The organism is Salimicrobium album (genome assembly GCF_900107115.1).
GTDB lineage: Bacteria > Bacillota > Bacilli > Bacillales > Halobacillaceae > Salimicrobium > Salimicrobium album.
In genome coordinates this window covers 57672-114285 of record NZ_FNOS01000004.1, presented here as the reverse complement: position 1 = coordinate 114285, position 56614 = coordinate 57672, and the positions used below count along the sequence as shown (strand labels likewise).

Annotated in this window: 58 protein-coding genes, 1 pseudogene and 1 riboswitch (2 of these 60 only partly in view); of the genes and pseudogenes, 19 read left to right on the top strand and 40 right to left on the bottom strand. The window is 48.3% G+C overall.

All coding sequences use genetic code 11. The annotated features are described in order from the left end of the window. The 15 genes from BLU03_RS08535 to gvpQ form a co-directional block, all read right to left on the bottom strand. Window positions 1-369, bottom strand: the beginning of a protein-coding gene (locus tag BLU03_RS08535) for a sucrose-specific PTS transporter subunit IIBC (protein ID WP_093107194.1). 1029 nt of this gene lie to the left of the window's left edge; the window shows 369 of its 1398 coding nt (coding positions 1-369); its start codon is at window positions 367-369; its stop codon lies beyond the left edge, outside the window. A gap of 114 nt (window positions 370-483) precedes the next feature. Beyond that, window positions 484-1473, bottom strand: a complete 990-nt coding sequence (locus BLU03_RS08530) for a LacI family DNA-binding transcriptional regulator (protein ID WP_093107192.1) — start codon at window positions 1471-1473, stop codon at window positions 484-486. Between the two features lie 33 nt (window positions 1474-1506). Beyond that, window positions 1507-2349, bottom strand: a complete 843-nt coding sequence (locus tag BLU03_RS08525) for a Cof-type HAD-IIB family hydrolase (protein WP_176765446.1) — start codon at window positions 2347-2349, stop codon at window positions 1507-1509. Window positions 2350-2422: 73 nt separating this feature from the next. Beyond that, the gene (gvpU, locus tag BLU03_RS08520) at window positions 2423-2788 is read right to left on the bottom strand and encodes a gas vesicle accessory protein GvpU (RefSeq protein ID WP_093107188.1); all 366 of its coding nucleotides are present in this window, start codon (window positions 2786-2788) and stop codon (window positions 2423-2425) included. A 15-nt stretch (window positions 2789-2803) separates the two neighbouring features. After that, window positions 2804-3757 (bottom strand): hypothetical protein, encoded by a 954-nt coding sequence (locus tag BLU03_RS08515; RefSeq protein ID WP_093107186.1) that lies wholly within the window; start codon window positions 3755-3757, stop codon window positions 2804-2806. After that, the gene (locus BLU03_RS08510; RefSeq protein ID WP_008586928.1) at window positions 3754-4077 is read right to left on the bottom strand and encodes a gas vesicle protein; all 324 of its coding nucleotides are present in this window, start codon (window positions 4075-4077) and stop codon (window positions 3754-3756) included. The genes BLU03_RS08515 and BLU03_RS08510 overlap by 4 nt, the downstream gene beginning before the upstream one ends. Before the next feature lie 37 nt (window positions 4078-4114). Then, window positions 4115-4426, bottom strand: coding sequence for a gas vesicle protein K (locus BLU03_RS08505; RefSeq protein WP_008586926.1), 312 nt, complete (start codon window positions 4424-4426; stop codon window positions 4115-4117). After that, complete coding sequence (locus tag BLU03_RS08500; protein WP_008586924.1) at window positions 4410-4658, bottom strand: gas vesicle protein; 249 nt, start codon at window positions 4656-4658, stop codon at window positions 4410-4412. Before BLU03_RS08500 ends, BLU03_RS08505 begins: the two co-directional genes overlap by 17 nt. Window positions 4659-4670: 12 nt before the next feature. Continuing rightward, window positions 4671-5480: a GvpL/GvpF family gas vesicle protein gene (locus BLU03_RS08495; protein ID WP_093107184.1), complete on the bottom strand. Its 810-nt coding sequence runs from the start codon at window positions 5478-5480 to the stop codon at window positions 4671-4673. A gap of 11 nt (window positions 5481-5491) precedes the next feature. Further along, window positions 5492-5743 (bottom strand): gas vesicle protein GvpG, encoded by a 252-nt coding sequence (locus tag BLU03_RS08490; RefSeq protein WP_076570747.1) that lies wholly within the window; start codon window positions 5741-5743, stop codon window positions 5492-5494. Window positions 5744-5745: 2 nt separating this feature from the next. Beyond that, a complete protein-coding gene (locus BLU03_RS08485) occupies window positions 5746-6504 on the bottom strand; it encodes a GvpL/GvpF family gas vesicle protein (RefSeq protein WP_093107181.1) in 759 nt (252 codons plus the stop codon). 12 nt (window positions 6505-6516) lie between these two features. After that, a complete protein-coding gene (gene gvpN / locus BLU03_RS08480; RefSeq protein WP_076570743.1) occupies window positions 6517-7356 on the bottom strand; it encodes a gas vesicle protein GvpN in 840 nt (279 codons plus the stop codon). A 14-nt stretch (window positions 7357-7370) separates the two neighbouring features. Continuing rightward, window positions 7371-7628 (bottom strand): gas vesicle protein GvpR, encoded by a 258-nt coding sequence (locus tag BLU03_RS08475; RefSeq protein ID WP_008586912.1) that lies wholly within the window; start codon window positions 7626-7628, stop codon window positions 7371-7373. A gap of 21 nt (window positions 7629-7649) precedes the next feature. Continuing rightward, entirely contained in the window at window positions 7650-7958 is a 309-nt protein-coding gene (gene gvpA / locus BLU03_RS08470) for a gas vesicle structural protein GvpA (protein ID WP_076570741.1), read from the bottom strand. A 124-nt stretch (window positions 7959-8082) separates the two neighbouring features. Continuing rightward, window positions 8083-8556, bottom strand: a complete 474-nt coding sequence (gene gvpQ / locus BLU03_RS08465) for a gas vesicle protein GvpQ (RefSeq protein WP_093107179.1) — start codon at window positions 8554-8556, stop codon at window positions 8083-8085. Window positions 8557-8703: 147 nt separating this feature from the next. Between gvpQ and BLU03_RS08460 the strand changes: the two are divergent. Then, window positions 8704-10269, top strand: a pseudogene (locus BLU03_RS08460) (long-chain-fatty-acid--CoA ligase). Next, window positions 10266-11486, top strand: coding sequence for an iron-containing alcohol dehydrogenase (locus BLU03_RS08455; RefSeq protein ID WP_093107177.1), 1221 nt, complete (start codon window positions 10266-10268; stop codon window positions 11484-11486). The pseudogene BLU03_RS08460 and the gene BLU03_RS08455 overlap by 4 nt, the downstream one beginning before the upstream one ends. A gap of 94 nt (window positions 11487-11580) precedes the next feature. On the opposite strand, the gene BLU03_RS08450 is transcribed toward BLU03_RS08455, so the two are convergent. The 6 genes from BLU03_RS08450 to BLU03_RS08425 form a co-directional block, all read right to left on the bottom strand. Beyond that, window positions 11581-12705 (bottom strand): mannitol-1-phosphate 5-dehydrogenase, encoded by a 1125-nt coding sequence (locus BLU03_RS08450; RefSeq protein WP_093107175.1) that lies wholly within the window; start codon window positions 12703-12705, stop codon window positions 11581-11583. 1 nt (window position 12706) lies between these two features. Further along, window positions 12707-13144: a PTS sugar transporter subunit IIA gene (locus tag BLU03_RS08445; RefSeq protein WP_093107173.1), complete on the bottom strand. Its 438-nt coding sequence runs from the start codon at window positions 13142-13144 to the stop codon at window positions 12707-12709. After that, a complete protein-coding gene (locus BLU03_RS08440; RefSeq protein WP_093107171.1) occupies window positions 13137-15245 on the bottom strand; it encodes a BglG family transcription antiterminator in 2109 nt (702 codons plus the stop codon). Before BLU03_RS08440 ends, BLU03_RS08445 begins: the two co-directional genes overlap by 8 nt. A 26-nt stretch (window positions 15246-15271) precedes the next feature. Beyond that, a complete protein-coding gene (locus tag BLU03_RS08435) occupies window positions 15272-16756 on the bottom strand; it encodes a PTS mannitol transporter subunit IICB (protein WP_093107169.1) in 1485 nt (494 codons plus the stop codon). 140 nt (window positions 16757-16896) lie between these two features. Then, window positions 16897-18066: an MFS transporter gene (locus BLU03_RS08430; RefSeq protein WP_093107167.1), complete on the bottom strand. Its 1170-nt coding sequence runs from the start codon at window positions 18064-18066 to the stop codon at window positions 16897-16899. Window positions 18067-18146: 80 nt separating this feature from the next. Beyond that, window positions 18147-18581 (bottom strand): YkvA family protein, encoded by a 435-nt coding sequence (locus BLU03_RS08425; RefSeq protein ID WP_093107165.1) that lies wholly within the window; start codon window positions 18579-18581, stop codon window positions 18147-18149. A 147-nt stretch (window positions 18582-18728) separates the two neighbouring features. On the opposite strand from BLU03_RS08425, the gene BLU03_RS08420 reads away from it, so the two are divergent. Both BLU03_RS08420 and BLU03_RS08415 read left to right on the top strand, forming a co-directional pair. Then, entirely contained in the window at window positions 18729-19649 is a 921-nt protein-coding gene (locus BLU03_RS08420; RefSeq protein ID WP_093107163.1) for a prenyltransferase, read from the top strand. Window positions 19650-19749: 100 nt separating this feature from the next. Further along, window positions 19750-20670 carry a prenyltransferase gene (locus BLU03_RS08415; RefSeq protein WP_093107156.1) on the top strand — a complete coding sequence of 307 codons (921 nt, stop codon included), beginning with the start codon at window positions 19750-19752 and terminating at the stop codon, window positions 20668-20670. A 23-nt stretch (window positions 20671-20693) separates the two neighbouring features. On the opposite strand, the gene BLU03_RS08410 is transcribed toward BLU03_RS08415, so the two are convergent. From BLU03_RS08410 to BLU03_RS08400, 3 genes are read right to left on the bottom strand one after another with little or no spacing between them, the layout of a single operon-like run. After that, complete coding sequence (locus BLU03_RS08410) at window positions 20694-21149, bottom strand: hypothetical protein (protein ID WP_143023832.1); 456 nt, start codon at window positions 21147-21149, stop codon at window positions 20694-20696. A 33-nt stretch (window positions 21150-21182) separates the two neighbouring features. Beyond that, entirely contained in the window at window positions 21183-22655 is a 1473-nt protein-coding gene (locus BLU03_RS08405; RefSeq protein WP_008586885.1) for a Na+/H+ antiporter NhaC family protein, read from the bottom strand. A gap of 27 nt (window positions 22656-22682) precedes the next feature. Then, the gene (locus BLU03_RS08400) at window positions 22683-23114 is read right to left on the bottom strand and encodes an RrF2 family transcriptional regulator (RefSeq protein ID WP_076570718.1); all 432 of its coding nucleotides are present in this window, start codon (window positions 23112-23114) and stop codon (window positions 22683-22685) included. Between the two features lie 166 nt (window positions 23115-23280). On the opposite strand from BLU03_RS08400, the gene hmpA reads away from it, so the two are divergent. From hmpA to BLU03_RS08365, 7 genes are all read left to right on the top strand, one after another. Next, window positions 23281-24468, top strand: coding sequence for an NO-inducible flavohemoprotein (hmpA, locus tag BLU03_RS08395; RefSeq protein WP_093107154.1), 1188 nt, complete (start codon window positions 23281-23283; stop codon window positions 24466-24468). 246 nt (window positions 24469-24714) lie between these two features. Next, the gene (locus tag BLU03_RS08390; RefSeq protein ID WP_093107152.1) at window positions 24715-25536 is read left to right on the top strand and encodes a glutamine ABC transporter substrate-binding protein; all 822 of its coding nucleotides are present in this window, start codon (window positions 24715-24717) and stop codon (window positions 25534-25536) included. An 84-nt stretch (window positions 25537-25620) separates the two neighbouring features. Then, window positions 25621-26277: an amino acid ABC transporter permease gene (locus tag BLU03_RS08385; protein ID WP_093107150.1), complete on the top strand. Its 657-nt coding sequence runs from the start codon at window positions 25621-25623 to the stop codon at window positions 26275-26277. Between the two features lie 5 nt (window positions 26278-26282). Next, window positions 26283-27005, top strand: coding sequence for an amino acid ABC transporter ATP-binding protein (locus BLU03_RS08380; protein ID WP_076571092.1), 723 nt, complete (start codon window positions 26283-26285; stop codon window positions 27003-27005). A 338-nt stretch (window positions 27006-27343) separates the two neighbouring features. Next, the gene (guaC, locus tag BLU03_RS08375) at window positions 27344-28324 is read left to right on the top strand and encodes a GMP reductase (RefSeq protein WP_093107148.1); all 981 of its coding nucleotides are present in this window, start codon (window positions 27344-27346) and stop codon (window positions 28322-28324) included. Continuing rightward, window positions 28314-28415, top strand: a riboswitch (purine riboswitch). It overlaps the preceding gene by 11 nt. 153 nt (window positions 28416-28568) lie before the next feature. Then, window positions 28569-29153 carry a xanthine phosphoribosyltransferase gene (locus BLU03_RS08370; protein WP_008586871.1) on the top strand — a complete coding sequence of 195 codons (585 nt, stop codon included), beginning with the start codon at window positions 28569-28571 and terminating at the stop codon, window positions 29151-29153. Next, window positions 29153-30445, top strand: coding sequence for a nucleobase:cation symporter-2 family protein (locus tag BLU03_RS08365; RefSeq protein WP_093107146.1), 1293 nt, complete (start codon window positions 29153-29155; stop codon window positions 30443-30445). The genes BLU03_RS08370 and BLU03_RS08365 overlap by 1 nt, the downstream gene beginning before the upstream one ends. Before the next feature lie 70 nt (window positions 30446-30515). Here BLU03_RS08365 and BLU03_RS08360 read toward each other — a convergent pair whose 3' ends face one another. Continuing rightward, entirely contained in the window at window positions 30516-30920 is a 405-nt protein-coding gene (locus tag BLU03_RS08360) for a VanZ family protein (protein WP_076570706.1), read from the bottom strand. 62 nt (window positions 30921-30982) lie between these two features. On the opposite strand from BLU03_RS08360, the gene BLU03_RS08355 reads away from it, so the two are divergent. Further along, window positions 30983-31882 carry an acetamidase/formamidase family protein gene (locus BLU03_RS08355; RefSeq protein ID WP_093107144.1) on the top strand — a complete coding sequence of 300 codons (900 nt, stop codon included), beginning with the start codon at window positions 30983-30985 and terminating at the stop codon, window positions 31880-31882. A 42-nt stretch (window positions 31883-31924) separates the two neighbouring features. Here BLU03_RS08355 and BLU03_RS08350 read toward each other — a convergent pair whose 3' ends face one another. Then, window positions 31925-32566, bottom strand: a complete 642-nt coding sequence (locus BLU03_RS08350; protein ID WP_076570703.1) for a YczE/YyaS/YitT family protein — start codon at window positions 32564-32566, stop codon at window positions 31925-31927. A gap of 341 nt (window positions 32567-32907) precedes the next feature. Between BLU03_RS08350 and BLU03_RS08345 the strand changes: the two genes are divergently transcribed. Continuing rightward, on the top strand, window positions 32908-34416 hold the full coding sequence (locus BLU03_RS08345; RefSeq protein ID WP_093107142.1) for a BCCT family transporter: 1509 nt from the start codon (window positions 32908-32910) through the stop codon (window positions 34414-34416). A gap of 66 nt (window positions 34417-34482) precedes the next feature. On the opposite strand, the gene BLU03_RS08340 is transcribed toward BLU03_RS08345, so the two are convergent. The 3 genes from BLU03_RS08340 to BLU03_RS08330 all read right to left on the bottom strand — a co-directional run bounded on the left by BLU03_RS08340 (window position 34483) and on the right by BLU03_RS08330 (window position 38632). Further along, complete coding sequence (locus tag BLU03_RS08340; protein ID WP_093107140.1) at window positions 34483-35751, bottom strand: aspartate aminotransferase family protein; 1269 nt, start codon at window positions 35749-35751, stop codon at window positions 34483-34485. Between the two features lie 15 nt (window positions 35752-35766). Next, the gene (locus BLU03_RS08335) at window positions 35767-37152 is read right to left on the bottom strand and encodes a YjiH family protein (RefSeq protein ID WP_093107138.1); all 1386 of its coding nucleotides are present in this window, start codon (window positions 37150-37152) and stop codon (window positions 35767-35769) included. Window positions 37153-37339: 187 nt separating this feature from the next. Beyond that, window positions 37340-38632 (bottom strand): acetamidase/formamidase family protein, encoded by a 1293-nt coding sequence (locus BLU03_RS08330; protein ID WP_076570692.1) that lies wholly within the window; start codon window positions 38630-38632, stop codon window positions 37340-37342. 119 nt (window positions 38633-38751) lie between these two features. On the opposite strand from BLU03_RS08330, the gene BLU03_RS08325 reads away from it, so the two are divergent. Continuing rightward, the gene (locus BLU03_RS08325) at window positions 38752-39228 is read left to right on the top strand and encodes a hypothetical protein (RefSeq protein WP_076570690.1); all 477 of its coding nucleotides are present in this window, start codon (window positions 38752-38754) and stop codon (window positions 39226-39228) included. Window positions 39229-39414: 186 nt separating this feature from the next. Here the strand turns inward: BLU03_RS08325 and BLU03_RS08320 are convergent, their stop codons facing one another. Next, window positions 39415-40095, bottom strand: coding sequence for a hypothetical protein (locus BLU03_RS08320; protein WP_093107136.1), 681 nt, complete (start codon window positions 40093-40095; stop codon window positions 39415-39417). Between the two features lie 215 nt (window positions 40096-40310). On the opposite strand from BLU03_RS08320, the gene BLU03_RS08315 reads away from it, so the two are divergent. Then, window positions 40311-42677, top strand: a complete 2367-nt coding sequence (locus BLU03_RS08315) for a sensor domain-containing protein (RefSeq protein WP_093107134.1) — start codon at window positions 40311-40313, stop codon at window positions 42675-42677. 90 nt (window positions 42678-42767) lie between these two features. Here BLU03_RS08315 and BLU03_RS08310 read toward each other — a convergent pair whose 3' ends face one another. Continuing rightward, window positions 42768-43748 carry a CAP domain-containing protein gene (locus tag BLU03_RS08310; RefSeq protein WP_093107132.1) on the bottom strand — a complete coding sequence of 327 codons (981 nt, stop codon included), beginning with the start codon at window positions 43746-43748 and terminating at the stop codon, window positions 42768-42770. Between the two features lie 257 nt (window positions 43749-44005). Here BLU03_RS08310 and BLU03_RS08305 point away from each other — a divergent pair, with 257 nt between their 5' ends. From BLU03_RS08305 to BLU03_RS08295, 3 genes are read left to right on the top strand one after another with little or no spacing between them, the layout of a single operon-like run. Continuing rightward, entirely contained in the window at window positions 44006-46249 is a 2244-nt protein-coding gene (locus BLU03_RS08305) for an EAL domain-containing protein (protein WP_093107130.1), read from the top strand. A gap of 2 nt (window positions 46250-46251) precedes the next feature. Continuing rightward, window positions 46252-47880 (top strand): thiamine pyrophosphate-binding protein, encoded by a 1629-nt coding sequence (locus tag BLU03_RS08300; protein WP_093107128.1) that lies wholly within the window; start codon window positions 46252-46254, stop codon window positions 47878-47880. A 2-nt stretch (window positions 47881-47882) separates the two neighbouring features. Then, a complete protein-coding gene (locus tag BLU03_RS08295) occupies window positions 47883-48269 on the top strand; it encodes a carboxymuconolactone decarboxylase family protein (RefSeq protein WP_245698783.1) in 387 nt (128 codons plus the stop codon). Window positions 48270-48364: 95 nt separating this feature from the next. Here the strand turns inward: BLU03_RS08295 and BLU03_RS08290 are convergent, their stop codons facing one another. Beyond that, complete coding sequence (locus BLU03_RS08290; protein ID WP_093107124.1) at window positions 48365-49516, bottom strand: MFS transporter; 1152 nt, start codon at window positions 49514-49516, stop codon at window positions 48365-48367. 93 nt (window positions 49517-49609) lie between these two features. Continuing rightward, window positions 49610-50500, bottom strand: coding sequence for a LysR family transcriptional regulator (locus tag BLU03_RS08285; protein ID WP_093107123.1), 891 nt, complete (start codon window positions 50498-50500; stop codon window positions 49610-49612). Window positions 50501-50663: 163 nt separating this feature from the next. Here BLU03_RS08285 and gdhA point away from each other — a divergent pair, with 163 nt between their 5' ends. After that, complete coding sequence (gdhA, locus tag BLU03_RS08280) at window positions 50664-52046, top strand: NADP-specific glutamate dehydrogenase (RefSeq protein WP_093107121.1); 1383 nt, start codon at window positions 50664-50666, stop codon at window positions 52044-52046. A gap of 128 nt (window positions 52047-52174) precedes the next feature. Here gdhA and mdh read toward each other — a convergent pair whose 3' ends face one another. The 7 genes in view from mdh to BLU03_RS08245 are tightly spaced (at most 55 nt apart) and all read right to left on the bottom strand, a layout consistent with a single transcriptional unit that may run on beyond the window. Beyond that, on the bottom strand, window positions 52175-53125 hold the full coding sequence (gene mdh / locus BLU03_RS08275; RefSeq protein ID WP_093107119.1) for a malate dehydrogenase: 951 nt from the start codon (window positions 53123-53125) through the stop codon (window positions 52175-52177). A 3-nt stretch (window positions 53126-53128) separates the two neighbouring features. Further along, complete coding sequence (locus tag BLU03_RS08270) at window positions 53129-53530, bottom strand: BMC domain-containing protein (protein ID WP_093107117.1); 402 nt, start codon at window positions 53528-53530, stop codon at window positions 53129-53131. Next, a complete protein-coding gene (locus BLU03_RS08265; protein WP_093107115.1) occupies window positions 53523-53795 on the bottom strand; it encodes a EutN/CcmL family microcompartment protein in 273 nt (90 codons plus the stop codon). The genes BLU03_RS08270 and BLU03_RS08265 overlap by 8 nt, the downstream gene beginning before the upstream one ends. 12 nt (window positions 53796-53807) lie before the next feature. Beyond that, window positions 53808-54413 (bottom strand): hypothetical protein, encoded by a 606-nt coding sequence (locus BLU03_RS08260; protein ID WP_093107113.1) that lies wholly within the window; start codon window positions 54411-54413, stop codon window positions 53808-53810. Continuing rightward, a complete protein-coding gene (pduL, locus tag BLU03_RS08255) occupies window positions 54406-55056 on the bottom strand; it encodes a phosphate propanoyltransferase (protein ID WP_093107111.1) in 651 nt (216 codons plus the stop codon). The genes BLU03_RS08260 and pduL overlap by 8 nt, the downstream gene beginning before the upstream one ends. 55 nt (window positions 55057-55111) lie before the next feature. After that, window positions 55112-55402, bottom strand: coding sequence for a BMC domain-containing protein (locus BLU03_RS08250; RefSeq protein WP_093107109.1), 291 nt, complete (start codon window positions 55400-55402; stop codon window positions 55112-55114). Window positions 55403-55421: 19 nt separating this feature from the next. After that, on the bottom strand, window positions 55422-56614 hold the 3' portion of the coding sequence (locus BLU03_RS08245; RefSeq protein ID WP_245698781.1) for an aldehyde dehydrogenase family protein. It continues 319 nt past the right edge of the window; the window shows 1193 of its 1512 coding nt (coding positions 320-1512); the start codon falls outside the window, past its right edge; it ends in the stop codon at window positions 55422-55424.

The following is a 56614-nucleotide window of genomic DNA, read 5'->3' as shown; positions in this document are numbered from 1 at the left end:
TGTAGCAACCAGAACGGGAATGATCGGTACGAAAACGTCACCGAAAGTACGAATCGCTCTCTGGAATCGATTCCCTTGCTGTTTGCTTTCTTCTTTCATCTCGGACTTGGTCGTTCCGGTTACTCCCTGATTCGTCACTTCTTCGTAGATTCTGTTCACTGTACCCGTGCCGAATATGATCTGGTATTGTCCCGAGTTGTAAAAAGCACCCTTCACTTTATCTATATCTTCCACACCGTCAACGTCGACTTTCTCACGATCATGCACCATAATCCGCAGACGCGTGGCACAGTGGGCGATCGACTGGATGTTCTCTTCTCCTCCAACCGCTTCAATGACCTGTTTTGCAATCTCCTCATTACTGGACAATTGTAACCCCTCCTCAAATTGTGTGAACGATTCCACATATAAATAAAAACAGCGCTTTCACACTTTGTTAAAAAAGAAGATGTGTAATCGATTACACATCGTTGATATTTTTCACTATACACTATCTCTTTTTATAAGTCTATACTTGTGCATCATTTTTTTGCTGTGCTTAATTCCGGCCATCGTCTCAAGCAGCATCTCCCCGACTGCTTCCCCGGCTTCTTCGTTGTAATAATTCACTGTAGTTAAGGAAGGAGTGATGTACCTGGCCATAACGGCATCACCAATCCCCGCTACGGCTACGTCACCAGGGATAGAGAAACCCTGCTCTTTCAAATATTCCATTGCTCCTGTCGCCATCCGATCCGTGACGCAGAAGACAGCGTCCGGGAGAGCGGAACGGTTGCCGGTAATAATCCGTTTCATGGCCTCGTAGCCTGAATCTATGCTGAAATCCCCTTCCGCCATCCAGCTTTCCTTCACTTCCAGGTTATGTCTCTTCATGGCATCCGTATAGGCACCCTGCCTCAGCTTTCCGACAGCAGGGTCCGTTTCGGAGACACCGATAAAGCCGATTTTCCTGTGCCCTTTCCCGATAAGGAGCTGCATAATGTCTGAGGAAGCATCATAATCCGCATACGTGAGCGACGGTACCCCCGGGATATTTTGGCCGAGGGCCACGACGGGGATGGGGAAGGCTTCTATTTCCTGCTGAAGTCGCTCCCCGATGTTAGTAGCCAGCAGGATAATCCCATCCGCCTGCCTGCTTTTGAGCAGGCGCAGATATTCAATTTCTTTATCCGGGTCCAGTTCCGTATCCGTGAGCAGAATCTGCATACCTTCCCGCTTCATCACTCTATTGATACCCGATACGACACGGCTTGAGGTCTCCGTACTAATTTTCGGCAGGATAATACCGATGACTCCTGTCTTTTTCGTGCGGAGCGTTTGGGCGGATTGACTCGGCATATACCCGGTTTCATTAATGACCTGTGCAATTCTTTCACCGGCTTCCTGACCGACATAGCCGCTGTTATTCAGAAAACGGGACACGGTCGTCCGGGAAACACCTGCCAACTTGGCTATATCATTAATTGTAGTCATTTGACTCTCTCCTATAATCGATTAATCCGGAAACTATTCTTTCTCTTCCAGCGCTTCTTTCAAAAATTTGTACACTCCGTTTTCGGTGTTCGGGTAGTCGGTCACTTCCGGGAACTGATCTTTCAGCTCCTCGGGGGCGTTACTCATCACTACCGGTCTCCCTGCCAGCTCAAGCATCGGAATGTCGTTCCCGCCGTCCCCGATTGCAATCAGCTCTTCCGGGTCGATGCTGTAATAATCAAGCAGAAGTTCAAGTGCCGAACCTTTACTGATACCTTCCTTCATCACTTCCACATTATGTTCAGAGGAAGATGAAGTAATGAAAGGGGCCTTGTTTCCGCCCAGACTGACTTCCCAATTTTCCAGTTTTTCCTGATCATTTGTAAAAAAGTAGACTTTCACTACTTCCTTCAAATCGGGATCCTCTTCAAGTTGGAGATGTTCTTTCCATACTTTCTGACGTGAATTCCACTCGTGCTCGCGGACTGTTTCGGCTTTTGGACCCTCCAGTTCTTCTACGAGAGATATTTCATCTTCTTTAAAGGAGACCCGTCTGCCGTCTTTTGTATGTATTTCATAATACAACCGATGTTTACGATTTTCTTCAATCAGCTTCCGGACGATTTCTTCATCGAGTGTCTCATCCGCGAGTATTTTTTCTCCGGCTACGGTCACCATTCCGTTGGCCGCGGCGATCCCATCAGGTCTCATGTTTTTAGCCAGAACTTCCTGCACATCACTGATTGTGCGGCCGGTGGCAAGAAAAATATAGTACCCCTTTTCCTGTAAAGATGAAATAAGGGAAAGGAGTTCATCGGTGATAATGTGTTCATCATTCAGAATCGTCCCATCCATGTCCAGTGCAACGGCCTTCATAAAATCCCTCCTTTTTCTTTTAATATTAACACAGAGCATAACAAAACTGCCTTAATTAAAAGGCAGTTCACTGTTATTCTTCGACTTCTATTTTACCGAGAAAATAACCGTCCACCTGTTCAAGAGTACCTCTCCAGTAAACGCCGCCCTCTTCAGGAGTCGGAGTATCGGAGATGAACACTTTAGCATCCTTCAGATGGATGAAAGAATAGTGATCGTGTTTCTGCTCTTTCGTTGATTCTGCAGCTTTCTCGAACTGCTCACTGATCTTCTGTGACGCTTCCCCTCCGTTTTCCAGCAGGTGGGAAGTGGCGTTCAAATAATCGTGAGCAGACGTAAGGGTGCCTGTCACCAGCGATCCTTTTACCTGAAGAGTCAGATCGACTGTAAAATCTTCTTCATTTGCAGTTTTAACGTATGTTTCTAAAATATCATCCATTCTTTGGTCCTCCTCTCAGGATTCTTCTTCAGAAGAAGGGTGTACCGCATTCTCCTGATTCACCGTTTTCTTTTTACTGCCCGAGCTTTTCTTCACAGTATTCTGCTTGTTGGAAGAAGGTTCTACGCGTTTGACGACAGAGGAATCATCTTCCCCGTTGTCTTCGCTGTCTTTGCTGCTCTTAGTATCTTTTTTGGTTTTGCTGCTCTTCTTACTGCTCTGGCTCTTCTTATTTGACGAAGTTTTCTTTTTCTCAGACTGACCTGAATCACTTTCACCAGATTCATCGGAATCGCCGGATTCCGCAGAACTGTCGGTACCCTTCTGTTTGCCGTCTTGAGCTTTCTGGTTTTGGGAAGATTTACTGCCAGCAGACTTTTTCTCTTCCGATTCATCAGAACCGTTTTCGGTAGTTTTGTTCTCTTCGTCGCCTTTGTTATCTTCCTGATCTTTCTCTTCATTCTCATCTTTCTTCTCTTGTTTGTTTCCTTTGATTGTATTTTTCAGTTTATCCCGCTTACGGGTGCTGCTTTCTTCTTCTTCCTCATCGTCCTCTTTCTCGTCATTCTTCTTGTCCCGGGTCAGTTTGTCTTTGATTTTGTCTCTTTTACGAGTCTCTTTCCCGTCAGAGTCTTCCCCGGATTCCTCTTCCGACTCATCTTCATCATCGCTGTCATCTTTGCTGATTTTAAGCTTTTCTTTCACCTTATCCCGCTTACGGACATCTTTATCCTCATTTTCTTCCTTGCTGCTGTCATCCTGCTTTTCGTTCTTTTTCGATTCTTTTGCGGGTTCTTTCTTATCTTTTGACCCTTTTTGTTTCGACTGCTCTTTTTTCTGATCGGCTTCCTCTTCCCCGGATTTGTCACTGACGTCCGGTTTGAAAATCCATCCGACGAGGGCACCAAGCGTGCCCCCGACAATGGCTCTTAACATTTTACTGGAGCTTTTTTTATTTTCATTACTCATTTGTTATCCTCCCCTATCTGTGTACGATCACTGGCCATACTGTTCTCCAGTTTTTCCAGTCTTTCTTTCAGCTCCCTGTTCTCATCTTCCACTTCTTTTCTGGCTGCCTGCGAATTCAGGAACGGGTCGCTTTCCCACCAGTCCATTCCGATTTCTTTTGCCTTATCGACGGAGGCGACAATCAGACGGATCTTTATGGTAAGAAGCTCCACGTCAGCGATGTTGACCCTGATATCCCCGGCAATGACCACACCTTTATCCAGTACGAGTTCCAGCACATCGACGATACTGTCGGATCTGGTTGACTGTTCTATAGGCATACGATTTCCTCCTTCTTCATTATCAGATGAGACGTGTTTACATAAGTTTGCCGAGCGGTCCGAGGTCGAGGTTAAGATCTTCATCGGTAAGATTGAAGACTTCCTTCAGCTCGTCCATTTTCGTCTCCAGATTCATCAGGGCTATGCCTAATTCCTCTTCCTGCTCTTCTGTGAGTCTTCCGCCTTCCACTCTTCGGATGGCCTGACGTTCTACGAGATCCCTGAGAAGTTCAATCACCGTAAGCACAAGCTGCGCGAGTCCTTCTTCGGCACCGGCCGGATCCAGTTCAATTTTCCCACTTTTTTCCGGTACCTTAGCGCTCTCCGGTACGTTAGTCTTCTGTGGCACGTTCTAACGCCTCCCTCTCTTCATCAAATTTAATAGAAGCTATTTCTCTCTCTCTGGCTTCAGCAAGAGTTTCTACAGCAGCAATCAATATTTTTAAGTCTACATAGACAAGATCGATCCCGGCGATAGAGATGACCAGGTCCCCCTGGATAGCGACGCCTTTATACAGAACGGTATCCAGTATGTCTATAAGCGCAATGTCTTTATTTTCATAGGGATCACTAACCGCCATATGCTCTCCTCCTTACTCTTCCATAGTGGCAAAGTGGTAAGCCGGCCACGGTCCGGTCGCTTCGATCAGCCAGCCGTCTTCTTCTTTTTCTTTCTCCATTTCCCTGATTTGATCGAGAAAGCTTTCCAGATCCTCACTAACCACCAGGAAGGCGGAATTCAGAGCCATTTCGTCTTCCCTTCCCGTTACATCTTTCTTCCAGTTCTTCTTCCTTTCCGAATCTTCACTGTATCCTGCTAATCTGTCGTACATTTCTTCGGCTTTCTTCTCCTGGTCCTTGAACATTTCTTCTTCGATGAATTTATCGAGCTTCTTCGTCTCAAGGTACTGGCGCCCTTTACTCATCTGTTCTATTTCCTCACGCTTGGCTTTCACGTTTTCATTCGCTTCCGCCACGCGCTCATAAAACGTTTTCGGGTTAATATAAGCTTTCACATTCCACTCTTCTTTTCCTTCAAGTGTTTGGAGGGTGTGTTGGAGGTGTTCTTCTTTTTCTTCAATCATCTGTTTAAGACTTTCTACAGATTCAAAAATAGTGCCGAACTTCATCGGAAGGACGGTGGTATGACGTTGAAGTTCAAGAAGAGCTTCGTGATGATGAAAAGCTTTTTCCTGTATCCAGGCTGTGTTGTTGGAGTTCTCCTCCATCGCTGTCTCTCCAAATTCATCTTCGCTCACTTTCGTAACAACAGCCGCTAACCCCCCGAAATCTTCGACGTATGGGAGGTCTTCCCCCTCTATAGCCGATTTCTCGGGATCCCAAAGTTCATTGATGTCGTGTCCTTCCGGTATAATTCCATACAAATATACTAGTTTTCCCACAAGTCTTCCCCCTACGAGTCCATCATTTCATCTATTTCTTCCAATTCCATACGTTTCGCCTGTTCATATCTTTCAAGCAGAACTGCTTCCTGCTCTTCGAATACCTTCTCATCCACTTCACCAAGCTCGTACATCATTTGAAGCTGCACAAGCTTCTGCTGAATGGTTTCGAGATCGTACAGTTCCTTGTCCACTTCCTCTTTCACTTTCTCTCCGACTTTCACGACGAGATTCAGCGGGGCAGTAGCAAGTTTATGAATCATGCTTAATTCTCCACCTTTAATTTCATATTAATGAAGTTATACGCAGGCCATGGTCCTGTATAATGGAAATCCACTTTATCCTTCCATTGTTCATGAAGCTCATTCACCGCTTCATCGAATGCTTCTTCTTTCTCTTTTTCGATCAGATAAGCACCGTTCAGCAGCATCTTTTCCCCGGAAGGTTCATTCGATTTAGCCGATACCGCCTGGGATTCAAGGGTGGAATGGATATTCTTTTCCACTTCCTCCCGCTTTTCTTTCACGAGATTCGCAGCCATTTCACCAAGCTTCATCCGGTCAAAGTAGCCGGCTTCCTTGGATTTTGCATCCACCCGTTTCTTCTGGGCAGTCAGCGTTTCATTTCCGGAAGTCAATTCCTCCAGCCACTCCTTCTTCGCGGTAACTTTCAGACCCACTTCTATTTTCCCGTGTACTTCCGGGAACAATTTCACAAGTTCCGGATGCAGATTCTCAAGAAGTGCGTTTACATCTTCCTCGGACCGGAACACATTACCGAAACTGACCGGCACGACGTCGAACTCTTTTTTCATCATGCCTGAAATTACACCCTGGTGGGCAGTGAGATTTTTGCGGTTCGGTGTGAAAATACGTTTCGATACTGGTGCTACTACGGCGGCAGCTTCTTTAAAATTCACGGTATACGTTTCTGTCGTTTCTTCATCAAACGTAACCGGGCCGAAAGATTCCTTCTCTTCCGACCGGATGATACCAAAAAGGTAAATGCCATTTTCCTCTTTCACGTCATATTCCCCCTATTTTCTGAACAGTTCTTCAAACTCTTCGTCGCTCATATCATCCTCATGATGCCATAAAATGTCATAGCATACTTCACGGAAGTTAGGGTTGTCCCCTGACACTTTCATCTGGTAACGATCGGCGACTTTGGCTATCATGAGTGGCAGGCGCACACTGCCGCCCTGTTCATTCTTTTTCTCTTCCGCGCGGGATACGATGGAAAGAATCATGCTGATGTCCTTATCCTTAAGCGATGTTTCGGAAGCCAGAACCTGGTGCTTTCTTTCTTCTTCCATAAGCTGAAAGCGCATCGTAATCATCCTGTCTCTCAGTGCATCCTGGGAAGGATGGACTCCTGAGTATTCCAGAGGGTTACTCGTAAAAATCATCGCAAACTTCGGATGAACATCAATATAGGACGCCGTCCGTTTGGTGCCGAATAACGGAAGAATCCTCTCTTCCAGCACCGGTAGGAAAAGGTTGTTCACGGCCGGTGACGTTCTGGTGAATTCATCGTAAATGACCGTATGCCCCTGCTCGACAGCTTCATAAAGTCTACCCTTTTTCCAGGATTCCTCCACATTCTCTTCCACTTTCCGAACGGTATGAATATAATTATCATCCAGTTTGTTACGTTTGTAACCGCTGAAAGACCCTATCAGGTCATTCGTGGAAAGATCTTCGTGACCGCTCATAAAAATAACCGGCCGGTTCCGCTTTTTCGCCAATTGAAGAGCGGAGGTCGTTTTACCGACCCCCGGTGGTCCTGTGAAGTGTACGGGGAAACCCGTGTTCAAATATCTGAGGGAGCGTTTAATGAGACTTTCCTGGTAATCTTCTTTTCGACGGGTAGTCACTGAAGCTCCCTCCTTCATGACGACTGCTCTTCAAGGTCTGTACGGTAACGAAGGCTTACCCGCTGAAAACTTGATACTTCGTCATCCTCGACGAACACTTCATATAGACCTATCATTTCATCATGTGCATATTTCTTCATATATTCTCTTTCTTCAACCACTTCCACCAGACCGCGATAGCCGCCTTCCTGCTGTTTCTCCATGGCGACTATCTTGTGTGGTGGGGCGATTTCATCTTCAAAAAATTCTCTAACGATTTTAATCGCCTTCATAACGAGAAAGCCCTCCTCACGTTAAACGTTGAATTCACTCTTTTCGTTCGATCCGCCTGATGAAGCAATTCTCGAAGATCCGCGACTGCTGAGGCGCTCTTCTACACCTTCCACACCTTCATCTTCCACTTCATCACGCAGAAGACCTACTGCTTCTGCATATCTCAACCACGTATCCACACTTGCTATAACCACACGTGCTTCTACCGTGACAAGCTCTATACCTACTACGGATACACGGGCGTAAGCATCGATTACGATACCTTTATCCAAAATCCTGTCGATAACTTCGGCCAAGCTGGAACTGTCTGTTGACTTTTGTACTGCCATGTTTCATTCCTCCTTAAATTTGGATTCATACTTACCTTTCCCAATAGAACAGCTGTCTACACGACATTACATAATATTTCAATAAATAAACAATAGGCACTACGTCGATTTTCCTTCTATTTGCTCAATCGTTGTAGGACGGAATATACGGTACTCCCTTTATATCTTTCGGTGTTTTTATATCGTTGACGCCTTTTATTTCATTGACGCTTTTCAAATCATCGGCGTGTTTTACTTTCTTGGTGGAAGAGCCGCCGATCTTCTCCTGCAGCTGTTCGCCGGATTCTTTTACTTCTTTCACTTTTTCACCGGCTTTCTCCAGCCCTTCCTGCATTTTTTCTTCCGCTTCGTCACTCTTTTCGTCCACATATTCCGCATTTTCCTGCACCTGTTCCTCGAGAGATTCCTTCATATCGGAAGCTTTTTCCTGGATGGATGCTTTGAACTGCTCTTTGGCAGTCTCCTGGACGCCTTCTTTCGCTGCTTCCCGCGTTTCTTCGACAGCTTCTTCCGGGTCGTCCGATTTTTTCAAAGCTTTCTTCACGTTAGGAATGACATTTCCAGCCAGTCGCACGAACTTTCCAGCTCCTTCTAACATAGGGACCTCCTTCCACGTTTTTCGGTTTTATCGAGTATTCCCTCTCTTTTTTAAATTAAACGTGTATTCGTGTTTTATAACAGATATTTAAAACGCTTACATATTTATGGTATAATTCCCGTAATTATATAAAAGGGGGTTTAGATTATGGAATTATTGCTTACTGACTTTTTGGACAGGGCCGTAACTGTTTACGGTACAAAAGAAGCTATCATCGACCAGGATGGTTATGCCCATACATATAATGAGGTATATAAAAGGGTTCAGCAGCTCTCTCATGGACTTTCGAGTCTCGGCGTGGAAAAGGGGGATCGTGTAGCTTATCTGGCTCCGAACACCCTTGAAATGTACGAAGGGTTTTACGGAGTGTTTCAGACTGGAGGAATCATGGTCTCCCTGAATACCCGCCTGAAACCGGAAGACTACCGCTTCATCCTTGACCATAGTGGCAGTAAAGTGCTGTTCGTGGACTATGAACTCGTGCCTTTAATCGAACCTATTGTAGAACAGCTTGACACCGTAGAGCATATTATCGTTCATGGCGAGGAAGAGGATAAAAACGGGATGCCGGGGTATGAAAATTGGCTCGCTTCTTTTCCCGACTCCGATTTCCCCCGTGCCGATGTAAAAGAGAATGATACGGCGACGCTTCTTTATACGAGCGGCACGACCGGGAACCCGAAAGGCGTAATGCTTACACATAGAAACAACTACCTTCACGCTCTCTCCATCCAGCATCATTTGAGAGTGAGCGATCAGGACAAACTTATCCATATTCTTCCGATGTTCCACGTCAACGGCTGGGGGTCCCCTTTTTACTACACAGCCAATGGTGCTACGCAAATCATGCAGAAAAAAGTCATACCCGAAGAGATTCTGGAAAAGGCTCGCAAACATAACGCTACCGTTATGCATATGGCGCCTACGGTCCTTAACGGCCTGATCAGTAAATATCATGAAACGAAGCCCGAGACTCCTGATAATATGCGTCTGGTCATTGCAGGCTCCGCTCCGCCGAAGGCTTTCGTGAAAGAAATCGAAGAAGAAATCGGCTGGGAGTTTTATCAGGTCTACGGCATGACGGAATCCTCCCCGCTCAGTACCGCTTCCTATATATCTACGGAGGAAGAGTACGAAGGTGATGATTATTATGCAGCGAAAGCGAAAGCCGGACTTGAAGTGATCGGTACAAAAGTGCGGGTAGTGGACGAGGAAGGTGAAGAAGTCGCGAAAGACGGGAAAGAAGTCGGAGAAGTGATTGTAAAAGGACCCGGCGTAATGAAAGGCTACTGGAAGAACGAAGAAGAGACGAATCGCACGCTGTAGAACGGGTGGCTCTACACCGGAGATATGGGTACTGTGGATGAATACGGAAGAATCGCTATCACTGACAGGAAAAAAGATATCATCATCAGCGGCGGTGAAAACATCTCCTCTATTGAAGTGGAAAGTGTCTTTTATGACCACGACGAAATCCAGGAGGCGGCCGTCATAGCTCTTCCTCACGAAAAATGGGGAGAAACGCCGCATGCGATAATTGTACGCAAGGAAGGCTCCGAACTGAGCGAAGAAGAAATCATCGCTTTTTCCCGGGAAAAACTTGCCCACTTCAAATGTCCGACAGCGGTCACGTTTCTGGAAGAACTTCCGAAAACGGCAAGCGGAAAGATCCAGAAAGTGAAGCTCCGCAACCTGGCAGTAGAAGAATCATGATCAGCCCGCAGAAGAAAATAGCGTACCGTACTTTCCAGAAAACGATGAAAGCATCCAGCCGTCTTCTTCCCTGGCGGCGTCCGGAACTTTATCAGGGGGGAGGAAGCGTTCTGTCCCTTGCCGAACAACTCGCAAAAGACGGATTTGAAAGAGTGCTGATCGTTACGGATAGCGGAGTAAAGACTTCCGGAATCATGGATGCTTTCCTGCAGAAAATATGGGAGCAGGGCATTGAGTACATCGTTTATGACCGGACCCTGCCGAACCCGACGCTTGATAACATCAGAGATGCGCTGCACGAATACAGCTATCATCACTGTCAGGCGATCATCGCTTTCGGGGGCGGCTCCCCGATGGATTGTGCCAAAGGGGTAGCTGCGAAAGTAGCCTGTCCTGACAAAACAATCGAAGATATGAAAGGGCTGTTCCGCGTGAGAAGAAAGACGCCTATGCTTATCGCTGTACCGACCACGACAGGTACAGGGAGTGAAGGGACGGCGGCTACCGTTATTTCCAATCCGGCACACCGGGAGAAGTATCCTTTGATCGACCTTTCCCTCATTCCCGATAAAGCAGTTCTCGATGTGGAGCTCGTTCTGAACCTACCTGCCCAGATAACGGCGACTACCGGGATGGACGCCCTCACTCATGCGGTGGAATCCTACATCGGAGGAAGCGGCACAAGGGAAACCCGGCTCCTGGGCCGTAAAGCGGTCAGGCTTATTTTCGGAAATCTGCTCACCTCCTATCATCATCCCGGTAACAGGGAGGCGCGTTTCGCTATGCAGCAGGCCGCCTATTACGCAGGTCTTGCTTTTACCAGAGCCTACGTCGGCTACACGCATTCCATCGCCCACACACTTGGCGGTTTTTACGGCACGCCGCACGGAGCAGCGAACGCCGCTCTTTTGCCTCACGTACTTGAGTATTACGGAGAGACCGTATACGAAAGCCTGGCAGACCTTGCTGCCAGTGCCGGCATAACGACTTCTCAGATGAACGACAGGGAAAAAGCCGAAGCTTTCATTACATCAATCAGGAAGATGAACGAAGAAATGAGTATAGAAGAGACTTTTCCGGAAATAAAAAAAGAGGATATCCCTGCAATGGTTGAAAAATCACTGCAGGAAGCACATCCTCTTTACCCGGTTCCTAAATTTATGTCTGCATACGAAATGACACGTATTTACGAAAAGGTAAGTGCACAAAAAGTATGATTCAGATTGCATCATTATCCGGACGATTCCGGAAGAAATACTGAACAGCCCCACCGGAAGCTATACCAGGGTTTCCGGCGGGGCTGTTTTCACGTCAATCCAGCTTTTTCGCTATAGCTTCCACCAGTTCGTCCCGGTCATCCAGACCCGTTATTTCTTTAAAAGCTCCGAGGGTCCCCATTCTTGTCCGCAATTCTTTCAGCCTTACAGCTTCCTGGTCCTCGCTGTTTTCATAGGTGAGAGCAGACATGATTGTTTCTATAAGATTCACGGGGTCTTCATGCATCGTTTGAATATATGTCCGGGCCGGTTTCACGAGGCGGTCATACGGGCCGAGCTTCCGTATCGGACCTCTGCCCACTCGGGCTACGAAGTCGGAAAGATCCGGATTGTTGAAGCGTTCTATAATTTTTTCAATATACCGTTCATGGGAATTCTTTTCAAACCCGTAACGTGCGATCAGTACCTTTCCCGTTTCTTCAAGGGTACGACGGACGTGTTCCACTACTTCCTTATCATCCATCGCTTCCCGTATAGTTTCATAACCTTTTTCTGCACCTTTATAAGCAACGGCCGCGTGACCTGTATTAACCGTGAACAGCTTACGTTCAATGTACGGTTCCAGGTCCTCCACATACGTCACTCCGTCAATGTCAGGCAGCTTTCCTTTAAAATCTTTCTTTTCCACTACCCATTCGAAGTAAGGCTCAACGCTGACATCGAGCATCGCTTCGTTATTCTGAATCGGGACGATCCGGTCGACAGCCGAATCAGGAAAACAGGATACCCCGAGAATTTCTTCACCCGCTATCTCCACTACCTCTTCCTTCAGCCGGGTACTGCCTCCGATCATATTTTCGCAGGCTATGACAGGAAGAGGAGGATTGTCCGTCCGGCTCCGCTCTTTCAGACCGGCTGCAATGGAAGGCGCAATATGAGGCAGCACTTGCGGTCCCACAGCAGTGGTCACGAGGTCGGCTTCCCGGATTGCTGCACTGAGCTGCCCGGCTTCCTCGACACTGTGAATGCCGCTTACACCGTTCACTTCCACCTGCTTGTCACTGCCTGCATAGTGAATGGTGTAGGAGCGTTTTTCGTTCAATTCATCGATAACTTCTGCATTAATGTCGGCGAATCGGACATCATAGCCGGACTTATGGAGCAGTTCACCGATAAATCCGCGTCCGATGTTTCCGGCACCGAAATGTACAGCCTTCATTTTACTCCACCTCTTCACTGAAAATGTCGATGACCTCACTCTTAGTAGAGGCTTCGAGAATGCGGTTGATGTTCTCTTCTTCAGAACAGACGATAGCAATTTTAGACAGGATATCCAGGTGCTCGTTCCCTTTCCCGGCTATTCCGATAATCAGCTTCACAATGTTTCCGTTTCCGAAATCAACTCCGTCCGGAGCCGTAATAATCGCTATCCCCGTTTCTTTTACAGACTTCTTGGCATCTTCGGTGCCGTGGGGGATCGCTACGTAATTCCCCATATACGTGGAAGTGATTTCTTCTCTTTCCATCATCGTGTCGATGTATTCCTCCTGCACGTATCCTTCTTCGAACAGAATTCCGCCGACTTCCCGTACTGCCTGTTCTTTAGAATCGATCTGTTCATTCAGGCGGATGTTGGTTTCTTTTAAAATATTACTCATAGTTATCTTCTCCTTTTATTGTAGAATCAAAATATTCGTGCAGCCGTTTAGAAAAATAGTTCTTCAGCACTTCCTCTTCCTTCTGCTCCAGCACGTCTCTGCAATCCTTCCGTTCCACGAGAAGAGTGCTGATAAAACTGAGTGTTTCCAGCTGTTCTTCCGACGGATCGGCGGGTGAGAGCATGAGCAGAATCGTATCTGTTTCCATATGTCCTCCGCTCATACTGCTTAAGGAGACCGGAACTTCCAGAAAGTGAATAGTGAAAGAAATCCTCTCCACATCCTCTTTCCTCGTATGGAAAAGAGCTGCAGTGGTACCGGGGATGCCAAGCCCTCCCACCTGCTCTCTTTCCATAAGTTTCTCTACTAAATCGGGATCATAAGGAAGCACTTCTTTTTCTGCAAGTTGTCCGATGATGAAATGCAGGAACTCATTAGGGTCCTTCCCCACAGCCTTTGTTACGCAGAAAGTGTCCATCAGTTCGGAAATGGCTTCTGCATACCGCTTCGTTTCCATTACCCGGTAACGAAGCGTTTCAAAAGATCCGTCTTCCGTTTCCTTCTTATGATTTTTATTGTTCTCGATCGATCCGGAAGTCACTTGTATTTTCCTCAAATGATAAGCGATTTTCTCGTTATCTCTTTCCTGAAGTACAGGATTCACCAGCACATAATCTACCGGCTCCTGCAGGGGTACTGTGGAAACGATCAGGTCATAATCACTTTCGTTCCACTGGTCGACATCGAAAAGTGATCCGTGTTCTATCGTTTTGATTGCCGGAAATTGCTGCAACAGCTTCGCGGAAAGGATTTTCGCCGTACCGATACCGCTGGAACAGACGACCAGCGCTTTTACCGGTTTCTTTTTCTCCATGTTTATGATCGCTGACGCGAAATGCATAACGATATAGGCAATCTCATCTTTCGGGAAGGTGATTTCCCTGAACACCTCGTACAGTCCCTCTTCCAGCAGATAAAATAATTCCGGGTAGTCTTCTTCCAGACGGGAGGTGAAGGGGTTTGCTATCTCCATGTTCTGCTGCAGCCGATATATGCTCGGTTTCAGGTGGACGACGAGGTCCTTCAGCAGCCGGTCGGACTCATGGAAGTTATACCTGGTACGTTTCGTCATGAACTCTATCAGCTGTTTCGCTTTAAAAGCCGTACTCAAGCTGGACTCCTCGAGCCAGTATTCCTGAGCGTATCGGGCTTTTGCCCCCATAAGATGTCCGGTAATATACGCGACTTCCGCTTCCGGAATGCCGAGCTTCAGTCTCTTCTCAAGCTCCTCTGAAAGCAGCGTCGCTGAATTATATTCTTTCTGTTTCTTCATACGGGCCAAAAATTCGTTATCTATTTCAATCGTTTCCTCTTGCCGTATACGTTCGACAGCGAGAGCAAGATGGACGACCAGACTGATATACGCATCGTCCGAGAACCCGTAGGGGAGCTCTTCTTTCAGCTCACGCACCGATTCCTCGATAAGGGTAAGACTCTCCGGATTCACCAGGCCAAGGAGCTGTTTCGTTATATCGCTGATAAGTGTAGCGGTCGACCGGGACCCCTCAAGCAGGGAAAAGAAATCATTCTCATTCATGTGAGTCATAATCAGGTGGTTCATCGCTTCCCGGATCTGTTTTTCCTTCCCGATGATTTCCACGCCGTACCCCCGTTTCCTTATCAGCTCCAGTCCGAAATTCTTCACATAATCTTCTGCTCTGTCCAGATCATTACTTACTGTCGCTGTCGTTACGTTCATATCGGAGGCGAGGCCGGTCAGTTTCAAAGGCTCTGCGGATTCAAGAAGCTTTTGGAGAAGGAGCAGTTGACGTTCATCAGCCGTATAATCCGCAGACGCCTGCTCTCCTAACACAGCCTCCAGTTCTTTCTTTCCTGCCGCTGAACCGTCAAGGTAAAGAAGGGAGTCCTTAGTACGCTTAATTTCTATATCACGTTCCTGCAGAATCGATTCGAGACCCTTCAGAGAACGGTGAATAGTCCTTGTGCTGACCTTCAACTCTTCTGCGATATCTTTGATTGTCACTTCCTCTTCATTCAGCAACAATTCCAGGATCTTTCGCTCGCGACCGGTCACGTACATAGGCTCACCCCTCTTTTTACCCGGGATTATTTACCGGAGTTTTTTAATTCTTTCACCAGCTCGTCGTATTTTGGACTGTTCAGGAAGTTCTCGACGGAGATGTGATGTGCGGAAGGGACTTTTTGCATCGCTCTTTCCGTCAGATCTTTGTGTGTAATGACAATGTCGACATCCTGCGGCAGGTCATTGATTGCTTTATTAGTAACGTCGATACTGATATCTTCTTTTTTGAATTTATTCTTAAGAAGAGAAGCTCCCATAGCGCTGGATCCCATTCCTGCATCACAGGCGAAAATGATGCGGTCGACTTCCTTCTTGTCTACGTCCGGAACTTCTCCGGCACTCGTTGCAGCTGCAGTCGGCTCCTGTTCTGTCTTCTCTTCGCCGGTAGAAGTGATAGCGGAAGAAACGCTGCTCTTTTTCCCTTTCATTCCTTCCATCTTTTCGGTAGCTTCATTTAAATCGCCTTCTCCTTTTTCTTTACTGAATTTAAGGATTAACGAAGCGACAAGCAGTGAGGCAAGTGTCGCCGTCAAAATACCGAAAGCTACTCCTAAATGGTCACCGTTCGCAGTAAGACCGAGAACAGCGAACACACTTCCCGGGGATGGAGTGGACGTCGCTCCTACTCCCATAGCCACATACGTTGCCGTACCGGTCACACCACCGGCCATAGCTGCCAGGATAAGCGTCGGTTTCGCAAGAATATAAGGAAAGTAGATTTCATGGATACCACCGAAGAAGTGGATAACGGCAGCGCCCGGAGCAGTCTGACGAGATACACCCTTCCCGAAAAACATATATGCAAGCAGGACGCCGAGACCGGGACCCGGGTTCGTCTCAAGCAGGAAGAGAATAGACTTCCCTGTTTGCTGAGCCTGATCCACTGCCAGCGGACTTAAAATTCCGTGGTTAATCGCGTTGTTAAGAAAGAGTATTTTTGCCGGTTCAATGAATAAGTTGACGAGAGGAAGCACTCCCCAATTAATCATGAGTTCGACCGCTGCCCCAAGCACAGTGGTGAGTCCCGCCACTACGGGACCGATAAGGAACAGACCGAGTCCTGCCAATATCGCACCGGCAATTCCGGCGGTGAAATTGTTGATGAGCATTTCAAAACCGGAACGGATTTTCCCTTCAAGCGCATCATCAATAAGTTTGATGCTTAATCCGGCAAGCGGACCGATGATCATCGCTCCCATGAACATAGGTGTCTCCGGTGCACCTACGATAACTCCCATCGTGGCAATTGCACCGAGCACTCCGCCCCGTATGCCGTGAATAAGACGGCCTCCGGTAAAACCGATCAGTAAAGGCAACAGGTACGTAATCATCGGACCTACGAGTGAGGCCAGGTCCTCATTCGGTAAAAAACCGTCTTCAATAAATAATGCCGTAATCAGACCCCAGGCAATGAAAGCCCCGATATTCGGCATGATCATTCCACTGAGAAAGCTTCCGAACCGCTGTACTTTTGCGCGGATTCCGCCCTGTTTTTCTGCTTGTTCCATCCTCGATTCCTCCTTTGTTGTTACCTTAATAATAAAGCGATTACACGGAGGTGAACAAGAAAACAAAAACACGTCTTTGTCACAACTGCGATGACAAAAATTAAAAGCGGAAATAAGCCCGGAGCATTCTCTTTATGAATTCACGATAACCACTTCTTCATTACCATCGTAAGCAGCGCCCCCGTGACAGCGAGTGCGGCAGCAAAGTAAAAAGGAGCGGTCAGCCCGGCCCCTTCTGCCAGCTTCCCGGACACGTAAGGGCCTGCAAAAATGCCAATGGCGTACAGCGACTGGAACATTCCCATTACTGCCATACCGTCCCCTTCCTTCCCCAAAGCAGCTGCCCGGCCAAGAAGGAGGGGGAGAATCATACCAAGCGCGAAGCCTGTACCTGCATGCAAAAGCAGGAAGCCTGCAAACGAAGCCGTGGGCAGAACTGCCAGAAAAACTGCAGAGAGCAGGAAACTTCCGAACACCAGACGTAATCCGCTTCCTTCCCTGAGAGGTATGTAGGCAAGAGAAAGAGACGTGAGCATATGCGGAAGAAAGAAGGCAACGACGAGCCACGTAATCGCCGCTTCCGAATGCCCCTGTTCCACAATATAAAGAGGAGAAAAACCAAAAATAGTGATGAACAGGATAGCGTAAGCAAAAAGCGATAGACCGGAGATCCCCCACACTTCTCCCATACCCAGCGTTTTCATAAAAATCTGCCGGAATGTCCGCTCGCCTCTCTCTGTGTCGGATTTCATTTCCGGAACGGCCAGTAAAAGGAGAGCTCCTATGACGCTGAATACGGAAGCGGCCCAGAATGGAAAGTCCCATCCGTACCAGCTGATCAGTACAGAACAGAGAAGCATACTGACGAATTGGGTGAACACGGTCATGAACTGCATCGTACTCATCGCCTGCGTACTTTTGGAGAGCGGGAAGTTCTGACCGTACATAATAGTTGCCATTACCCACATGGAGGCCGTTACTCCGGCGAGGAGACGTCCGATAAGAATCAGGGAAAACGTTTCGGATACAGCAAGAATGACTCCGCTTCCGGTACCGATCATGAATCCGAGCAGAAGCCACTTTTTCTTATTCCCGCTCATCCATTCAAGCAGTACTCCGAGCGGCCATCTGAACAGAACCTGAGTGATTCCGTATGCTCCGAGGATTATCCCTATCTCGGAGTAATAAAGATCGATACGTTCCAAATAGACGCTGAACGTAGGTACATATATGTAAGTTGCGAACCAGAAACAGAATATGGCACCGAGAAACATGACGTGCTCTCTCCCGGTCCAGAAATTATCTTTCATTTCACCCCTCCTACCGATGATTAGTTATTACCCGTTATTTTCAGGTTGAATTTTTGTTATAAAAAATAACCCCCGGTATTTCAGGAGTTATTTTCGGGAGCTGTTTCCTCTTGTTCCTGCGCTTCCTTCCATTCACGGAACGCATCCAGATCTTCGTTGATCACTCTCATCGTATAACCGAGAAGAGCAAGGTCATCCACGTACCCAAGCGGAAGGAAATCCGGCCACGCGTCTACGGGCGTCACGAAATAGAGAAGAGTCGCTACAACCATAACGATCGTTTTGTTGGATACATCTCTGTATTCTCCCCGTTTGTACGCTCTGAGGAGTGAAGCCAGAAGCATGATCTTCTCTACAGCTTCCTTAAGATACCCTTCATTTTTCTCAGCTTTCTCTTCCGCATTTTGAAACAGCTGTTTCATCTTGGACGGATTCGACATGTATTCTCTTACTGTTCCTCTATTCTTTCCCATGAAATCACGATAAAGTTTTTTAGGGTCGAACTTCTTCTTCATAATGCTATCACTCCTTCTAGACTGTTGTTTTCCCTTACCCTTCACCTGTAAACGTTCCTTTTCGAACGAATATTTCCCGGGAAATGGGGAAGTTCAATTGCTATTCCTTCTTCCCCTCTGTAAAATAAAGCAAAAAGGAGGTTTACGATGAATGTTCCTTCGCTATTTCGGACAGCCTTCACTCTGGTAAGACTCATCGCCGTTCTTTTTTCAAGCTTCGCAGCAATTATAGCCACCATTCTGCCTATGTATCTGTACTATTCCTACTCTGCAGGAGAGCTTACGCTCGTTCTCCTCTTACTTCTTGCAGGAGCGTTACTTACCCACGGGTTTCTCACACACGTACTGAACGACTATGCCGACAATATGTCCGGCACGGATGATAAAAGCCCGGGTATTCTTTCAGGAGGCAGCCGCATTATTCAGAATAACCTCGTTACTGCCGGGACACTCCTTAAAATCGGCATCATTTCCATTATCGTCATTCTTACTGCAGGCATCATCCTCTTTTTCTCCGGTTACATAAAAATAGCTGTTTTATTGCTGATAGGACTCTGGAGCTCCATTACCTACTCCATGCCTCCGCTGAGACTGGGCTATTATCCATTGGTCGGGGAATGGTTCTCCATGTTTCCTGCTGTGTTCTTCATAGGGTTTGCAGGTCCCTGGATCATTATGGAGTCGCCGCCCCTCTGGGCATATCAGAACGCCCTCCTCATAGCTCTGTTTACTCAGGCCTGGGTCATGGTCCACCATATTCCGGACCGGTTTGCGGATGAGAATGCTTCACCTCCCAAAATTACGACTGTCGTAAGGATGAAAAATAAATTCGGAGACACGTACAGCCGTGCACCCGCCCTCCTCTATTTTCTTTTATGCAGTCTCTGTGCCTTTTGGATTTTTATGGAACGTCCCGTTGCGGGCGCCGGTGCAGCTGTTCTTTCTTTCGCTTCCGTCTTTATCGTGCTGCAGTTGAACCTTGAAGACGACAGGGACGTGTCGCAAAAAGAAAAGATGCTGCTCATTCTTACCATGACTGCGGCTTTATGGACCGGTCTGTTTATTTAGGAAAGAAAACCTCTGCCTGCAAATATTTCCCGGGCAATGTAAGCGGTTCATTGCTATTCCTCCCTCCCCACTGTAAAATAAGGCAAAAAGGAGGTCTATGATGAATGCTTCTTCGATATTTAAGACAGTATTCCCCATGCTCAGAATCGTCGCCGTACTTTCTTCAAGTTTGCCGGCTATTATAGCTGCCATGTTACCTATATACCTATACTACTCCTTTTCCCCGGCAGAACTTACTGTCGTAATTTTACTGCTCCTTACGGGTGTGGTACTGGTGCAGGGAGTTTTGACGCACGTGCTGAATGATTATACCGATTATATGTCAGGGACAGATGCAGAAAGCCCTGCTATTCTCTCCGGGGGAAGCCGCATCGTACAGAATAACCTGGTCACTATCAGAACTCTTCGCACGATCGCTCTCCTTGCCATAGCCACTATCGTCACTTTAATCGTTATTTTCTTTTTGACCGGCTACATAAAAATTGCTTCTCTGCTATTAATCGGGTTTTGTAGTTCCGCCAGCTACTCCCTCCCGCCTGTAAGGTCGAGTTACTACCCCTGGGCCGGAGAATGGATCTCCATGTTTCCTGCGTTTTACTTCATAGGGTTTGCAGGTCCATGGCTCGTTATGGAATCGCTGCCGCTCTGGGCTTACCAGAATGCTCTTTTAGTAGCTCTGTTTTGTCTGATCTGGAACATGGTCCATCATATTCCGGACCGTTTCGCAGATGAGAATGCTGCACCGGCTAAAATTACAACCGTTGTATGGATGAAAAATAAGTTCGGGGATAAGTACAGCAGCCTTCCTGCTCTTCTTTATTCCATTTTATGCAGCATCTGTGCGTTCTGGGTTCTTCTGGAACGTCCAATAGCAGGGGCCGGAGCGGCTATTTTATCTTTCGCAGCCATTTTCATCGTGCTGCGTATGGATGTTGAAGACAACGAAGATGTTTCACGAAAACAAAAGAAATTATTTCTTCTCACAGCAATCGTCGGTCTGTGGTCAGGATTATTCATCTGAAAAACACAGGGAAGGAGAGCCGTTCAGAGTCTCTCCTTCATTTCTTTTACAATCGACTTTTTCCACTCCTCTTTTTGCCGTTCATACTGTGCTTTCAGTGTGGAAGCTTTCTCTTCTTCCCCTGCCTGCTGTAACTGCTCGTGCAGATCTTGAAATTTTTCATCCGTTTTCTCTTCCAGTTTTTTTGCAGCCGGCTCATATTTTTCATACATATCAAGGTAGGAACTCTCTTCTTCCAGGTCTTCTTTCACCTCTGTCTTAAGTTCTGCAAGCCGGTCTTCCGCCTGGGTGAGTAAACTTTCATAGCTGTCTTTCACATTCGACTGTTCACGATTCGTTTCGAGATTATAGTCGTCTTCTACAATTCTGCTTATTTCCGGGTCCTTTATCTCGTTTCCGGAAGTGAGGAAAAAAGCGCCAAATACCCCTCCTGCTACGAGAAAAGCAATAATCAAAACTCCGGCAACATACTTCACCACTCGGACACCTCACTCGCACTTATATGTGCAGTATTATTTTTCATCACCCGGTTTCACTTCCTCACCGTTTTTACCTTTGAATCTGAGGCCCCAGCCGGTCCAGCCGGCAACGAACATTACGATAAGAAGCCCCCATCCCTGGTAAACGAACGGGAATACTTCCATCGGCGATACGACTGTAACGTAGTCGTAGTTTTCGGCCGCCGTCTGAATCGTTGTCCACGCAAGCAGCACGCCCGCACTCCACGGAAATATGTAGCCGAGTGCCGAAGTTACAGTATCCAGAAAGTTAGCCCGGCGGTAGGGATGGATATTCATTTCCTCTCCTATTTTTCTCACAAAAGGTGCAGCTGCAATTTCAGCCGCCGTATTGATTGTAATGAATACGTTGAGAAAAGCTACGATTCCGAACATGGTAAGCTCTGCGCGCCGGACGACGTTTTTGATGATTCCGAGAAAGAAATCTTTGATTCTCTCCATTGTGCCTGCTGCTTCCAGCAGATGAGCCGATGCCATAATGAACAGTATGAGAATAGCCATATTGAAGTAGCCGCTGATCCCTTCGATAAGAGCTCCTTCGACTACCGCATCTCCTGCACTGTTTTCATAGATGTTAAGTACGCTCGTAAGAGGCACGTCCATGAATAAGATGAAAACGATGACGGCAAGGATCCCCCAAGTAAGCGAAGTGATCAGATGCTGGCCGCTAAGCGCCAGGTACAGAACGAGCGCAAACGGAATCAGCATAAGAAGACCGCTCGCAGCCACTTCACTTTCCAGTTCGGCGACAAGAGCAGCATCTCCTGTCTGACCGCCTCCCCCGGTGAAATAAAACAGCAGGGCTGCCGGGACAGCTGCAAAAACCGAGTATTTGAAACGGGAACGCACAACACCGGGCACGTCTGCGTCCTGAGTCGTTGCGGATACGATGGTCGTATCGGAGACCGGCGCAAGGTTATCTCCGAAAACGGCACCGCTCAAAATAGCAGCCAGCAGAATAACGGGGTCCGCACCGAGAACGATCCCTGCCGGATACATAAGGATACCGAACGTGGCCACCGTCCCGTACCCTGTACCTACAGCAGTCGAGAAAAGAGAAGCGAGCAGAAACGTAAGTACGACGTACCCTCCCCCTTCAAGACCTGTCTGGAAGCCGAACCAGATAAGCCCGTCCACGAGACCTCCGGCCGAAAGAAGAGTGGCGAACATACCGGCCCAGAACCAGGCGATGATGGCAACAATACCCACAGGCTGCGCCATACCACTGATCAGCGACTGGGCATAGTCCGCCCATTTGGACTTGACGAAAAACAGCCCGATCCCGACACCGATGACTATACCGAGTATCAGTGCCCGCTCCGTGACGAGATTTGTCACACTGAGCGTAATCGCCCATATAATGAAAAAAACGAGTGGAATCGTGGCAGCGAACGGTCCGCCACGAAAATCCAGTCGTTTTACTTCTCTTTCTCCAGTAGCTTCATTAATCGCGTCGTTACCATTCATACTTCTCCCACCTAACTATTCCTGTGTTTAGTTTAAAAACTCCTCAAGCTGCTGCCTGTTTTCGACGATATCCGCAAGCGTGTACGCATCAAGCACTCTCAGAAATTCTCTGAGCGCTCTCCCCGTGATACTTTTCAGTTTACACACGGGAGAAATGACGCAGTAATCCGTATCGCAACTGAAGCACTCAAACAGATTGAAGTCATCTTCCATCACCCTCACCACTGCCCCGACGTTGATGTCCTCCGGGGGCCTGGCCAGACGGATGCCGCCGTTTCGGCCGCGCACCGTTTCCACATACCCCGATTTCTGAAGTTCATGGACGATTTTGGCAAGATGGTTCATCGATATCCCGAAAGCTTCGGAAATCTCTTTCTTACTGGCCAGTTCCCCGTCCTCTTTCACCGCGGTGAACATAAGAACGCGCAGAGCATAGTCTGTATATTTCTTTAATCTCATATTTCATTCCTCATTTTCACTTTTCTCGTACCACTTATGGTATCATATCCGCTTTTGATTCCGTTAACAAAATATTCATAAAAGACTCTGCAAACCCATTGTTATTCATTTTAAATACTACTATCATAAAGATATATTAAAAATACATCTTTTGGAGGTTGAGAATATGGCTACTCAAGTAACAAGCCGTTTAGATGAAAGAACAAGAGAAATTGTGAAAGCGACCGTACCGGTGCTCGCAGAACACGGTGAGGCCATTACCACCCACTTTTATAAAAGAATGCTCACGGAACGTCCCGAACTGAAAAACTATTTCAACATGACTCATCAGAAAGACGGGAAGCAGCCACGTGCGCTTGCGAACGCGGTCTATGCTGCCGCCAGCCACATTGATGATCTTTCCGCCATCGCTCCGGCCGCTGAAACGATTGCTGAAAAACACGTTAGCCTCAACATTCGTCCGGAACATTATCCGATTATCGGAGAATATCTCCTTAAAGCGATCAAAGAAGTTCTTGGTGACGCAGTAGATGAAGAAGTCATTGACGCCTGGGAACTCGCCTACGGAGAGATAGCCGACCTTTTCATCAGTATCGAAGATGGGAAGTACAAAGCAAGTGCCTGGACGGGATACCGTCTTTTCACTATCCATAAAAAAGTGAAAGAAAGTGAAGAAATCACCTCTTTCTATTTGAAACCGGAAGACGGAGGCTCTCTCCCTTCCTATCGGCCCGGTCAGTACATCGGTATCAAAGCGGATATCCCTGATTATCCGCATACGCAGCGCAGACAATACAGTTTATCCGATGCCCCGGGCAAGGACTATCTGCGCATCAGCGTCAAACGTGAAGGCGGAACGGAAGAAATTCCTGCCGGGCTCGTCTCCACCTGGCTTCATGACCAGGTACAGGAAGGGGATGTCGTGCCGATAAGTGCACCTGCCGGGGACTTTTACCTCAATGAGTCCACTTCCCGCCCGGTCGTATTACTGAGTGGAGGTGTCGGCCTCACTCCTCTCATGAGTATGTACAAGAAAACACGGGATGAACGCGACGTTTACTTCATTCATGCTGCCAGAAACGGTGGTGTCCACGGGTTGAAAGAAGAGATGGACGGTGAGCAGACGTACGTCATCTACGAAACACCTTCCGAAGAGGATAAAACGCTTGCCGCTTACGATAAAGCCGGATACGTAGATCTCGACTGGCTCAGAAACGTCGTACCGAAAGAAGCGGACTTCTACTTCTGCGGCCCTGAAGGATTCATGCGTGCCATGAATGGAGCCCTGCACGAATGGGGAATTCCTGACGAGCAGGTCAATTATGAATTTTTCGGCCCTAAAGGCACTCTGTAAATTTTTATAGAAACAAACTCCGGTATCGAAGCAGTTTCGCCCGCAGAAAACAATTTGTTTTCTGCGGTTTTTTCATGTAGGAACGTATAGGGACGGCAGCATGAGTATTTAAAAGGAAAGCCCTCTCTTTCTTCATCGAACCCCGTTATACGGGAGTATATCCCGCAATCTTCAATTATTCAGAATATTTACTTTATTGCTAAAGTTTGCAATAATTAAAGGTATCTTATAAGAGGGGGAAAATTGATGAAAAAGTGGTCAGGTCTTTTAATTATTTCATTCTTCATCTTGTTACTTGCAGCCTGTGGTTCATCCGAAGAGAGCGATGCCAACGAAAGCAAAGAATCATCCGGTGATGAAGGGAAAAGCGGGGAGTCATACACTGTCGCCACCGATAACAACTTCGTCCCTTTTGAATTTCTGAACGAAGATACAGGTGAAATGGAAGGTTTCGATATGGATCTTATCCGCGCCGTAGCCGATGAAGCCGGTTTTGAAGTGGAAATCGAATCCATGAAGTTCGACGGAGTGGTGGCCGGTATGCAGTCCGGACGATATGATATCGGAATTGCCGGTATGACTATCACCGAAGAACGTGCGGAAACGATCGATTTTTCGGAACCATATTATGACGCCGGACTTACAATCGCCGTTCAGGAAAGCAACAGCGATATCAAATCGGAAGATGACCTGGCAGGAAAGAAAGTCGGGACACGTTCCGGTACTACGAGTGAGCAGTACCTGAAAGAAAACCATCCCGATGCCGAAGTTGTCACTTTTCCGGGTATTGTGGAAGCATACATGGACCTGCAGGCAGGACGGGTGGACGCAGTCATGTATGACGTCCCGAACGTTAAGTACTACGTAAATAACGATGCCAAAGGTGAGCTGAAAACGGTCGGCGAGACGCTTCAGGGAGAACAGTATGGTATAGCTTTCCCTAAAGATTCCGAACTTGTAGACACTGCCAACGAAGCTCTTCAGACACTGATCGACAATGGAACGTATGATGATATTTATGAAGAGTGGTTCGGTGAACGTAAATACGGCACGGAATCCTCGGAATAAACCAGCTCAGGCGTAGCGGTATTCTGTTACGCCTGATTTTTACCATTTCAATCATCCATTCATAGTGAAGGAGCGTTCGTTTACATGGAAGCAATTATGGAGTCTCACTACATACGGGTACTGCCTTTCCTGTTCGAAGGGCTGATCTGGACTCTGATCATTACCGGAGTCGGTCTGTTTTTCGGATTCATTCTCGGAGCCATCTTCGGAATGGGACGATTATCTAAAAATAAACTCATTTACGGGATCTCTTCTATTTACGTGGAGGCTCTCAGAGGGACACCGATCCTTGCCCAGATCCTGTTCATTTATTTCGGTCTCCCCGACCTTCTCGGGTTCAATATCGATAAAATCAGTGCGTCCATCATAGCGATTTCATTAAATGCCGGAGCCTACATAGCAGAAATCGTCCGTGGTGCCGTCTACTCCATCGATAAAGGACAGAGCGAAGCAGGCCGCTCCATCGGTCTGACCAGGTCTCAGACGATGAGATATATCATATGGCCCCAGGCTTTCAAACGGATGATTCCGCCTCTTGGAAATCAGTTCGTTATCAGCCTGAAAGATACATCCCTTTTCTCGGTAATCGCTGTGGGAGAACTGCTGTATATGGGGCAGCAATACTACGGTACCACTTTCGCCGCTTTTGAAGCTCTCACGATGGTCTGTCTTCTCTACCTTGCAATCACGGTGCCGACAGCCCTGTACCTTCGTAAAGTGGAAAGGAGACTGGATGTATGAGTGAAATGATTACAGTGAATAACCTGCATAAATCTTTCGGAAAAAACGAAGTGCTGAAAGGGATCGACATGAAAGTGAAGGAACAGGAAGTCGTGTGTGTCATCGGGCCATCCGGTTCGGGTAAAAGCACGCTGTTACGCTGTCTGAATCTGCTCGAAGAGGTGACTTCGGGGGACGTATTCATCGAAGGCGACAACCTTACCGGCAAAAACGTAAACATCAACGAAGTACGTACGCGCGTAGGAATGGTCTTTCAGCACTTCAATCTTTTCCCGCACATGACCGTAATGGAAAATATTACGATCGGGCCGATGAAAATCAAAAAAGTTTCCAAAGAACAGGCTAGAAAAGAAGCCATCCCGATTCTAAGGAAAGTCGGCCTCGAAGAAAAAGCGGACGTTTATCCTGAGAGCCTCTCCGGGGGCCAGAAACAGCGTGTAGCCATCGCCCGTTCTCTTGCGATGAACCCGAAAATCATGCTTTTTGATGAGCCGACCTCGGCCCTCGACCCGGAACTGGTGGGAGACGTTCTCGAAGTAATGAAAGATCTGGGGAAAGAAGGTATGACCATGGTCGTCGTTACACACGAAATGGGATTCGCCCGTGAGATGGGAGACCGGGTTATTTTTATGGACGAAGGGGTTATTATGGAAGAGGACATTCCGGAGAATCTGTTCGGGAACCCCCAGCATGAACGGACCAGAGAGTTTTTAAGTAAAGTTTTGTGAAAGTATAGAAACAGAAACCGAACATTCACGCCGACGGCGATGATGTTCCAGGAACAGCACATAGACTTCTGCGGAGCCGGATCGGTCCCTGCCACCTTTAAATCAGCCGATATGACTGATTACGGCAGTCTGATCCAAATTCGCGAAGGACTTATGTTCTGTTCTTTTGTTATGGTTCCGAAAATAGTAGTTCCGGCTAAAAACCGAACATTTATTTTATAATTAAAATATTGTTCGGTTTTTACTTTGACAAACATCCAAAATTCCTTTACATTATTCATAGACCGAATGATAAACATAAACACATAAAAAATATTCGCTTTTAGAGGTGAAAAATCATGGAAAACGTTTTTGACTATGAAGATATACAGCTGATTCCTTCGAAATGTATCGTTTCGAGCCGTTCGGAATGCGACACTTCCGTTTCGCTCGGAAAACACACGTTCAATTTACCGGTCGTTCCGGCCAACATGCAGACAATCGTGGACGAGTCCCTAGCTAGAAAACTCGCGGAAAACAATTATTTCTACGTGATGCACCGGTTCGAACCGGAGAAACGGCTGGATTTCGTACGGGAGATGAAAAAGGCCGGACTCATTTCTTCGATCAGTGTCGGCATAAAAGATGAGGAATATGACTTCCTTGACACGTTGAAAAAAGAAAACATGGTCCCTGATTATATGACGATCGATATTGCACACGGTCACTCGGACGCTGTTTTGAACATGCTCCGCTACATTAAGAAAGAACTGCCGGAAACTTTCGTTATCGCCGGGAACGTAGGCACACCGGAAGCTGTGCGTGAACTCGAAAATGCCGGAGCGGACGCTACGAAAGTCGGTATCGGTCCCGGTAAAGTCTGTATCACGAAAATGAAAACCGGTTTCGGTACCGGAGGATGGCAGCTGGCTGCAGTCCGCTGGTGCTCAAAAGCCGCAACGAAACCGGTGATCGCCGACGGAGGTATCCGCACACACGGAGATATAGCCAAGTCGATCCGCTTCGGTGCAAGCATGGTCATGGTCGGTTCTCTGTTCGCCGGTCACGAAGAATCTCCCGGAGACACGAAAGAAGTGGACGGCACTCTTTATAAAGAGTACTTCGGCTCTGCTTCCGAGTTTCAAAAAGGTGAGAAGAAAAACGTGGAAGGTAAAAAAATAGTCGTGGAACATAAAGGGAACATCAAAGACACCCTTACGGAAATGGAACAGGACCTTCAGTCCGCCATCTCCTACGCAGGAGGAAGAGATATCGAAGGACTGCGCCACGTCGATTATGTAATCGTCAAAAACTCGATATTCAACGGAGATAGAATCTGATTTTCTTTTTCATATAATAGCAGGGATATGGCCTGCGAGTTTCTACCGGTCCCCCGTAAAGGGACTGACTATGAAAAAGCTGTTACGTGCCGGGAAGGACTCTTATTTCGGGAATCCTTTCCGATTCCGCTTATGAGGGAAACACCCCTGTAAGAGACGCGTCTGCTTTTTCACAGCAGATGCGTCTTCTTTATTTATAAACGAAAATGTTTGGTCAAAACCCTTTGTTAGGAGATGCTGCCTTATGAAAGCACTTGAAGAAAAAATAAGAGAAGAAGCCGTGGTCCTCTCGCCTTCTGTCATTAAAGTCGATTCTTTTCTGAACCACAGTGTGGACCCTTCGTTCATGAAGGATATCGGGGAAGCTTTTTACACGAAATTCAAAAATGAACCCGTCACGAAAATTATAACGCTGGAGTCCTCAGGTATCGCTCCTGCTGTCATGACCGGACTGTTTTTTGACGTACCGGTCGTGTTTCTCAGAAAACAGAAGTCACTGACTCTGAACGATCAGCTGTTCACCGCAGACGTATATTCCTATACAAAAGAAACGACGAACAGCATAAGTATATCGAAGGAGTATCTTAGTGAGAATGATCACGTACTGATCATTGACGATCTTCTCGCCAACGGCCAGGCCCTTAAAGGGATGATCGATATCGTACGTGAGTCCGGTGCAGGGCTGGCCGGATGCGGCATCGTCATCGAAAAAGGCTTTCAAAACGGAGGTTCCGACTTAAGAAAGAGCAATATCCGCATCGAATCACTGGCGATTATAAGCGAAATGACCGAAGAAACGATCACTTTTTCTGAGAGGGAGGAAGATTGATGAAAACAGCTGCACTCGGTTTCCAGCATCTGCTCGCCATGTATACAGGCGCCGTCCTCATTCCGCTGATTGTAGGAGGCGCTCTCGGCCTATCATCCGCCCAGCTCACTTATCTCGTCGCCATCGATCTGCTTATGTGCGGGGTCGCTACTATCCTGCAGGTGATCCGGACGAAATGGTTCGGCATCGGTCTTCCGGTCGTTCTCGGCTGTACGTTTACGGCGATAGGTCCGATGATTGCGATAGGAGGTCAGTACGGGGTATCGGGTATATACGGGGCTCTCCTCGCCTCCGGACTTCTCGTCATGCTGTTCGCCCGCTTCTTCGGGAAGCTCGTCCGCTTTTTTCCGACCGTCGTCACCGGTACCGTCGTTACAGTGATAGGAATCACTCTCATACCCGAAGCGATCAAAAATATGGGCGGAGGCGCAGGAGCAGAAGATTTCGGTTCCGCATCCAACCTTCTTCTCGCGTTCGGCACGCTTGCCGTCATCATCGCTCTGTACCGGTTTTCAACCGGATTTACAAGAGCCATTTCCATCATGCTCGGACTCGTCGCAGGCACCGTAATTGCCGCTTTCTTTGGAAAAGTGGACTTCCAGGCCGTTGGAGAAGCTGATGTATTCCACATGGTGGAACCTTTCTACTTCGGGATGCCCACTTTTCACTGGTCGGCGATTTTGACTATGACGCTCGTCGCCATGGTCTCCCTCGTCGAGTCCACAGGCGTCTATTTCGCCGTCAGTGATATGAGGGACGAAGTTCCGGACGAGAAAGACCTCACCCGCGGGTACCGTTCGGAAGGTCTTGCTATCTTTCTCGGCGCCGTCTTCAACGCTTTTCCATACACAGCTTTCTCTCAAAATGTCGGACTGATGAATATGACGGGGGTAAAGTCGCGGAAGGTTATTTTCACAACGGGAGGTATGCTGATCATCCTCGGTTTCCTTCCAAAAATCGCCGCGGTCACTACTGTCATCCCGACACCGGTTCTCGGAGGTGCGATGCTTGCGATGTTCGGCATGGTAATTTCCCAGGGCATCAAAATGCTCAGCCCGGTTATCCGCGATTCCACGGAAAACTCGATGATCGTCGCCTGTTCCATCGGAATGGGGCTCGGTGTAACGACCGTTCCCGAGCTTTTCCGTTCGCTTCCGGAAGGCATACAGATTCTGACAAGTAACGGTATCGTAGCCGGAAGCCTGACCGCCATCGTTCTCAACATCGTCTTCCACGCCTCTTTTTCGAAAAAAAGCGCAGTGGAAGTGCCGGCTGCCGAAAGAGCTTCCTGAACTATTCCGAAACAGTACATGGACTCCTTACGGGGAGCGATGTGCTGTTTTTTTATTATTTCCACGGACTCTACGTATGCCGGCCGCTCCTGTTCAGAACGAGGAAAACCAGCAGTACTGCGGTTACAACGCCTATGCTGTCGATGGCCACGTCGCTGATCTGCCCGCTCCTCCCCGGAATGAATGTCTGGTGGAACTCATCAGTTGCAGCGTACAGCACGGCTACGGCAGAAGCTTTGTACCACCTGCGAAAAGCACCGTAAAGAAACAGCGTCAAAAGGAAATAAGCAAAAACGTGTGCGCCTTTTCTTACGATATAATGCAGGGTTTCCTCTGCCGCGGGAATCGCCGAGAACAGAGCTGCAACAATTGAACTCAGCTGACTCGACTCCTCTCCCGCCTGATGGGATAAGTAAAAAATGCATGCCATCCAGAGAATGGCAAGAACTCCTGAAATTTTCTGAACTTTTGACATGACCCGGCCACTCCCTTTCCTATATAATAATACCTAATCACAAGAAAGGAGTCGATAACGCGATGAAACATTTAGCGAAAGAGCACTTCGTCTATTCTATGGATAAAGATAACCCTCCGGCTCTCACCGTTTCTTCCGGTGAACAGATCAAAGTCGATACATACGACTGTTTCGAAAACCAGATCCGGACGGAAGATTATGAAATGAAAAGTATGAACTGGGAGAAAATCAATCCCGCAACCGGACCGATCTACGTGGAGGATGCAGAACCCGGGGACGTACTGAAAGTCCGTATTGATGATATCACTCTCGGCGAACAGGGGGTCATGCTTACAGGGCCCGGGCTCGGCGTACTCGGTCACCGTATGGAAGACTTCGAAGTTAAAATACTTCCTTTGAAGGACGGGAAAGTGGTGTTTGATGAGAAATTGTCTCTACCCCTGAATCCTATGATCGGCGTCATCGGCGTGGCACCGGAAGGCGAAGGCGTGAACTGCGGCACCCCTGATGCACACGGAGGAAATATGGACACGAAACGTATTGCGGAAGGTGCCACTCTTTATTTTCCAGTCTTCCAAAAGGGAGCACTGCTTTCACTCGGCGACCTTCATGCGGCTATGGGAGACGGGGAAGTCAGCGTCTCGGGAGTTGAAATTCCGGCAGAAGTGACTCTGACCGTGGAAACGCTCAAAACAGAGTCCATCTCCTACCCGATGCTTGAAGACGGGGAAGGAGCAGCTGCGATTGTTTCCAAAGAAACCCTGGATGATGCAGTGGATACAGCAGTGGAAATGATCATCGACCATCTTCACCCGCGCCTTGATATGTCGCTATCTGAGCTGACGATGCTTGCAAGTGCCGCAGGTCAGGTGGAAGTCAGTCAGGTAGTCGATCCGCTTAAAACGGCCCGTTTCTCTATTCCGCGATACGTTCTGGAAGCGTATGATATTCAGCTATTCTGATTCACTAAAAAAGTGCTTCGCGAAATTGCGAAGCACTTTTTCTTACTGCAGTTCTTCTTCGAGACTCATATCTCCTGAAGGACGGAAACGATAGTACATCGTATACACTCTCGTATAGAACCACTGAATCCACGGACCGAGCAGAAGCATCGGAACAATTGTACCAAGTCCTACAGGACCGCCGATGATGAAAGCGAGGGAAGCCATGACGACCGCTACTGCTGTCTGGGACACTTGCAGACTCAAATTATATCTGTGACTCACCGCAAGGAACAGCTGATCGACCGGAGCGCGGGCGAACTGAGGCAAAATATAGATCGCCACCCCGAGACCGATGATCATTACTGCGACGAGCAGCAGTGCAAATTGCAGGAGAAACGGATAGTTAGCCAGATTGACCGGTGCAAACACGAACTCCAGCCAGAAATCCAGAATCAGACTCTCCATAAATATAGGAATGGCCGCTCTGATTTCCGGTGCCTGCTTCATAAGCAGTGCGTTCACAAAAACAATCAGAAATTGAAACACTCCGTACCAGAAACCTGTCGTAAATCCTAAGTGATCGGAGACACCGATAAAAAACGCCGTCCAGAACCCTGCTCCGAGAGTAGCGTTAATGAGAAGCGCTACCCCGAAAAAATTGATAAGCATACCCAGCAAGTATATAGAGGAACGATATAACATGACTTCCCCCTCCTTCTTTCCTGAAATCTAAAAGCCATTCTATTAGAAGATATAGAGAGAAACAAGGAGAAAATCCTAGATATATCGATGATTTTTTGCTGAAAACGTTCTATTTACGAGCACACCGGTTTATAGATATTTATATGATTATAAACGGAAATTTTTCATCTACTTTTTTTCAAACGTCATTTGTCATTTTTAAAAAAGTAAGTATAATACGTAAGGTGAAATACTTTCAGTAGAGCTCCAATTGTTCTTAGAAAACGGACATTTCAGTTTTATGGAAGTATTTTTTTGTTTATTTACCGTTATTTTACGCCATAATTCATTTAGGAGGAGACATGAAGAACGTATCCAGAGTTTTTTACATTACACTCACCTTAGTCATCATAACCGTTATATTCGGTGCTGTATTCCCGACGCAGTTTGAAGGAATTACAGGAAGCATCAAATCTTACGTGGCCACCACGTTCGGATGGTACTACCTGCTCCTCATGTCCGCCTTAGTAATCGTCGCCGTCGCCATTTCCATCAGCCCGTGGGGGAAAATACGCCTCGGTAAAGACGGGGAAAAACCGGAGTTTTCCCTTCCCACCTGGACAGCAATGCTGTTTTCGGCAGGGATGGGGATAGGTCTCGTATTCTACGGGGCGGCCGAACCTCTTTTTCATTATCAGTCTGATGCCCCTACTTCGGAAACAGGGAGCGGAAAAGCGTTTAAAGAAGGGCTCGTCTATGCCTACTACCATTGGGGTATTCATATTTGGGCCATGTATGGAGTCACTGCTCTTGCCTTGGCTTTCTTCCAGTTCCGAAAAGGAGAGCCTGGCCTTATTTCCACGACTCTGAAACCACTGTTCGGCGAAAAAATGAACGGGCCGCTCGGCACATTAATCGACGTGCTCGCTGTATTCGCAACCGTCTTCGGTGTGGCAACGTCTCTCGGTTTCGGAGCGGTGCAGATCAACGCCGGACTTTCCCACTTGTTCGGTATTGAGGTCGGCTTTACATCGCAGTTCTTCATCATTACTGTCGTAACATTGTTATTTTTAGTATCAGCCTGGACAGGATTAAGCAAAGGCATCAAGTACTTATCCAATACGAACCTGGTTCTTTCCGTCGTCCTGCTGATTCTCGTTCTGATCATCGGGCCGACGATACTGATTCTGAATATGTTTACGGAAACGTTCGGCATGTACATTCAGAATTTTATTGAAATCAGCTTCCGTACGGCTCCACTCGAGAGCGATAACCGCAGCTGGCTCGATAGCTGGACAATTTTTTACTGGGCCTGGTGGATTTCTTGGGCTCCATTCGTCGGTATGTTCATCGCCCGCGTCTCCCGCGGTCGTACGATTCGACAGTTTCTTACCGGAGTCCTCACCATTCCCACCCTGCTCATTTCCATCTGGTTTGCCGTTTTCGGGACGACTTCCGGCAACATCCAGAATAAGGGCACGGAACTTACCCAGTATGCGACAGAACTCGTCCTGTTCAACATGTTCGACCAGCTTCCGCTGTCTCTCATTCTCTCTTTACTTGCGATAGTGCTGATCGGTTCGTTCTTCATTACGTCGGCCGATTCCGCTACGTTCGTACTCGGTATGCAGTCCACGTACGGCTCTCTGGTGCCGGCGAACAGAATCAAGATCGTTTGGGGACTGGCTCAGTCCTCCGTGGCTCTCATTCTCCTGTACGTAGGAGGGCTGCAGGCGATACAGAATACGATTATTGCCGCGGCGCTTCCGTTCTCATTTGTCATGATTCTCATGGTCATCGCCCTCTTCAAGGCACTCAATGAGGAGTATAAAAAAATGGAAGCAGAAGAAGAGAAGAAACAGAAATCGTAGTCATACTAAAAGCCGGTCTGCTTTACTAACAAGCAGGCCGGCTTTTTTTGAGTACACAGAAACAATCTAGTTGCTGCTACCCCGTTCTTTCAGGGTTTCTTCAAACAGATCAAGTCCATGGTCGATTTCTTCCTTTGTAATGGTAAGCGGCGGAATCATCCGCATAATTTCCGTTTCGTTCCCTCCGAAATAGAATAGCACCCCTTTTTCAAGAGCACGATCCAGGCAGTCGAACAACACATCACTGCTCGGAGATTTCGTCACCGGGTCCACCATTTCGATTCCTATCATAAGACCAAGGGCCCGGACTCTCCCTATTTCCGGATATTTCTTCTGTATAGTGAGCAGCCTCTCGTAAGCGTAAGCCCCCTGCCCTTTCGTATTAGCAAGCAGATCCTCCTCTTCGATGACGTCGAGTACAGCATTTGCAGCATGGCAGGCAATCGGGTTCCCGCCGAACGTCGTTGCGTGACTGCCAAGCGGCCACTTCTGCATAAGTTCCCGCGAAGCCACGGTGGCACTGAGCGGCAGACCACTCGCTATACCTTTCGCAATCGCCATAATGTCCGGTGTGACGTTGAAAGTGTGCGAAGCGAACCACTCTCCGGTACGACCGAACCCGGTCTGCACTTCATCGAAAATAAGCAGTATGCCGTGCTCGTCACACAATTCTCTCACTCTGCGGAGCCATGAGGCAGGAGGAACGACGTATCCGCCTTCTCCGAGAACAGGTTCCACAATGAATGCCGCCACTTCTTCGGGGGTCACCTGATACTTAAACAACTGTTCAGCATGATGCTCCAGTTCTGCAACCGGGTCTTCCGCTTCCGGATCAGCATAAGGCAGCTGGTATGTGCCATTGACCGGCTGATGTTTCCGGTACTTGCTTTTCGAAGTGGAGACGCTCAGCGCCCCCATGGAACGACCGTGGAATCCGCCGAGAAAAGAAACGACGTAAGGGCGGTCCGTAACGTGACGGGCCAGCTTCAAAGCGCCTTCCACCGCTTCGGCACCGCTGTTTCCGTAAAAGAAGCAGTCGAGATCCCCGGGGAGGATGGCAGCAAGACGCTGTGACAATTCAAGAATGGAATCGTACATAATAACCCCGGACGGTCCATGAGTAAGTTCATCTGCGCCTTTTTTGATCGCCTTCACCACTTTGGGATGCCGGTGTCCGACGTTCGTCGTTGCAATTCCCGAAGTAAAATCAAGGTACTGCCTCCCGTCTTTTCCGTAGTAATAATGCCCCTCTTCTTTTTCCACCGGAAGGTTCGGGTGGTCCTTGGCCATGCTCGGTGCCAAATGTCTGTCCACAAGATCTTTTATTTCGTCCATAACTGTAATCCTCTCCTAAAAGAAAAATAAATGTGCAATCAGCGCGGCGAGCGGCAAAGTTACGACCGTCCGCTGCAGAAAAATGATGAATAGTTCAAACAGATTGATCGGTATATTCGATTTAATGAGCAGCACGCCTATTTCAGACATATAAATGAGCTGAGTCAGAGCCATAACGCCGATGACGAACCTGGTGATCTCCGCTTCGATTCCGCTTCCGATGACCGCGGGCAGGAACATGTCCGCAAAGCCGACGATCATCGCAGGGGCTGCAGCTTCCGCTTCCGGCAACTGCAGCAGATTCAGAATAGGAATGAACGGATAGGACAGGAAAGTGAAAATCGGCGTGAACTCCGCAATAATGAGCGCGACGGTACCGAGAGCCATGACGAGCGGAATGAGGCCGAGCCAGATATCAGCTACGTGGAACAGCCCTTTCTTAACGACTTCCCCGGCCCCTTTCACCTGATCGGCTTTCTTTATGGCACGGTCCACACCCCACCGGAACGTTGACCAGCCTTCGGGAACATCTTCCTGTATCTGACGGCCGACCGGTCCATGGTATGTCGTCTTTTTACCGGAAAGCGGAGGTATCCTCGGGATGACGATTGCCGCTACAATGCCGCACACCACTACCGTAGCATAAAACTGGATGAACATATCGTCGATAGACAGAAATCTTGCGATAACAAGACTGAACGCGATAGACGCTATGGAAAAGTTCGTAGCGATGATGGAAGCTTCTTTTTTCGTATAATATCCCTGTTCATACTGCTGGGTGGTGAGAAGAACACCGACGGTACCGCTCCCCATCCAGGAAGCCATGGCATCCACGGAAGAACGGCCGGGAAGCTGGAAGAGCGGGTTCATCACTTTTCTGACCATCGCTCCGATGAAATCCATCAGCCCGAACTCCAACAGTAGCGGCATGAACAGACTCGCGAATAAAAACCAGACCATAAGCACGGGAACGAGATCGTAAAGAACGACGACTCCCGTCACTTCCGACCATATCACTTCAGGACCGATACTCCACAACGTCATAGCCGCAAAGGCGGCACCAATGACCCGAAGCGTGATCCAGAACGTCCCTACGTCGAAAATAGCCACGATAAAAATATTATCTTTATATAATTTTTCGGGAACAAACCGGGTGATTATACTGCCGAGGGCAGATACCCACAATACTGCTGTCATAAAAGCAGGAATGTACGGTCCAATAGCCGCCTGCAGGCCATCAGCCATCACCCCGAGACCGATCGTAACCGTATCATTCACAGAAATAGGTACAAGGAACAAAAGCACTCCGATTAATGATGGAATAAGAAATTTCAATAATTGCTTCGTCGTGTACTTTCCATTTGTGCTGTCGCTCGCAGTTGCAGACTCATCAATCTCCATGCTTTTCTCCCCCAATCCGATAATTGTTTCATTGGTTAATAATACACAATAATGTATTTTTATTCAATAGGGTGTATCAGCATATTTAAAATTAAATGTTAAGAGGCGTCCGGCGGCATAGGTGTTCCCGAGACATATATCCACTGCTATGTAAAAAAGCACCCGCCATTCAGCGGATGCTTCGGATTTATTTATAGAAGTCACTCACTATTTCCTCAAGACTGATTTTTGCCAGATAGTTTTTCGGGGTCAAAAATGTGACGGTGACGACTCCGGGATGACGGCCTATCTCGATAGACCCGGTAATCGTAGCCCGGTTCATCACTTCCGGAACATCAATGCCGAAAGCTTTCGCCGCACGTTCCATGCCGTTCGTCGTCGCATCATTGAGAGTTGCTCCACTGCCGACGAAGGACACCGGAAGAGAATCTTCCATTTTTTCTATGTCCCATTCTTTCCGGAGTGCTTCGGCTTTTTGTTTCTCCTCTTCCGTGAACGGTTTAGCAAGGTAAGGAAGGTCTTCTTCCACCGGAAGGAGGATCGGCCCTTCAATGTTGACGCCTTTCATCACTTCCACTTCCAGACTGACAATACCCGAGACGTCTGTCGTATGTCCAGCGATTTCTCCGTCCCCCTGCATCGCATGCATGTCTCCAAGGTATACTCCTCCGCCTTCCACTTTCACCGGGCAGATAAGCACTGCCCCTTCCCGGACGCGGTTAATGTCCATGTGTCCATCCGTCCGCTCTTCCAGCTGCTCTTTTGTGAGTCCATACGAATGCGGAGCATCAATCAGGAACTGTCCGAAATCTCCGGCGTTGTGGGAGTCGGGAATAGCCCTTGAAGGTGTGGTGCCGAGCTGTCCGAGGAAAGGCCGCAGCCTTGCCATAGCCCCGACGATATCGTGGGGAGCAAACGTGACGACCGGATTCTGAATAGAGCCCTCGGGCGTTGCCATGTAATGTTTCGAGTCCTTCGCCACTTTTTCCGCCGCCTGTTTATCCAATGTCAGACCCACTTCCTTCTTGTGATCGAAGGCGATGGAATACGCATTCGTGAACGCAAAGGGAGTCACGTCCTCTCCGCACACCTGACAGCGGATCGCCTGCTGGCCGATGCCTTCGATATATGTTTCGGGATTCTCCGTACCACAGTTCGGACATTTCCCGTCTATGAACGGGTCGCCGGTGAAACGCCCTTCGACCGGTTTGTCGTTCCCGGAAGCTGTCGCTATAGAAGTCACTTCGATGGAATGGATACGGATAGCAATCGCATCTCCCACTTCCGCTCCTTCCACGTACACGGGCTTCGTCACTTCATGCCCGCCTTTCAGGGCAGGGGTGATCATCGGTCCCCAGCATCCGGGCGTCGTATTGGCGACGATGTGCCCGCCGTCCCGTACTTTATACTCCATTTCCTTTGAGGGATCCAGCACGCCGTCGGTAAAATCGTTAACGAAAACAGTCTGTTTAGCCTTCATTTTTACACCCCTTTTTGTTATTGTCTTAATTTTAGAATATTACAGACAATTCTACAAAAATAAAGACTTTTCATTCCGTTCTCTTCAGGGTATCAAAGGAGAGGAAAGGATAGATTCTTATGACGGAATTATTGCTCAGTCACATCCCCTCCACCCTTCTCCACATACTTACGGGGCTGTTGGTGGCGGATTTATTATTTAAAGGACCTGACTTCCAAAATAGAAAAGCAAGATTCGTTCTTCTCGGGGGCGTCGGTGTCATCGTACTGATCCCGGATCTCCCCAAACTGTTCGGTGTGCTGATCGGCCACTCCCTGGTCACCGTACCCATTATTGCCGCGTTTTTCGCTATTTTCACGCGGGCGCTGCTTACCATGACGTTTTTTTCCATATGGTGGCGGCTGACTCTCGTACTCGTAGTAAGCGCGCTCGGTATCGACTATCTCGGGAACGGAGTCCATCTGCTGTACCCGGTGACCGGGGCGACGTACGGCCTTTCTCTTATCCGGTATGAATTCTTCTATATACTACCGGTCAGCCTGCTGCTGTTTGTTCAGCTGCGGAAAGGAACTTCGGCACATCACCGCAACAGTTGATATCTTCAGCAGATCGTGCAGAATATGAAAAAAGAACCTCCGAATGGAGTTTTCCTTCCCTTCAACACGTTCCCACTCGCCTGAGGGGAAGGAAAACAGCTTCCCCGGAAATGAACAGCCTCACTGACCATCCTCTCTGCTGAAAAGCACACAAAAACCGGACGTCAAAGTCCGGTTCTGTGTACGCTATTCTGTTCCGTACTCTTCTCCCTGTTCGCCGCTCATTTCATCCAGTACTTCCGGGAACTCCACCGTATCGAATTCCTCCCCGGTCGCAGCATCGGTGATGTGGATGACAACGCTGTAATCATCGGGGTCCGCTCCATCGAAAAGTTGATAATATAAACCGAGAACACCGATACCGAAGACGGCAAATCCGTCGAAACTCTCCTCATAGGCAGTCTGCTCTGCTTCGAGCGTAAACTCGGAGTAATCACCATTTGCGGTGACCCCCTGAATGGATGAATATTCCCCGCCTTCCCGGATCTCTTCCAGGGAGCTCTCAATCTCCTCCTCCATTTCTTTCATCATTTCCTTATGCTTCGATTTGGACATTTTATACGTAATCGTTCCATCCCCGTTGTCCGTCACTTCTCCGATTCCTTCTTCTTCCGCAGAAGCTTTTATTTCTTCAAAATCCCCGTCTTCCATTTCGAACAGCGTTTTAGGAAGGGTCACTTTTACATTGAACATTCCTTTATCGACATCGATAGAACCTTCAGATTTCTCTTTCGCTGCTCCTTCACTTTCATCTTTGGATGTTTCCGCTTCCGGGGTGTCACCGGCTTCCGCAGATTCTTCCGGAGTCTGTTCCCCCGTCCCGCAGGCGGCAAGCAGAATGGATAACGCAATCAGCCATTTCCACATACGTCTCTCCTCTTTCCGGTTTGGATTTTACTGTCTCACTTCCGAAGGACAAATAAAATACGACGCTTGCCTTCCTTTTATTTTCCCTAATTTCCAAAATTATATACCTTTTCTGAGTAATTTTCCCCAGCCGCTCATCAAAAAGTATAGAAACAATTTCTCTTCCCTGCTAAACTAAGATATAGAATATTCAATTCACACAGGGAGGAAAAGTTATGGATGCATCCGCATGGACGAAAGAGGATTTATTGAAAATACTGCATAATGCGGACACCGGCCTGCTGGTAAGCGTCCCCGATGAAGACCGCTTCGTGGAAGTCAACACTCCCGTTTTATCGAATCTCGGATACACACGGGAAGAGTTTCTGTCCCGCCCGCTCTCTGATCTCTTCGATACACTCCCCCTCGAAAAGCAGGAAAGGATACTTTATAAGAAAAACGGGGAGGAACTTCTCGTCGAAGCCGTCAGCCGTTCCCTTACCCTTTCGGATGGCCGCCTCTATACGCTCACGACAGTCAAGGACATGACGAAAAACAGAGAAATAAAATATCGGTTGAAACATAAAGATCAGCAGTTCAAATCTCTCTACCTGTATAATCCGGATACTATCTTCTCCCTGGATATGAACGGAAGATATACGAATATCAACCCTTCCGGTGTAGAGCTTTTCGGCTATGCTCCCGAAAAAATCAATGGTTCCTCCTATCTGGAGTTTCTTACGAAAGAAGCCGGTGAAGCGACCCTTTCTCATTTCAAAAAAGTTACTAACGGGGAAACGGTACGATTTGAAACCACCCTCATCTCCCGGGATGAAGCCAGACATATTATGGATGTTACCGCCGTGCCTCTGATTATCGACAACGTCATTACGGGAGTCATCGGTATTGCGAGAGATATGACAGTGAAAAAAGCAACGGAACGGCTTCTTACCGAAAGCGAGCAGCGCTACCGCTCCCTGTTCGACTACAATACGGATGCAGTGATGACGTTTGATACAGACGGTACGTTCACCCATGCGAATGCAAGTACGGAGAAACTTTCCGGTATGTCGATTGAACAGCTGAGAGGTAAATCGTTTTTACCTTTTATATCAGAGGAGGTACGGGAGGAGACGAGACGACATTTTTTCACCTCTCTTCAGGGACAACCCCACCAATATGAAACGCAGCTCACCATGTCGGAAGGAGAGAAGCTGTACCTGCACGTAGCACTCGTGCCTATTTACATCGACGGAAACATTACGGGTATCCACTGTGTGGCCAAAAACGTAACCGAGTTGAAAAAACTTAATAAAAAAATGAACCACCTCGCTTATCATGACACGCTCACCGGACTTCCGAACCAGCGTTACTTCCACGAGACCATCGAGCAGAAACTTGCGTCGGGGGAGAATTTCGCCCTTTTCTTCCTGGATCTCGACCGTTTTAAATTTATCAATGATTATATGGGCCACCACATGGGAGATGAACTGTTGAAACAGGTATCCCGCCGTCTGCTCCGGCTTGTCGGCCCCCGGGGGAACGTGTTCAGGTACGGAGGCGACGAGTTTCTGATCATCCTGCCGCAAGTCGATACGGAAGAGGCGGGAGAAATAGCTGCCGATATCACTTCGGAAATGGAGCGAAGCTATGACCTGAACGGATATGAGGCACTGGCGACAGTGAGCATAGGTATCAGCATGTCACCGAAGCACAGCAACACGACCGCCGCACTCATCCGCCAGGCGGATAACGCTATGTATCATGCGAAAAACCTCGGCAAAAACACCTGGCAGGTTTACAACAGCCAGGTTCAAAAGCGGAAGACGGACCTTAAAACAGAGTCCCACCTTTACAAAGCACTCGCAAATCGGGAGTTTTTTCTCGTTTATCAGCCGCAGTTCGAAAAAGACAGCAGCCATCTAATCGGTATAGAGGCACTGCTCCGGTGGAGAAATAAAGACCTCGGGCTCGTCTCTCCTTCCGAATTCATTACAATTGCCGAAGAAACGGGTCTGATTGTACCTATCGGCGAGTGGGCGATCAGGGAAGCCTGCCAACAGGCAAAAGCCTGGCAGAACGAAGGGCACCCGCCTGTAAAAATATCCGTCAACCTGTCCATGCGTCAGTTCTATCATAACGATTTAGTCGAAATGGTAGCACAAATCCTTCGGGAGACCGGACTCCCTGCAAAGTACCTGGAACTGGAAATCACAGAGTCTATGGCCATACACGCGGAAGAGGCCACCGACATCTTAAACAGATTGAGCGGTCTCGGGGTTAAAATCTCCATCGATGACTTCGGAACAGGATACAGTTCCCTCAGTTATTTAAAACGATTCCCTATTCACCAGCTCAAAATCGACAAATCGTTCATTAAAGATATAGGAATCGACCGGGAAAACAACGATATCATCACTACTATCATCTCCCTTGCCGACAGTCTGAATCTCGAAGTTATTGCAGAAGGTGTGGAAACAGCCAGCCAGCTGGATTTCCTCAGAAGAAGCGGATGCGATAAGTACCAGGGATACTATTTTGCAAAACCTATGAAACCGGAACAAATAGCCTCCCACTTCAATCCGAAACTTTTTCACAAATAACGCGTACTCCATAAACAAAAATAGCCGGAACATTTCCATACAGCTGTTGCTGCGAAGGAAGTCCCGGCTGTTTTTTTCTTCTATCATACACTATCCCTTATAGAACAGTACCGTAAAGTACGGAGCACCTTTGTCATCGACTGCGACACCGATTCCGACCTCTTCATACGCAGGATTGAGGATATTGTCGCGATGGCCTTTGGAATCCATCAACCCTTCGTGGGCGTAAACGGCGTTGCTCTGCCCGTAAGCGAGGTTTTCCCCTATTATCCGGAAAGATACTCCGGCTTCCCTGGCTCTGTCCGCCGGGCCCTGCCCTTCCGGATTAGTGTGAGAGAAGTAATCACGCTCCGTCATATCCGTGCTGTGGGCTTCTGCTACAGGGACCAGTTCCTCTCTCCAGCTGAGCGGCTCCAGTCCCCTCGCCGTACGATCTCTGTTGATAAGTCCGAACATAACTTCCGCCTGGTCCTTTCCGACCCAGTCCTGTTCATTCGCATAGTAGCTGTTCATATTCGTAGTAACGGTTTTGGGAACGATATAAATGGACTTGATGACGTCCCCTTCATGACGGTCGTAAAAGACCGTCACTTCCTTATTGTTCCGTTCGTACACGTCATAATTTTCAGCCGGAGACCGTACACTCGTCATACCCCGTCTGACCGCATCCGCCGGTTCGCCCCAGGCTTTTTCTGCAGTGGAGCTTTCCTGGCCAATGGTTATCCCGTCATAGCTCTCCCCTTCTTTTCCCAGGTAACGGCCGGTGCTGTCTTTATTGGCGAAAGAAAAATTCCCCGACGTCGTCCCTTTTAACATCCAAGGGGTGCCGTAAATGCTTTGTACCGTCTGCTCCCCGGCTGTTGCCGAAGACTCTTTCCCGGAAGTAACCTTCTCTTCCTCCTCTCCCGGAGAAACAGGAGCCGAATCGATTACCTGACCGCTTTCCCAGTTTTCGAACTTCTCCATGAACGAATCCATTTCCTTCTTCACGGTATCCCATTCGGAATCCAGAGTAGTGACAACCCACGTTCCGAGGAACAGGAGTGCCAGTAACGCGACTGCCTTCTTCATCCGCTTCCGTCTCCTTCTTGTTCATTTATTTTTAAGACTCATCAGCCGATAATAATAATAACTACCTTTATATACTCAACCGGTTTTTCTTTTACTGAGACTGCTGTTTCCCTAATTTTATCACTGAGCAGACGTGCTGACACTTAATTGAAACCGGAGTTTGCGTATTCACCCGGGAAGCGGGAGTTCGAAATGCTTTTGACAGGCTTGAACAAAGAAGTATATAGTTAAAATAAATTCTTGTTAAGGAGAGCCTTATGACAAATAATGAACCGGATTTCATCGTTGAATCGAAGCGCTTGTGTGAAGTAGCGGGAATGAACCCGAACGAGATCCCGCGTCCCGACACCATATTAACCAGTTCCGAACTGGAAGCCAAGAAAGAAGAGTATGATGAAATATTATCCGTCGTCAGTTTTTTTTCGAATAAACTGCTGGACTCCCTTAAAGGAACGCCCATCCTTGTAGGGGTAGCCGATGCCGAAGGGTACCTGTTGAAAGTGGAAGGGGATGAAACGATCCGCTCCACAATCGAGCAGTTCGGCATATTTCCGGGCAGCCTCTTTCGCCAGGAAGATACCGGAACGAACGTGATCAGCCTCTCTCTTGATCAAAAGCATCCCATCAGCCTCATAGGAAAAAGTCACTACCACACGTTTCTGCACAGCACCGCCTGTTACGGGACCGCTTTCCGATACACCGATAATAATAACCTGCTTGGCAGTCTGTCGATCATGATGCCGATCGAATACAGAAACCCTCTCTTCCTGACGATGCTCTCGCAAGTCGTGGACTCTATTGAACGGGAGCTGCTGCTCAGGAAACAGAACAAAAAACTGAATATTATGAATCAGATCATGTTGAGCCGTACGAGAAACGGCATAGTTGTCACGGATGAGAACGGTATCACTACGGAGTTCAACGATTTCGCCCAAAAGATATCAGGAACAGATAAAGATGACGTCCTCGGCCGCAACATCCGGGAATCCCCGATCACCGGTTCCTATTTCGAAGAGCTCCTCGAACAGGAAAAAAGCTTCTCCAATGAAATACTGAAATTCACGGATGAGAACGGGGACCGCGTCATCTGCCTTTTCGACGCCCAGCCTATTTACGAAGAAGAGAAACTGGCCGGCGCTTTCGGTCAGTTCCGTGACATCACCGAGCGATACAACCTTCAGGAAAAATATAACTACCTGGCCTATCATGATGACCTTACCGGTCTCCCCAACCGCCGCTATGTGAACATTGAAACGAAAAGAGCTATCGAAGAACTCCAGAGCGGGGAAAGCAGCAGTCTTGCTTTACTTTTCATCGACCTGGACCGTTTTAAAATCATCAACGATAATTTCGGTCATACGTGCGGAGACCATCTTCTTATTGAAGTGAGCAGGCATTTGAAAAAGTACCTCGGTGAAAACGACATTCTTGCCCGGATGGGCGGAGATGAATTCGTCCTGTTACTTCAAAATTTCGAAGACGCGGACTACGTGACCCGAAAAGCCGAAGAAGTACTCCAGGAATTCCGTCATCCTTTTCAGGTGGACGATGAATATTTGTACACAACCGCGAGTATCGGAGTCGTCTACTACCCCGAAGAGTACGTCTCTCTGGAAACGTTCATGGTTTACGCCGACAACGCCATGTATCAGGCGAAACTGGACGGGAAAGACCGATACGTCGTCTATTCCTCCCATTCCCTTGAGAACATGATGGAAGAATTCCGGCTCGAAGCCGACTTACGGGAAGCGCTGGAGAAGAATGAATTCGTCCTGCACTATCAGCCCCAGATCAACAACACTACCGGTGAAGTGGTGGGTGTCGAGGCGCTTATACGGTGGCAACATCCGGAATTCGGTCTGATTTCTCCCGGGTCCTTCATCCATCTTGCCGAAAAGAATGGTCTCATCACGAGAATCGGAGAATGGGTTATCGAGGAAGCGTGCCGGCAGAATAAGAAGTGGCAGGAGGCGGGCGGCAGACCGGTGAAAGTTTCCGTCAATATGTCCACCCAGCAGTTCCTTACGAAAAATACGATCACCCTCGTCCAGGACGTTCTGGAACGTACGGGGTTAGCTCCGGAATATCTCGTCCTCGAAGTAACGGAGTACATGGCGATGGAATACGACAGTTCTTTCCTCGTTCTCGAGAAACTGAGAGACATCGGGGTAGGTATCAGCATCGATGATTTCGGTACCGGGTACAGTTCCCTGAACTATCTGAAACAGTTCCGGATCGACTACATTAAAATAGATAAATCCTTCGTCAATGAAATCCTTCACGACGAGAACGATGCGATCATTGTGAATGCTATCATCAGTCTTGCCCACAACCTTGGCATGCAGGTCATCGCCGAAGGGGTCGAAACGAGTGAACAGCTCGACTTCCTCATCCGCCAGAACTGTGACGTGACCCAGGGGTTCTATTTCAGTAAACCGCTCACCGCTGATGATATCGAAAAATCTTACATCCGCCCACAGGCGCCACAGGAGGGAAATTAGTAATGAAAAAACTCGCTTCTATACTGACCGACCACTTTGTACACTGGGGGATCACACACGTCTTCGGGATACCGGGAAAAGCCATCTCCCCCATCCTCTTCGAACTGTTGAACACCGACATTGAATTCGTTCTGAGTAAGCATGAAGGGGCAGCGGGATTCGAAGCGGCAGGATATGCAATGATGAAGGATGTCCCCGGGGTGGCTATCGGTACGTCAGGACCCGGCGGGACGAACCTTCTTACCGCAGCCGGGCAGGCTAAAGCTTTCCATACTCCCCTGCTCATCATTACCGGGCACCCTTCCATGAAAGACACGGGTAAAGGACAGGGTCAGGATTCCAGTATGTTCGGTACCGATTTGTGCCGCATGTTTGAACCTGTGACGAAATTCAGCGTAAGAGTGGAGCATGCGGAACGGCTGGCTCCGCTTCTGGCCCATGCCCTCGAAAAAGCAGTTACCGGAGTGCAGGGGCCCGTACACCTGTCGATCCCCTTCGATATACTGCTGGAAGAAACGGAACCGTTTCTTCTCGATATTCCGGTCAGGACGCCCGTCATCTCCCCCGAAATATACAACCTCCCTCCTCTCCTTGAAAAAGCGGAAAAACCGGTGCTTTTTCTCGGAAAAGGGGTCCATGCAAGCAGGAGTTATGAAGAAGTGAGAGAAGTCGCCGAACGCTGGCAGATTCCGGTCATCACCACTCCGGGAGGGAAAGGCTGCTTCCGTTCAGACCACCCTCTGTCTCTCGGAGGTTTCGGACTCGGCGGCACGGAAGAAGCAGCAGCCTATCTGAAACAGAAGACGGATTTGATGCTGGTACTCGGAACGAGACTCAGCGATATGAGTATTCCCGGTTTTACAGAGGATATGACCCCGGAACGCCTCTTTCATTTCGACCATGACCCTACATTCATCGGCAAGTCCCTGAACTCAGAGACGACAGCCGTACTCGGGGATTTAAAAGCGAACCTCCAGTCTCTTATCGCCGCAGCCCCGCCGGGTAAGAAAGAAACCCGCACCCTCCCTGCACGCATACAGCCCGCCGTGGCAGAGACGGAGCTTATGTCGGCTGTAAAAGTCATTGAAGCGATGCGGGATTCTCTCCCGGATGAAGCCGTGCTGTTCGGAGACGACGGGAGCCATTCCTTTTACGGCATCCGCCACTTCGATGTGCGGTATCCGGGCACTTACTTCTTCGACGATATTTTCGGGGCGATGGGTAACGGTATCGGTTATTCCATCGGGGCTTCTCTCGCAGTTCCCGATAGAACTATTGTATGCCTGACGGGGGACGGGTGCATGTTCATGCATGGCACCGAAATCTCCACTGCCTATAACTATAATGCGCCCGTATTGTTCATTATGATGAATAATGGACGTCTCGATATGGTGGAAAAAGGTATGAGGAAAATGATCGGCACCTCCATCGGCGGGGTATACGACACCCCTCTTGACGGGGCAGCATTCGCCCGCTCTATGGGACTTGAAGCGCATACGTGCTATAATAAAAAAGAAGTGGAGGAAGCGATCCGGATTTCTCTCCAGACGATAAAAGAAACGAACAAACCGGTAGTCATCGATGCAATTGTCGACGGTAATGAAATACCGCCGACCATGGGGAGGCAATAATGATGGAGAACAGCAGATATGAAGCTGGACAGAAAGTGATGGAAGAACTTTTTTCGGAACAGGTGAGACAGGAGATGAAAGGTGTGAAAGACGTCTCCCCCGACCTCTGGGACATGATAGTTTCCTTCGGTTTCGGAGACCTTTATTCCCGGGAGGGTCTTTCTCTTTCACAGCGGGAAATCGTAACGATCACCTCGCTTATTACCCAGGGGGCTTTCGATCAGCTGAAAGTCCATCTGGAGGCGGCGCTGAATGTCGGTCTCTCCAGAGAGGAAATAACTGAAATCATTATCCAGTGTACCGGCTACGTCGGCTTTCCGAAGGCCGTACACGCTATGCAGATAGCAGCGGAAGTGTTTCAGGAGAGGTCGGAATACAGTTCCAGGTGATACTAAAAAAAAAAGAAGGTGCGCAGCTGCGCCTTCTTCTTTTTTTATCTGGAGGAAAATGCTATCCCTATCTATTTCACGTATCCGGACAGTCTTCACTCCTGCCGGATCCGCGTTTTCACCGAACCGAAAAGATAGAGAGCTCCAGTCAGCCAGAAGATGCTTGAAATACTTATGAACTGGGCTACGCCTCCGAACAACAGAGGCGAAGTGACCTGGACGAAGCGGTTTGCCGTAATACGTACGCCGAGACCCTGGCTGACGACATCTTTCGGCAGGGAATGAAGGGCGGTCGATATAGAAAGAGGCTGCCCGAGCCCTACTCCTAATCCGAGAATAAAAGCGATCACCCCTATGATATAGACGGAATTGAACACAGGTACAAGGAGGAACATGACTCCGGAACCGAGAATGGAAGTGAGCACAACCGTATTTCTTGAGAAACGCGCCAGAAAGAAAGTCATCCCCCAACGGATGAGCAGACCGGCCAGAGCGTTGGCCGATACGATAAGCCCGATTTCGGTACCGGAAAGACCAATTTCCACCCCGAGAAGCGGGAAGAAAGAGGTGAACGCATCTTTTCCTGTGAGCACCATCGTACTTATATATATAGCACGACGGAAGTTCACAATACCGACAAGTTCCCCCATTGATGCATTCCGTTTCGCATCCTCTTCTCCCGGCTCGTTTTCCGGTTCTTTCGTGAGCCGGAACGTCATCGCTACGGCTATCATTCCGATGATACTGAGAAGAAGGAAAGCTGTCGGCGTTCCGAATCCGTCCGCCACGCTTCCGCCGATCGCCGGACCGAGAAATGTTCCTGTCGCAGCTCCGATACTGAACTTCATAACGTGATGATCCCGTTTCGTTCCGTCCCGCGACTGACCTACGTAGCTCTGGGCCGAAATGATAAAAGCAGTGTGAAAGGCCCCTGCTACTACCTGAGACACGATGAGCCCGGTGAGGGAGGTCCAGAAGAACGGCAGACTGAGTGCAGCCATCGTCAGTGCAGCACTGAGAAGAAGCGGACCCTTACTTCCATGGAAGTTTATAAATCGGCCGATGGGTACGGATAAAAACAGAGGGAGCAGCGGGAAAAGGGAAATGATCAGCCCGATCTGAAACGAAGTGGCTCCCAGTTCGTTTCCGAGGATCGACACGAGCGGCCTGGTCCCCATACCGGCTGTCATAAAAAATATAGAAATAATAGAAAGCAGGGTGTAATCACGTTCCGTTATTTCTTTCAAAATCAACCTCTCCTCTACTCACCGCAGATACCCCTATTTTACCCTCCGTTTTCCGTTCTTTCCAGTATCCGGAACTATCCTTTTCCTGTTTGATTACCGTCTATGGGAAAAGAAGTCGATTAAAAACCTGTAGAACGTCTCCTCCGTAGGCAGCAGGGGGCGTTCTTTCGATTTGACGATTCCGATCGTTCTGGTGACGACCGGGTTTTTGAGGGGGATTTTAACAGCGTTCCTCGGCATGCCGTCCACCAGCGTCACTTCCGGTATGAAAGAAACACCGAGACCTGCCGAAACCATACCTTTGATCGTTTCAATATCTTCTCCTTCGAAGGAAACGTCAGGAGCGAATCCGCCTTTATGGCAAGCCTCCATAATAAGATCCCGCAAAATATACCCTTCCGGAAATGTGACAAACTCTTCATTCCTTAAACTGTTGATTTCAATTTCCTCCTCCGAAGCCAAAGGGTGGCTGGAAGGCAGAAGAGCTACTACTTTTTCCGTAAACAGGGTCTCCCCCTCCACTCTCTCATCCTCCGGCAGAGGAGCGAGGAGAGCCATGTTCACATGACCTTTCACAACCATATTGATCAATTCGTAATAAGAACCCTGGCTCAGCCGGAATTTCACTTCCGGATATTCTTCCCTGAAAGCGGACACTACCGCCGGCATAATATACGTAGCAATACTTGAAGGAAAGCCTATATGGACGGTCCCTGTTTTCGGACTCTGAAACTCCCGTATTTCCCTCTCCGCCTGATGGAACAGGACGCGGATCCTGTCCATATGTTCATAAAACATTTTACCGGCATGGGTCAGTATGACATTTCTCCCCCGGCGATAAAAAAGTTCGACACCCAGCTCCTGTTCCAGGTTATAAATCTGGCGGCTCACGGCCGACTGGGAAATATCAAGAGACAGAGCAGCGTCTGTAACGTGCTCCAATTCCGCTACTTTCATGAAATAACGAAGCTGTTTTAATTCCACACTGAGTCCTCCTTTATCTAAATTATCGAAAAACTTCATGATAACAATCTAATTATTAGATTGGTTTTATTAAAAATAAATTGTAAAATAGATAACACTCAAATACAACTTAAAAGATCTTACTTTCTTTTATAGAAAACGTCAGAGAGGAGCATGTAATTTTATGCCGACAACCCAACAATATATAACGAAACCACAAAAAGACAAAGCGACCAAATACGTTTCCGAGGTTCTTCAGACTGTAAAAGAAAGAAATCCTCATGAACCTGAATTCCATCAGGCCGTAAAGGAGACCCTTCATTCCCTTATTCCCCTTCTTGAAGAAAATCCGGAGTACATCAATAATGGGATCCTCGAACGCCTTGTGGAACCCGAAAGAATGATAAGCTTTCAGGTGCCCTGGACGGACGATACAGGCGCTGTTCGTGTTAACCGTGGATTCCGGGTCCAATTCAACAGCGCAATCGGACCCTATAAAGGCGGGCTCCGTTTTCACCCGACCGTAAATTCAAGCATTATTAAATTTCTCGGCTTTGAACAGATTTTCAAAAACTCTCTTACCGGCCAGCCGATCGGCGGCGGGAAAGGCGGTTCGGACTTTGATCCGAAAGGAAAGTCCGACCGTGAGATCATGCGTTTTGTTCAGAGTTTCATGACTGAACTCTCCAACCATATCGGTCCCGACACGGACGTACCTGCCGGAGACATCGGAGTCGGTCCCCGGGAGATAGGCTATATGTTCGGACAGTACAAAAAGATGCGCGGAGCTTTTGAAGCCGGCGTGCTGACCGGAAAAAGTCCACAATTCGGAGGCAGTCTTGTACGTACCGAAGCTACGGGTTACGGTACTGTCTACTTCGTGAAAGAAATGCTCGCAACGCGCGGTCTTTCTTTCCGTGGAAAAACAGTTGTCGTTTCAGGATCCGGGAACGTCTCCTGTTTTGCGATGGAAAAAGCCGATGAACTTGGAGCCAACGTTGTAGCCTGCAGTGATTCTTCGGGGTATATCTATGACGAAGACGGAATTGATATTGAAACGGTAAAACGTTTGAAGATCGATGAAGGAGAGAGGATATCCAAGTACGTGGAAGAACATCCGCAAGCCCGCTACTTCGATAACTGTCCGGATATCTGGTCCGTCCCCTGCGACATAGCTTTGCCATGCGCTACTCAAAATGAGCTCAGTGAAGAAGCTGCACGACTACTTGTCTCTAACGGACTGCTCGCCGTCGGAGAAGGAGCGAACATGCCATGTGATGCTGAGGCGATTGATCTCTTCCAGGAAAACGATGTTCTTTTCGCCCCGGCGAAAGCGGCCAATGCCGGAGGAGTTGCAGTATCTTCTTTGGAAATGGCCCAAAACAGTGCTCGTCTCTCCTGGTCCTTCGAAGAAGTGGATGAGCAATTGAAAGCGATCATGAAAGATATCCACGATCGTTCCCAGGAAGCTGCGGAAGAATGCGGAAAGCCCGGAGATCTTATAGCAGGAGCGAATATTGCCGGCTTCAAAAGAGTGGCCGGTGCGATGCTTATGCAAGGTATATAATAGACACAATCCGAACGGATATAACCGTTCGGATTTTTCGTTCTGAAAATTTTTTACTGTAATGACGAAAACAAACCTCCGGACGCCCGTCACAAAGGGCTGAACAGAGGTTTATTCCAAATAGTCGTTCATAACTTTTTTTTCAAAGATGAAATCACTTTCTCAACTGCTGCCGCGGACTTGTCGAGCGCATCTTTCTCTTCTTTTCGAAGCGGCAGTTCGATTACACTTTCAATCCCGTTGCCCCCCAGAATAGTCGGCACGCCGAGGTAAATGTCTTTGTATCCATATTCTCCTTCGAGATACGCAATTGAAGGAAGAATGCGCTTTTTATCTTTGATGATAGCTTCAACCATCTGCACGAGAGAAGCTGCAGGAGCATAGTAGGCACTTCCTTCTCCAAGCAGCCCGACTATCTCTCCGCCCCCTTTTCTCGTCCTTTCGACGATAGCTTCCATACGTTCTTCGTCGATCAGTTTATCAAGGGGGATTCCTCCGGCATTGGAGTAGCGTACGAGAGGCACCATACTGTCCCCGTGACCTCCGAGCACAAAACCTGTAACGTCTTCCACGGAGACCCCGATTTCCTGCGCCACGAACGTATTGAACCTGGCCGTATCCAGAACACCGGATTGACCGATCACTCTATTTTTCGGGAAGCCGGTTTCTTTGAAACAAGTGTAGGTCATTGCGTCGACGGGATTACTCAATATCAGAATATAGCTCTCAGGTGCATACTTTTTCACCTGAGCAGACACATCTTTCATGATTCCGGCATTGGTTTCCACGAGTTCATCACGACTCATCCCCGGTTTCCTGGGAATCCCTGCGGTGATAATGACCATATCTGCATCTTCAATGTCTCCGTAGTCGGAGGTCCCGGTAATAGCGGCATCGAATTTTTGTACAGGACCGGCTTCAAGCATATCCAGGGCTTTGCCCCGGGCAGGCTTTTCCATGGAAGGAATATCTACAAGCACCACATCCCCCAGTTCTTTTTGGGCAATCATGAGAGCTGTAGTCGTTCCGGTGAACCCGGCACCGATTACAGCAATTTTTCTGCGTTTGAAGTGAGCCATAAGTTACGCTTCCTTTCCGCTTCCGTTCTCAGCAGTTTTCTGTTTGGACTGGCTTGAGTTTTGTTTCTTCTTCGGGGGCGCCGGCGTCGCAGAGGATGGCTTAGCGATTGTATCCGTATTCACGCTCTCTTTCCCGTCTTTTTCCAAAATGGTTTTCGTTTCGTCATCCGGATGCGGGATAACGTGATGACCGATCAGTTCCCCGACTCGTGATGCCGCCTCTTTCCCTGCTTCGACTGCCGCCTGTACGGCGCTCACATCCCCTTCTACAAGGACAGTCACCAGTGCTGCATCGATTTTTTCCTGTTTTACTAAAGTTACGTTTGCAGACTTCACCATTGCGTCCGCTGCTTCTATAGAACCGACAAGACCCCTCGTTTCAATCATGCCTAAGGCTTTAGCCATTCATTCCACCCCTTTCCACTTCTACGGAATCAATGATCCCGATTATTATCGCATCAATCGGACCGTTAACGGGGTCTGGACCAAGAGCACTCGCGCTCCCACGGGTTACAAGCACTTTGTCCCCGACCCCCGCTCCTATTCTATCTACGGCTACGAAAGAGTTTTCTTCTTTTTTCACCGGCTGGATTACAAGAAATTTCATCCCGGTCAGGCCTTCTTCTTTTCTCGTAGCCCATATGTTTCCAATCACTTCTCCTATAATCATAATGTCCTCTCCCTACGTGTAGAGAATTTGAATTTCTCTATCCCGTGCAGCGTCCTTTGCCAAAGGAGTGATAATCGTCCCCTTCCGCACATATATTTCTTTATGTCTCCACTTATCTATCTCTGTGGCTGTAAGCAGCTTATCGGGGTAAACGTTCGGAGAAGGTTCTTCCTGCTTCTCAGGGAGTACTTCCGAACCTTTATCCGTTACTTTCACCGAAAAAGTTTCCAGTTTCGAAACGTATTCACTCACCATGGTGGCGTAAGGAGAAGTATCGTTCAACAAGCCGGCCGTCTCCCCCTCAAGCGTTACGTATACAGTCGTCTTATTTTTCATCAGTCTTGCGAACCACCAGGTTTCCGCCGTATCCGCAATTCCGAGGGAACTTTTCACCAGAAAATCCTGATCCATTGCCGGAAAATAGACAGCACCGGCATCGTCCGGATAGTCGGAATGAAGAGGGTTTACCCACTTGACCACCCAGTCCTTCCCGAGTCTTTCGAGTAACTCCCGGGCAGGTTCGCTCCTTTGAATTACATAAAGATCCGGACGGGCGGGGACATTCATTGAATTAAGCACTTCCCTGACGATTTCTTCAATCATTTCCCGGTCAGCCATCTTTATCCGCCTTTATAAGAGAAACTTCGGAATTTTTGTGCAAAGCTGCGGCATTCGCTTCGTCCGTATCGACGTGCATATCCAGCCGATACTTGTCCGATACGCGGATGACTACTTCCGAGAAAGTCAGCGTTCTTCCTTCTCCACGAACTTTCACATCCACTTCTTCTCCGTTTGTCACGTTATAGAAAGTCGCATCATCCGGGTGCATGTGGATGTGAGCTTTAGCGATGATCAGTCCCTCTTTTAAATATATACTGCCTTTCGGTCCAATCAGGGTGACGGGGGCAGAATCTCCGATGTCGCCGGAAAGTCTCACAGGAGGGGTCCCTCCCAGCTTGAATGCATCCGTACGGCTAACTTCCACCTGGGATACGGGCCTCAGGGGACCGAGGATACGTACGTTCGGAATCGTTCCTTTCGGCCCCGCTATGGTCACCGTTTCGTTTGCGGCGAACTGACCGGGCTGGGATAATTCAGCCTTTTTACTCAATTCGTAACCTTCCCCGAATAACGTTTGAAGAGTCGACCGGTCTAAATGACAATGCCTGGCCGAGATCCCGATGGGGACCCCTCCAGACGATCGTCTTTCCAGCTTTGCCATAACTTCCTCTACAATGGTTTCCATATCTGCTTTTTCCATAAAGCTGTATCCTCCTCGTCACTTTCTCCTGTCCGGACAGACAGAGGAGTGCGGATTATTGGTTAATATCCATCTTTGGCAGGATACTCTCAAGCTCGTTGTGCGGACGTGGGATAACATGGACGGATTTCAGTTCCCCTACGCGTTGAGCTGCTGCACTTCCTGATTCCGTAGCCGCTTTAACCGCACCTACGTCACCACTCACAAGAATCGTAACGATACCGCCACCGACGTGTACTTTCCCTACAAGATTGACGTTTGCCGCTTTCACCATTGCGTCCGCTGCTTCCACTGATGCTACCAGACCTTTAGTTTCAATCATTCCAAGCGCTCCGTTTAGTGCCATTGTAAATTCCTCCTAAGGATTAATATTTTTGTAAAACTTTATCCACTATCTGTGCTACAGTTGCTTTATCGACCTTGCTGTGATCGACTTTGCCGAGAACTTCCGACACCACCTGTTCAATGTCCGGCTCTTCTTTTTTATAGGAGCTTTCAGAACCTGTTCCCGCTTCCGGAATACTCACTTCTTTGATACCGTACGCCATCCTTTTAATGTTAATCAGATGTTTTGCAGTAATATTATCCGATGTAATATTACCTCCGTACGATCCGCAGCCCAGCGTCATCGAAGCTTTCAGTCCGGTGGTGGCTCCCACAGCTCCGATACTCGCGAGCGTATTCACCATCATCCGTGATACCGGCATGGTCTCGCCGAACTCTCTCGCTACTTTGTCGTCATTCGTGTGTATTGCGAGGGAATGGCCGCGTCCTCCCAAATCCAGAAGTTCGATACATCTTTCTTTTGCTTCTTCTTTGTCCTTTGACGTATACAGCGGAAAGATCGGCGACAGTTTTTCAATGGAGAACGGTACCTGTTTATCCACCTGATCTTCTTCGGCGATCAGTAACCTCGTATCCGAAGGGACCTTCACTCCGGCCATTTCAGCGATGACAGTGGCAGCTTTCCCGACGATTTTCGGATTCAGCTTGCCGCGCACCGGAGAAATGACATCTTCGACTTTTCGTTTTTCTTCCCCCTCGAGGAAGTAGGCATTGTTGTTCTTCAGTTCACGGACGACCATGTCTTTGATATTTTTGTCGACGACAATCGCCTGTTCCGTGGCGCAGATCGTGCCATTATCAAACGTTTTGCTGTCCACTACCTGTTTCACTGCTTTCTGAACATTACAGCTCTTCTCCAGATACACAGGGACGTTGCCGGGTCCCACACCATATGCCGGTTTACCGGAACTGTAGGCGGCTCTCACCAGTCCTCCCCCTCCGGTTGCCAGTATTACGTCAATGTCCCGGTGCGACATCAGCTCTTTCGTTGCCGGCATGGAAGGTTTCGAAATCCAGCCGATCAGACCTTCAGGTGCGCCGGCTTTTTCTGCAGCTTCCCGGCAGACTCGCAGCGCCTCCACCGTACATTTCACAGCGGACGGGTGCGGACTTACCACGATACCGTTACGGCCTTTCAACGAAATCAGGGTTTTGAAAAAGGCGGTGGAAGTCGGGTTGGTCGTTGGAATGATTCCCGCGACTACCCCGAACG

What these genes read in the sequence shown, in the direction of transcription:
- BLU03_RS08530 (WP_093107192.1), bottom strand. Translation starts at nt 1,473, where the DNA reads ATGACTACAATTAATGATATAGCCAAGTTGGCAGGTGTTTCCCGGACG.
- BLU03_RS08525 (WP_176765446.1), bottom strand. Translation starts at nt 2,349, where the DNA reads ATGAAGGCCGTTGCACTGGACATGGATGGGACGATTCTGAATGATGAA.
- gvpU (WP_093107188.1), bottom strand. Translation starts at nt 2,788, where the DNA reads ATGGATGATATTTTAGAAACATACGTTAAAACTGCAAATGAAGAAGAT.
- BLU03_RS08515 (WP_093107186.1), bottom strand. Translation starts at nt 3,757, where the DNA reads ATGAGTAATGAAAATAAAAAAAGCTCCAGTAAAATGTTAAGAGCCATT.
- BLU03_RS08510 (WP_008586928.1), bottom strand. Translation starts at nt 4,077, where the DNA reads ATGCCTATAGAACAGTCAACCAGATCCGACAGTATCGTCGATGTGCTG.
- BLU03_RS08500 (WP_008586924.1), bottom strand. Translation starts at nt 4,658, where the DNA reads ATGGCGGTTAGTGATCCCTATGAAAATAAAGACATTGCGCTTATAGAC.
- BLU03_RS08490 (WP_076570747.1), bottom strand. Translation starts at nt 5,743, where the DNA reads ATGATTCATAAACTTGCTACTGCCCCGCTGAATCTCGTCGTGAAAGTC.
- BLU03_RS08475 (WP_008586912.1), bottom strand. Translation starts at nt 7,628, where the DNA reads ATGAAGGCGATTAAAATCGTTAGAGAATTTTTTGAAGATGAAATCGCC.
- gvpA (WP_076570741.1), bottom strand. Translation starts at nt 7,958, where the DNA reads ATGGCAGTACAAAAGTCAACAGACAGTTCCAGCTTGGCCGAAGTTATC.
- gvpQ (WP_093107179.1), bottom strand. Translation starts at nt 8,556, where the DNA reads ATGTTAGAAGGAGCTGGAAAGTTCGTGCGACTGGCTGGAAATGTCATT.
- BLU03_RS08455 (WP_093107177.1), top strand. Translation starts at nt 10,266, where the DNA reads ATGATCAGCCCGCAGAAGAAAATAGCGTACCGTACTTTCCAGAAAACG.
- BLU03_RS08450 (WP_093107175.1), bottom strand. Translation starts at nt 12,705, where the DNA reads ATGAAGGCTGTACATTTCGGTGCCGGAAACATCGGACGCGGATTTATC.
- BLU03_RS08445 (WP_093107173.1), bottom strand. Translation starts at nt 13,144, where the DNA reads ATGAGTAATATTTTAAAAGAAACCAACATCCGCCTGAATGAACAGATC.
- BLU03_RS08440 (WP_093107171.1), bottom strand. Translation starts at nt 15,245, where the DNA reads ATGTACGTGACCGGTCGCGAGCGAAAGATCCTGGAATTGTTGCTGAAT.
- BLU03_RS08435 (WP_093107169.1), bottom strand. Translation starts at nt 16,756, where the DNA reads ATGGAACAAGCAGAAAAACAGGGCGGAATCCGCGCAAAAGTACAGCGG.
- BLU03_RS08430 (WP_093107167.1), bottom strand. Translation starts at nt 18,066, where the DNA reads ATGAAAGATAATTTCTGGACCGGGAGAGAGCACGTCATGTTTCTCGGT.
- BLU03_RS08425 (WP_093107165.1), bottom strand. Translation starts at nt 18,581, where the DNA reads ATGAAGAAGAAGTTCGACCCTAAAAAACTTTATCGTGATTTCATGGGA.
- BLU03_RS08420 (WP_093107163.1), top strand. Translation starts at nt 18,729, where the DNA reads ATGAATGTTCCTTCGCTATTTCGGACAGCCTTCACTCTGGTAAGACTC.
- BLU03_RS08415 (WP_093107156.1), top strand. Translation starts at nt 19,750, where the DNA reads ATGAATGCTTCTTCGATATTTAAGACAGTATTCCCCATGCTCAGAATC.
- BLU03_RS08405 (WP_008586885.1), bottom strand. Translation starts at nt 22,655, where the DNA reads ATGAATGGTAACGACGCGATTAATGAAGCTACTGGAGAAAGAGAAGTA.
- BLU03_RS08400 (WP_076570718.1), bottom strand. Translation starts at nt 23,114, where the DNA reads ATGAGATTAAAGAAATATACAGACTATGCTCTGCGCGTTCTTATGTTC.
- hmpA (WP_093107154.1), top strand. Translation starts at nt 23,281, where the DNA reads ATGGCTACTCAAGTAACAAGCCGTTTAGATGAAAGAACAAGAGAAATT.
- BLU03_RS08390 (WP_093107152.1), top strand. Translation starts at nt 24,715, where the DNA reads ATGAAAAAGTGGTCAGGTCTTTTAATTATTTCATTCTTCATCTTGTTA.
- BLU03_RS08385 (WP_093107150.1), top strand. Translation starts at nt 25,621, where the DNA reads ATGGAAGCAATTATGGAGTCTCACTACATACGGGTACTGCCTTTCCTG.
- BLU03_RS08380 (WP_076571092.1), top strand. Translation starts at nt 26,283, where the DNA reads ATGATTACAGTGAATAACCTGCATAAATCTTTCGGAAAAAACGAAGTG.
- guaC (WP_093107148.1), top strand. Translation starts at nt 27,344, where the DNA reads ATGGAAAACGTTTTTGACTATGAAGATATACAGCTGATTCCTTCGAAA.
- BLU03_RS08370 (WP_008586871.1), top strand. Translation starts at nt 28,569, where the DNA reads ATGAAAGCACTTGAAGAAAAAATAAGAGAAGAAGCCGTGGTCCTCTCG.
- BLU03_RS08365 (WP_093107146.1), top strand. Translation starts at nt 29,153, where the DNA reads ATGAAAACAGCTGCACTCGGTTTCCAGCATCTGCTCGCCATGTATACA.
- BLU03_RS08360 (WP_076570706.1), bottom strand. Translation starts at nt 30,920, where the DNA reads ATGTCAAAAGTTCAGAAAATTTCAGGAGTTCTTGCCATTCTCTGGATG.
- BLU03_RS08355 (WP_093107144.1), top strand. Translation starts at nt 30,983, where the DNA reads ATGAAACATTTAGCGAAAGAGCACTTCGTCTATTCTATGGATAAAGAT.
- BLU03_RS08350 (WP_076570703.1), bottom strand. Translation starts at nt 32,566, where the DNA reads ATGTTATATCGTTCCTCTATATACTTGCTGGGTATGCTTATCAATTTT.
- BLU03_RS08345 (WP_093107142.1), top strand. Translation starts at nt 32,908, where the DNA reads ATGAAGAACGTATCCAGAGTTTTTTACATTACACTCACCTTAGTCATC.
- BLU03_RS08340 (WP_093107140.1), bottom strand. Translation starts at nt 35,751, where the DNA reads ATGGACGAAATAAAAGATCTTGTGGACAGACATTTGGCACCGAGCATG.
- BLU03_RS08335 (WP_093107138.1), bottom strand. Translation starts at nt 37,152, where the DNA reads ATGGAGATTGATGAGTCTGCAACTGCGAGCGACAGCACAAATGGAAAG.
- BLU03_RS08330 (WP_076570692.1), bottom strand. Translation starts at nt 38,632, where the DNA reads ATGAAGGCTAAACAGACTGTTTTCGTTAACGATTTTACCGACGGCGTG.
- BLU03_RS08325 (WP_076570690.1), top strand. Translation starts at nt 38,752, where the DNA reads ATGACGGAATTATTGCTCAGTCACATCCCCTCCACCCTTCTCCACATA.
- BLU03_RS08320 (WP_093107136.1), bottom strand. Translation starts at nt 40,095, where the DNA reads ATGTGGAAATGGCTGATTGCGTTATCCATTCTGCTTGCCGCCTGCGGG.
- BLU03_RS08315 (WP_093107134.1), top strand. Translation starts at nt 40,311, where the DNA reads ATGGATGCATCCGCATGGACGAAAGAGGATTTATTGAAAATACTGCAT.
- BLU03_RS08310 (WP_093107132.1), bottom strand. Translation starts at nt 43,748, where the DNA reads ATGAAGAAGGCAGTCGCGTTACTGGCACTCCTGTTCCTCGGAACGTGG.
- BLU03_RS08305 (WP_093107130.1), top strand. Translation starts at nt 44,006, where the DNA reads ATGACAAATAATGAACCGGATTTCATCGTTGAATCGAAGCGCTTGTGT.
- BLU03_RS08300 (WP_093107128.1), top strand. Translation starts at nt 46,252, where the DNA reads ATGAAAAAACTCGCTTCTATACTGACCGACCACTTTGTACACTGGGGG.
- BLU03_RS08295 (WP_245698783.1), top strand. Translation starts at nt 47,883, where the DNA reads ATGGAGAACAGCAGATATGAAGCTGGACAGAAAGTGATGGAAGAACTT.
- gdhA (WP_093107121.1), top strand. Translation starts at nt 50,664, where the DNA reads ATGCCGACAACCCAACAATATATAACGAAACCACAAAAAGACAAAGCG.
- mdh (WP_093107119.1), bottom strand. Translation starts at nt 53,125, where the DNA reads ATGGCTCACTTCAAACGCAGAAAAATTGCTGTAATCGGTGCCGGGTTC.
- BLU03_RS08270 (WP_093107117.1), bottom strand. Translation starts at nt 53,530, where the DNA reads ATGGCTAAAGCCTTAGGCATGATTGAAACGAGGGGTCTTGTCGGTTCT.
- BLU03_RS08265 (WP_093107115.1), bottom strand. Translation starts at nt 53,795, where the DNA reads ATGATTATAGGAGAAGTGATTGGAAACATATGGGCTACGAGAAAAGAA.
- BLU03_RS08260 (WP_093107113.1), bottom strand. Translation starts at nt 54,413, where the DNA reads ATGGCTGACCGGGAAATGATTGAAGAAATCGTCAGGGAAGTGCTTAAT.
- pduL (WP_093107111.1), bottom strand. Translation starts at nt 55,056, where the DNA reads ATGGAAAAAGCAGATATGGAAACCATTGTAGAGGAAGTTATGGCAAAG.
- BLU03_RS08250 (WP_093107109.1), bottom strand. Translation starts at nt 55,402, where the DNA reads ATGGCACTAAACGGAGCGCTTGGAATGATTGAAACTAAAGGTCTGGTA.